This window comes from Leptospira kemamanensis, from assembly GCF_004769665.1.
GTDB lineage: Bacteria > Spirochaetota > Leptospiria > Leptospirales > Leptospiraceae > Leptospira_A > Leptospira_A kemamanensis.
Genome location: NZ_RQGG01000043.1, coordinates 230,686 through 288,356, shown reverse-complemented (window position 1 = coordinate 288,356; position 57,671 = coordinate 230,686). Strand labels below are relative to the sequence as shown.

48 protein-coding genes (2 of these 48 only partly in view) are annotated in these 57,671 nt (G+C 40.8%); 39 read left to right on the top strand and 9 right to left on the bottom strand.

Annotated features, from left to right (window positions below):
- Nucleotides 1-107, bottom strand: partial view of a dTMP kinase gene (gene tmk / locus EHQ59_RS15655; protein ID WP_135620622.1) — the 5' end (the start) only. 496 nt of this gene lie to the left of the window's left edge; the window shows 107 of its 603 coding nt (coding positions 1-107); the start codon lies at nt 105-107; its stop codon lies beyond the left edge, outside the window.
- 79 nt (nt 108-186) lie between these two features.
- Between tmk and EHQ59_RS17760 the strand changes: the two genes are divergently transcribed.
- The 3 genes from EHQ59_RS17760 to EHQ59_RS15645 all read left to right on the top strand — a co-directional run bounded on the left by EHQ59_RS17760 (nt 187) and on the right by EHQ59_RS15645 (nt 3,775).
- Complete coding sequence (locus EHQ59_RS17760; protein ID WP_167481423.1) at nt 187-357, top strand: hypothetical protein; 171 nt, start codon at nt 187-189, stop codon at nt 355-357.
- Between the two features lie 196 nt (nt 358-553).
- Nucleotides 554-1,813 carry an EAL domain-containing protein gene (locus tag EHQ59_RS15650; RefSeq protein ID WP_135620620.1) on the top strand — a complete coding sequence of 420 codons (1,260 nt, stop codon included), beginning with the start codon at nt 554-556 and terminating at the stop codon, nt 1,811-1,813.
- 45 nt (nt 1,814-1,858) lie between these two features.
- Nucleotides 1,859-3,775 carry a B12-binding domain-containing radical SAM protein gene (locus EHQ59_RS15645; protein ID WP_135620618.1) on the top strand — a complete coding sequence of 639 codons (1,917 nt, stop codon included), beginning with the start codon at nt 1,859-1,861 and terminating at the stop codon, nt 3,773-3,775.
- A gap of 56 nt (nt 3,776-3,831) precedes the next feature.
- Here EHQ59_RS15645 and EHQ59_RS15640 read toward each other — a convergent pair whose 3' ends face one another.
- Nucleotides 3,832-4,989: a DUF1577 domain-containing protein gene (locus EHQ59_RS15640; RefSeq protein ID WP_135620616.1), complete on the bottom strand. Its 1,158-nt coding sequence runs from the start codon at nt 4,987-4,989 to the stop codon at nt 3,832-3,834.
- Nucleotides 4,990-5,086: 97 nt separating this feature from the next.
- Here EHQ59_RS15640 and guaB point away from each other — a divergent pair, with 97 nt between their 5' ends.
- The 3 genes from guaB to EHQ59_RS15625 are packed head-to-tail and all read left to right on the top strand — an operon-like array spanning nt 5,087 to nt 8,085.
- Nucleotides 5,087-6,613, top strand: a complete 1,527-nt coding sequence (gene guaB / locus EHQ59_RS15635; protein ID WP_135620614.1) for an IMP dehydrogenase — start codon at nt 5,087-5,089, stop codon at nt 6,611-6,613.
- Between the two features lie 9 nt (nt 6,614-6,622).
- Nucleotides 6,623-7,393, top strand: coding sequence for an outer membrane lipoprotein-sorting protein (locus EHQ59_RS15630; protein WP_135620612.1), 771 nt, complete (start codon nt 6,623-6,625; stop codon nt 7,391-7,393).
- Between the two features lie 8 nt (nt 7,394-7,401).
- Entirely contained in the window at nt 7,402-8,085 is a 684-nt protein-coding gene (locus EHQ59_RS15625) for a 16S rRNA (uracil(1498)-N(3))-methyltransferase (protein ID WP_135620610.1), read from the top strand.
- 2 nt (nt 8,086-8,087) lie between these two features.
- On the opposite strand, the gene EHQ59_RS15620 is transcribed toward EHQ59_RS15625, so the two are convergent.
- On the bottom strand, nt 8,088-8,357 hold the full coding sequence (locus EHQ59_RS15620; RefSeq protein WP_208652429.1) for a hypothetical protein: 270 nt from the start codon (nt 8,355-8,357) through the stop codon (nt 8,088-8,090).
- Nucleotides 8,358-8,451: 94 nt separating this feature from the next.
- On the opposite strand from EHQ59_RS15620, the gene EHQ59_RS15615 reads away from it, so the two are divergent.
- From EHQ59_RS15615 to carB, 6 genes are all read left to right on the top strand, one after another.
- Nucleotides 8,452-9,918 (top strand): hypothetical protein, encoded by a 1,467-nt coding sequence (locus EHQ59_RS15615; RefSeq protein WP_135620608.1) that lies wholly within the window; start codon nt 8,452-8,454, stop codon nt 9,916-9,918.
- Between the two features lie 3 nt (nt 9,919-9,921).
- Nucleotides 9,922-11,073: an LIC10775 family protein gene (locus EHQ59_RS15610; RefSeq protein ID WP_135620682.1), complete on the top strand. Its 1,152-nt coding sequence runs from the start codon at nt 9,922-9,924 to the stop codon at nt 11,071-11,073.
- Nucleotides 11,074-11,086: 13 nt separating this feature from the next.
- On the top strand, nt 11,087-11,884 hold the full coding sequence (locus tag EHQ59_RS15605) for a hypothetical protein (protein WP_135620606.1): 798 nt from the start codon (nt 11,087-11,089) through the stop codon (nt 11,882-11,884).
- A 175-nt stretch (nt 11,885-12,059) separates the two neighbouring features.
- On the top strand, nt 12,060-17,663 hold the full coding sequence (locus EHQ59_RS15600; RefSeq protein ID WP_135620605.1) for an alpha-2-macroglobulin family protein: 5,604 nt from the start codon (nt 12,060-12,062) through the stop codon (nt 17,661-17,663).
- Between the two features lie 41 nt (nt 17,664-17,704).
- The gene (locus EHQ59_RS15595; protein ID WP_135620680.1) at nt 17,705-19,975 is read left to right on the top strand and encodes a sulfatase family protein; all 2,271 of its coding nucleotides are present in this window, start codon (nt 17,705-17,707) and stop codon (nt 19,973-19,975) included.
- A 17-nt stretch (nt 19,976-19,992) separates the two neighbouring features.
- Complete coding sequence (gene carB, locus EHQ59_RS15590) at nt 19,993-23,304, top strand: carbamoyl-phosphate synthase large subunit (protein WP_135620603.1); 3,312 nt, start codon at nt 19,993-19,995, stop codon at nt 23,302-23,304.
- A gap of 105 nt (nt 23,305-23,409) precedes the next feature.
- Here carB and EHQ59_RS15585 read toward each other — a convergent pair whose 3' ends face one another.
- From EHQ59_RS15585 to ispG, 4 genes are all read right to left on the bottom strand, one after another.
- Complete coding sequence (locus EHQ59_RS15585; RefSeq protein ID WP_135620602.1) at nt 23,410-23,865, bottom strand: DUF1499 domain-containing protein; 456 nt, start codon at nt 23,863-23,865, stop codon at nt 23,410-23,412.
- A gap of 160 nt (nt 23,866-24,025) precedes the next feature.
- Nucleotides 24,026-25,261 carry a hypothetical protein gene (locus tag EHQ59_RS15580; RefSeq protein WP_135620600.1) on the bottom strand — a complete coding sequence of 412 codons (1,236 nt, stop codon included), beginning with the start codon at nt 25,259-25,261 and terminating at the stop codon, nt 24,026-24,028.
- Nucleotides 25,258-26,946 carry a DUF2339 domain-containing protein gene (locus tag EHQ59_RS15575; RefSeq protein ID WP_135620597.1) on the bottom strand — a complete coding sequence of 563 codons (1,689 nt, stop codon included), beginning with the start codon at nt 26,944-26,946 and terminating at the stop codon, nt 25,258-25,260. Before EHQ59_RS15575 ends, EHQ59_RS15580 begins: the two co-directional genes overlap by 4 nt.
- Nucleotides 26,947-26,988: 42 nt before the next feature.
- On the bottom strand, nt 26,989-29,016 hold the full coding sequence (gene ispG, locus EHQ59_RS15570; protein WP_135620596.1) for a (E)-4-hydroxy-3-methylbut-2-enyl-diphosphate synthase: 2,028 nt from the start codon (nt 29,014-29,016) through the stop codon (nt 26,989-26,991).
- Between the two features lie 139 nt (nt 29,017-29,155).
- On the opposite strand from ispG, the gene EHQ59_RS15565 reads away from it, so the two are divergent.
- The 23 genes from EHQ59_RS15565 (at nt 29,156) to EHQ59_RS15460 (ending at nt 50,431) form a co-directional block, all read left to right on the top strand.
- A complete protein-coding gene (locus EHQ59_RS15565) occupies nt 29,156-29,440 on the top strand; it encodes a hypothetical protein (RefSeq protein WP_100718098.1) in 285 nt (94 codons plus the stop codon).
- Nucleotides 29,437-30,498: an A/G-specific adenine glycosylase gene (gene mutY / locus EHQ59_RS15560; protein ID WP_135620594.1), complete on the top strand. Its 1,062-nt coding sequence runs from the start codon at nt 29,437-29,439 to the stop codon at nt 30,496-30,498. Before EHQ59_RS15565 ends, mutY begins: the two co-directional genes overlap by 4 nt.
- Before the next feature lie 29 nt (nt 30,499-30,527).
- Entirely contained in the window at nt 30,528-33,251 is a 2,724-nt protein-coding gene (locus tag EHQ59_RS15555) for a sensor histidine kinase (RefSeq protein ID WP_135620592.1), read from the top strand.
- Entirely contained in the window at nt 33,248-33,664 is a 417-nt protein-coding gene (locus EHQ59_RS15550) for a response regulator (RefSeq protein WP_012388280.1), read from the top strand. Before EHQ59_RS15555 ends, EHQ59_RS15550 begins: the two co-directional genes overlap by 4 nt.
- 21 nt (nt 33,665-33,685) lie before the next feature.
- Nucleotides 33,686-33,961, top strand: a complete 276-nt coding sequence (locus EHQ59_RS15545; protein WP_135620590.1) for a Smr/MutS family protein — start codon at nt 33,686-33,688, stop codon at nt 33,959-33,961.
- The gene (gene cimA / locus EHQ59_RS15540; protein WP_135620588.1) at nt 33,958-35,493 is read left to right on the top strand and encodes a (R)-citramalate synthase CimA; all 1,536 of its coding nucleotides are present in this window, start codon (nt 33,958-33,960) and stop codon (nt 35,491-35,493) included. Before EHQ59_RS15545 ends, cimA begins: the two co-directional genes overlap by 4 nt.
- Nucleotides 35,490-36,056, top strand: a complete 567-nt coding sequence (gene pth, locus EHQ59_RS17805) for an aminoacyl-tRNA hydrolase (RefSeq protein WP_208652427.1) — start codon at nt 35,490-35,492, stop codon at nt 36,054-36,056. Before cimA ends, pth begins: the two co-directional genes overlap by 4 nt.
- A 3-nt stretch (nt 36,057-36,059) precedes the next feature.
- A complete protein-coding gene (locus tag EHQ59_RS17800; protein WP_208652425.1) occupies nt 36,060-36,644 on the top strand; it encodes a YqaA family protein in 585 nt (194 codons plus the stop codon).
- Between the two features lies 1 nt (nt 36,645).
- Complete coding sequence (locus tag EHQ59_RS15530) at nt 36,646-36,867, top strand: hypothetical protein (RefSeq protein ID WP_100718048.1); 222 nt, start codon at nt 36,646-36,648, stop codon at nt 36,865-36,867.
- A 1-nt stretch (nt 36,868) separates the two neighbouring features.
- The gene (locus EHQ59_RS15525; RefSeq protein ID WP_135620586.1) at nt 36,869-38,128 is read left to right on the top strand and encodes a replication-associated recombination protein A; all 1,260 of its coding nucleotides are present in this window, start codon (nt 36,869-36,871) and stop codon (nt 38,126-38,128) included.
- A 115-nt stretch (nt 38,129-38,243) separates the two neighbouring features.
- Nucleotides 38,244-38,621, top strand: coding sequence for an NADH-quinone oxidoreductase subunit A (locus tag EHQ59_RS15520; protein ID WP_012476226.1), 378 nt, complete (start codon nt 38,244-38,246; stop codon nt 38,619-38,621).
- On the top strand, nt 38,612-39,172 hold the full coding sequence (locus EHQ59_RS15515) for an NADH-quinone oxidoreductase subunit B (RefSeq protein ID WP_100718050.1): 561 nt from the start codon (nt 38,612-38,614) through the stop codon (nt 39,170-39,172). Before EHQ59_RS15520 ends, EHQ59_RS15515 begins: the two co-directional genes overlap by 10 nt.
- Nucleotides 39,169-39,690, top strand: a complete 522-nt coding sequence (locus EHQ59_RS15510; RefSeq protein WP_135620584.1) for an NADH-quinone oxidoreductase subunit C — start codon at nt 39,169-39,171, stop codon at nt 39,688-39,690. The genes EHQ59_RS15515 and EHQ59_RS15510 overlap by 4 nt, the downstream gene beginning before the upstream one ends.
- A 16-nt stretch (nt 39,691-39,706) precedes the next feature.
- Nucleotides 39,707-40,927 (top strand): NADH-quinone oxidoreductase subunit D, encoded by a 1,221-nt coding sequence (locus EHQ59_RS15505; protein WP_208652423.1) that lies wholly within the window; start codon nt 39,707-39,709, stop codon nt 40,925-40,927.
- Entirely contained in the window at nt 40,927-41,415 is a 489-nt protein-coding gene (locus tag EHQ59_RS15500; protein WP_135620580.1) for an NADH-quinone oxidoreductase subunit NuoE family protein, read from the top strand. Before EHQ59_RS15505 ends, EHQ59_RS15500 begins: the two co-directional genes overlap by 1 nt.
- Before the next feature lies 1 nt (nt 41,416).
- Nucleotides 41,417-42,688: an NADH-quinone oxidoreductase subunit NuoF gene (gene nuoF / locus EHQ59_RS15495; RefSeq protein WP_135620578.1), complete on the top strand. Its 1,272-nt coding sequence runs from the start codon at nt 41,417-41,419 to the stop codon at nt 42,686-42,688.
- A gap of 15 nt (nt 42,689-42,703) precedes the next feature.
- Nucleotides 42,704-43,774, top strand: coding sequence for an NADH-quinone oxidoreductase subunit NuoH (nuoH, locus tag EHQ59_RS15490; RefSeq protein ID WP_135620576.1), 1,071 nt, complete (start codon nt 42,704-42,706; stop codon nt 43,772-43,774).
- Complete coding sequence (locus tag EHQ59_RS15485; protein ID WP_135620574.1) at nt 43,753-44,370, top strand: NADH-quinone oxidoreductase subunit J family protein; 618 nt, start codon at nt 43,753-43,755, stop codon at nt 44,368-44,370. The genes nuoH and EHQ59_RS15485 overlap by 22 nt, the downstream gene beginning before the upstream one ends.
- Nucleotides 44,367-44,687 (top strand): NADH-quinone oxidoreductase subunit NuoK, encoded by a 321-nt coding sequence (gene nuoK, locus EHQ59_RS15480; protein ID WP_135620572.1) that lies wholly within the window; start codon nt 44,367-44,369, stop codon nt 44,685-44,687. Before EHQ59_RS15485 ends, nuoK begins: the two co-directional genes overlap by 4 nt.
- 4 nt (nt 44,688-44,691) lie before the next feature.
- Nucleotides 44,692-46,620: an NADH-quinone oxidoreductase subunit L gene (nuoL, locus tag EHQ59_RS15475; protein ID WP_135620570.1), complete on the top strand. Its 1,929-nt coding sequence runs from the start codon at nt 44,692-44,694 to the stop codon at nt 46,618-46,620.
- Nucleotide 46,621: 1 nt separating this feature from the next.
- Complete coding sequence (locus tag EHQ59_RS15470) at nt 46,622-48,361, top strand: complex I subunit 4 family protein (RefSeq protein ID WP_135620568.1); 1,740 nt, start codon at nt 46,622-46,624, stop codon at nt 48,359-48,361.
- A 1-nt stretch (nt 48,362) separates the two neighbouring features.
- Nucleotides 48,363-49,805 carry an NADH-quinone oxidoreductase subunit N gene (locus tag EHQ59_RS15465; RefSeq protein WP_135620566.1) on the top strand — a complete coding sequence of 481 codons (1,443 nt, stop codon included), beginning with the start codon at nt 48,363-48,365 and terminating at the stop codon, nt 49,803-49,805.
- A gap of 92 nt (nt 49,806-49,897) precedes the next feature.
- The gene (locus EHQ59_RS15460; protein WP_135620564.1) at nt 49,898-50,431 is read left to right on the top strand and encodes a cupin domain-containing protein; all 534 of its coding nucleotides are present in this window, start codon (nt 49,898-49,900) and stop codon (nt 50,429-50,431) included.
- Nucleotides 50,432-50,603: 172 nt separating this feature from the next.
- On the opposite strand, the gene recJ is transcribed toward EHQ59_RS15460, so the two are convergent.
- Entirely contained in the window at nt 50,604-52,619 is a 2,016-nt protein-coding gene (gene recJ / locus EHQ59_RS15455) for a single-stranded-DNA-specific exonuclease RecJ (RefSeq protein ID WP_135620562.1), read from the bottom strand.
- Entirely contained in the window at nt 52,607-52,927 is a 321-nt protein-coding gene (locus tag EHQ59_RS15450; RefSeq protein WP_012388301.1) for a bactofilin family protein, read from the bottom strand. The genes recJ and EHQ59_RS15450 overlap by 13 nt, the downstream gene beginning before the upstream one ends.
- Nucleotides 52,928-53,080: 153 nt before the next feature.
- Between EHQ59_RS15450 and EHQ59_RS15445 the strand changes: the two genes are divergently transcribed.
- The 4 genes from EHQ59_RS15445 to EHQ59_RS15430 form a co-directional block, all read left to right on the top strand.
- Nucleotides 53,081-53,407 carry a hypothetical protein gene (locus EHQ59_RS15445; protein ID WP_135620560.1) on the top strand — a complete coding sequence of 109 codons (327 nt, stop codon included), beginning with the start codon at nt 53,081-53,083 and terminating at the stop codon, nt 53,405-53,407.
- A 74-nt stretch (nt 53,408-53,481) separates the two neighbouring features.
- Nucleotides 53,482-56,784, top strand: coding sequence for an efflux RND transporter permease subunit (locus EHQ59_RS15440; protein WP_135620559.1), 3,303 nt, complete (start codon nt 53,482-53,484; stop codon nt 56,782-56,784).
- On the top strand, nt 56,785-57,408 hold the full coding sequence (locus tag EHQ59_RS15435; protein WP_135620557.1) for an inorganic pyrophosphatase: 624 nt from the start codon (nt 56,785-56,787) through the stop codon (nt 57,406-57,408).
- A protein-coding gene (locus tag EHQ59_RS15430) for a TolC family protein (RefSeq protein WP_135620555.1) crosses the window boundary here: on the top strand, nt 57,405-57,671 show its 5' portion. It continues 1,059 nt past the right edge of the window; the window shows 267 of its 1,326 coding nt (coding positions 1-267); the start codon lies at nt 57,405-57,407; its stop codon lies beyond the right edge, outside the window. The genes EHQ59_RS15435 and EHQ59_RS15430 overlap by 4 nt, the downstream gene beginning before the upstream one ends.

Sequence of the window (57,671 nt, the reverse complement as noted above, 5' to 3'; positions counted from 1 at the left end):
TTTGGGATGGATTTTGTGTTTAGAATTTCAGAAACTCTTTTAGAAACTGTGGTTTTCCCGGAACCGTCGATTCCTTCGAAGACAAAAAATTGAGACTTTACAGGCATATCTCTTCCATTTTCAGAATCATCGTTTTTTCCTCGACTTATTTACGAATTTCGACAGTTTAGTCTAAGGAGCAAATACATGAAAAAAATTTCGTCTATGCTAATCATTGCTTTATTGGCTGTATTTATGATCAACTGTGCCTCTGAGGAAGTAAAACAACCTACTCAGCCAGTGGTAGAAGAACCAAAACCTTCTAAGAAGCCAAAATTGGATGAATCATTCAAAACAAGAGCAAGAGACATCAAGTAATTGGTGTTTGGAGTTCAGAAGCCACTCAAGGAGACTTGGGTGGCTTTTTTTTTACCATTTTGCTAAATTAATCTACAAAAATTCCTTAAAAAATCTCCAAATGTTCAGTTTTGCTGAAAGTTTCAGCATGATGCAGTAAACTTCACTACAATGATCAATGGCACCGATCTTGCAGCGTGTTTGTATGTATCTTACTATGCCAATGGAAAGCGAAAGTCACAAACTAGTTCGGGAGTGGAAAGAGTGGCTTGCTTCTGGGGAATTGACCCCTGTGTTCCAACCCATTTTATCCTCAGAGTCCACAGGGATTTACGGATATGAACTTCTTGGGCGATTGTCTACACCCCAAGGCTTTTTCAGTTTAGGGGAATTTTTTCTCACTCACACCTTAGGTTACGATGAGTTATTTTTCTTAAAAAAACAAGTAGATGAGAAGATTCGATTCGCAGCATTACAAAAGTTTGCAAGCGATGCTCCACCGGAAACAAAATTATTCTTAAATATCTCACCAAATATTTTATACCATGCTCTTCTTCACTTGGAGACAAGTTTGCCTCAAACCATTCGGATGGTGCGGGAAGTGGGGCTTGATCCCACAAGGATCGTAATTGAAATTACGGAAGAAAGATTTCCCCATAATTTAGAATTGCTAAAACCAGTTTTGAATTTGTACAGGAAGGAAGGTTTTTCCATTGCTGTAGATGATGCTGGATCGGAAGCAAGTAATTTGGATCGAATTGGTTTATTCCATCCCGAGATCATCAAAGTGGATTTACAAATGTTACGAAGGTCCACATTCTCTAGAAATTTCAAAGAAATCCTTCTCAACTTATCCAAATTAGGTGAGTCTTTGGGGAGTAGTTTGTTATTTGAAGGAATTGAGTCCGAAGATGAATTGTACAACGCCCTAAACTATGGTGCGCGTTACATCCAAGGTTATTACTTTGCAAAACCAGAAATTCCATTTTCGGGAAGATTTCAATATCGATCCGAAATGCAATCTTCTTTGGAATACTTCCATGCAAGGAAACAAAAAGAAATGAATCACCAAATTGAATGGGAAACGATTTGGAAAAGTAAATTATCTGAGATCGTGATGGGATTTAGAGAAGAAGATGGGATTTGGGAATGGCAGGAAGATTTTAATACAACTGTGTTTGGAGATGGGGATTTTTTTCGCATGTACATCACAAACCATATGGGATTCCAAGTTTCTCCCAATTATGCACGAGCTGATTTTGGCGAAATGAAACCTGATTATTCCTTTCTTGGAAAAAACTGGTCCTTTCGGCCCTATTTTTTTGAACACCTTCACAAATCCAAAACAAGTCGTGATGCCTGGACCCTTTCCCATATGTATCATGATATCTCTGAGCGAATGATGTTACGGACTTTTGCTCGGAACCTTTCTGAAAATTTGATTTTATTTATCGATGTAGTCGTCTCACGTAGCTGAAAGGTTTTGCGTAAATGGATTGGATAAGGAATTCTGGTAAGAGATATGGCAAAAATCCAGTTTTTGCAATTACCCGTTCCTCCACCAAGTTATTTTGCGGCCACGGGTAATGTTCCCCTAGCAGCTGCTAGTTTAGCTAGTTGCTTAGAAGCAAAAGAAAATCCCATCCATGGCATCACCCCTTCCGTCATCCCACCTGAAGATACAGATTCCCTAGGTGACCTCGATTTAATTGATCGAATTTGTAAAGAAGGTCCCGACTTTTTAGGTTTATCTTTGTATCTTTGGAATACAGAACGCAGTCTGTATATCGCAAAGGAAGTCAAAAAACGAAATCCAAATATCCAAATCCTAATTGGTGGGCCAGAGGTAAACGAAGACAACCCATTTGTACTCGGTGAATCTGGCTTTGATATCGCCGTTTCAGGCGAAGCGGAACACAATTTCCGAACTCTGATGCAGTCTCTTTTGAAAAAAGATTCTTTGGAAGATTTGGAAAACGTAGCCTATCGAAGAAAAGACGGAACCTTAAGTGCCTTTGGGAAATCGGCACCAGCAAACTTCCCTTTGACGGATTTTCCAAGTCCTTACACAACGGGCCACCTTGCAGTGAATCCCAAACGTTCGACGTATTTAGAAACAGTGAGGGGTTGTAAGTCTCAGTGTACGTATTGTTTTTATCCGAAGTCTTCACAAAACTTACGAACCCTTGATATCAAAGAAACGATACAATTGATTTCCAACTTAAAAGAGAAGGGAGCAAGGGAACTTGTATTTTTAGATCCCACTTTCAATCATAGGCCAGGTTTTGAAAATTTTTTAGATGCCATCGCCGAAGTAAACCAAGATGGACAGATGACGATGTTTGCGGAACTTCGTTCGGAAGGAGTCACTCCCAAACTTGCCACCAAACTTAGAAAAGCTGGATTTAATCGGATTGAACTTGGACTACAGTCAGTGAATGAAGAAACTCTCAAACGAGTGAAACGTTTCGGGAGCCCTCATAAAGTGGCGGAAGTGGCAAAGATGCTCGCGGGGGAAGGGATTGACTTACTGCTTGATCTCATCATTGGTCTTCCTGGTGATACACCGGAGGATGTGGAACGAGGAATTCATTTTTTCTTAGAACATGGATTAGGTGAGTGGGTTCAGGCCTTTCCTCTTTCTGTTTTGCCAGGAACAAGTATGCGTAAAGATGCCGAAAAAGAAGGCCTCATTTATATGCCAACTCCACCTTATCGAATCATCCAAACACCCAATTTTAGCCCGGAATCCTTACGAGATTCTGTGTATTTTGCAGAAGACTTATTGGAACGAAGGTTAGACGAATTTCCTCGTCCTTTTTTATGTGAACGAGATCCTAAGCTTAGAGATCGATTTGATTGGTATCCGAATCATGTAAGGGAAGGAAAACAAAACGAGATACAATCTATGGAACGAGGGACGCGCCACCAAAGTGTTTGGTTTCATCCAAATTCTTTGGGTGAATCGCTTCGTGAGATTCTATCAATCATCCAATGGAAAATCGTAAAAGAACCGTTTTGCACGATTGATTTTGTAATCACGTTACCACAAGTTCCCAAACCAAATGAAATATCTGCAATGGAGAAAGTTCTAAACTCCAATCGTAATTCTTACTTAGCCAAAACATTGGCTTACCGAGGCGAAAACTTACAACACCGTTTGGTTTTTGTTCTCCCAGAAGGGAAGGAGAATTTACGAAATTGGCGTAACGACTTAGAAGGAACGGAATCCTTTTTAGTTTATGAGAGGATCCCCCCCGAAGAGATTTCCCAATTGGATCCAGAAGATTCTTATTTTTATCTTGTGAACGGGGAGACGGTCACTCCCAAGGATTGGCAATTTTTAAAAGAGGCAATGGACCCAGAAACGATTACGTTTTCGGCAAGAAGCTTGGAAGAAAGATGGTGCCACGAAGTGTTAGGGTATGGGGAATTGTAACCAAACTTGCGTTATACGCTCCAGGTCAGAATCGATTCGATTCCGATTGTTTCCATTTAATTCTTTTGGAGTTGTTTGCGAAAGAATTCTACGTTTTCTAAAAATCGTTTTTTCTCACCAGCTCGGGAAGAGTGGCCTGCAATCGCAAGTCCCACGGTGAGGTGGCCTTCTTCATTTTTGGTAATGGTTTTGATTTGTCCAAAAGCAGTGAGAGGGGATTGCATCTTAAAAAAGATATCAAATTGGAAACCCGAAAGTTTTGGTAAACTTTGGATGAGATCGGGATGGTCAACGATGACTTTCAGTCCACCTTCCGAGATATCGATAACAGGAAATTTTCCATCTGATTTGATCATGTTGGAATGGCGGATTCGGTCAACCATCTCAAAACAAAGAGTTTTCATCTCCATGGCTTTTAAGAGGTCAAAATTTTCTGTTTTGCTTTGCATATGAATGTAACCGATGGGGATGGATTCATCTTCATCATTCAAATACAAAACAGGAAGGATGAGTTCGGATTTGATTTTTAAATTTCGACGGTTGTTGATTTCTTTGTTGATGTCTTCGTCTATTTCATCAGCAAAAACGATAAAGTCCTCGTTAGGTGAAGTTTCGTAACATTCCCTATTATTTACGTCTTCCAGCAGTAGACCTTTTTTCGATTTTTTGATCAGTTTGATGACTTCGCTATCTTCCCTTGAATTGAAGGTAGATATTTTAATAAAATCCACGCTGTTTTTGAGTTTTGTTTCGTAATCCTGGAAGTTCACCTTCACAGCAGTTGGCACATGGAACATATCGGTTTCGATTTTGGCTTTGCTAGAAACCACATTGGTGATCCAGGCGGACCCAGGAGGCACTGGGATTCTCGAACTTTCTCTGTCTTTTTTGGCGATGGCAATTTTATTCAATTGAAGGATGTATTGTGACTCACCCTTGTCTTGTTCCACCGTACATTCTAAGTGGAGGTAACGCCCAAGAATTTTGTAGAGAGTGATTTTTTGGCCTACAGATAGGGTGATGGTGGGGCGCACACCCACGAGGATTTTGTTTCCATCTTGGGAAACTTTTTTCAGATAACAAATTTCGCCGGAATGCACGTCATCTTTTAGATTCAACTCTTGGTTTAACAAAAATTTCGTTAAAACATGCAGTTTTTTTTCCGTGTCGGAAAAAACATCCAAGGAACGTTTATTTCTTTCTACTGTTTCCATAAAAGGTCGTGTTACTTACTATTATCGGCCCATTTTCACCTGAAATTCTCTTGCACGCAGAGTTTTCTTACCTAAAGTAGAAAAAGGAAGGATAATTATGTCAAATCACCCCCTACCAGGATCTGAGCTTTTCGATGGAGTCAGTGGACAAGAGCTCTTCTCGGTCAACATGGGACTCACGTATCGAGATTTTTTAGTACTACCCGGATATATAGACTTCAATCCAAGCGATGTGGATCTCGAAACAAAACTTTCTAAAAATATATCTCTCAAAAGACCACTTATGAGTTCTCCGATGGACACAGTCACAGAGTCTGAGATGGCGATTGCCCAGGCATTGATGGGTGGAATTGGAATCATACATTATAATAATACGATAGAGGAACAAGTTGATTTGGTCCGTAAGGTCAAACGATTTGAAAATGGATTTATCAAAGATCCGATTTTACTTTCTCCGGAACATACCCTTGCTGATTTAGATGCCGTAAAAGAAAAGTATGGTTTCAGTGGAATCCCCATCACAGAAGATGGAACCGCAAGCACCAAGTTAGTGGGCATTGTGACCAACCGAGATGTGGATTTTGAAAGAGATCGTGACATTAAACTCGGTAAGGTGATGACAACTGAACTCATTACTGCAAACGTAGGTATCAGCTTACGAGAAGCAAACGACATCCTTCGCACGAGTAAAAAAGGAAAACTCCCTATCGTTGACAAACAAGGAAAACTGGTTGCACTCATTTGCCGTAGTGACCTGAAAAAAAACAAAGAGTTTCCTCAATCCTCGAAAGATGACCAAAAACGACTTCGTGTGGGAGCAGCACTTTCCACCTTACCAGAGTCACGCGATCGGATGGCAGCTCTTGCAGCTGTGGGTGTGGATGCTATCATCATTGATTCCGCCCAAGGAAATTCTAGTTACCAAATTGAGATGATCCAATGGATTAAATCCAATTTCCCAAACATTGATGTGATTGGTGGGAACGTGGTGACCAAAGCACAAGCTGCCAATTTAATTGCTGCTGGGGCTGATGGTCTTAGGATCGGAATGGGACCTGGTTCCATTTGTATCACACAAGATACCATGGCAGTTGGCCGTGCACAAGCGACTGCAGTTTTCAAAACTGCCGAGTATGCACAAGCACATGGAGTTCCCGTGATTGCTGACGGTGGAATCTCAAACATTGGTGATATTGCCAATGCACTTGCGATTGGAGCATCCATGTGTATGATGGGTTCCATGTTTGCGGGAACAAAAGAAGCACCCGGTGAGTATTTTTATGAGAATGGAATTCGTCTAAAAAAATACAGAGGAATGGCGAGTTTGGAAGCGATGAGTAAGGGTGGGGACAAACGATATTTCTCTGAATCCCAAAAGATCAAAGTAGCACAAGGTGTCTCTGGTTATGTTGTGGACAAAGGTTCGGTTCTTAATCTCATTCCCTACCTGGTGCAAGGTCTTCGTCAAAGTTTCCAAGATATGGGATACCGCAATATCACTGATCTCCATAAGGCACTTCGAGAAGGAAAACTTCGTTTTGAACGTAGAACGGAATCAGCACAGGCCCAAGGAAGTGTTCATGGATTGTATTCTTATACAAAACCATCAATGAGAGCTGAATAAAGAAATCACATGCGAAAAATTTTGATTTTATCTTTCCTTTTGTGTTTTGCCTCTCTGGAGGCACAAGCGCCTGATACAAGTTTGTCGGCGCAGGAACTTTTAGCGAGGCTCGACCGAGAAATGGATTTCGGAAAAGGTCTCGTGAAAGGAACTTACGTGCTCATTCGTAGAAATGGAACATCTGAAACATGGAAAATTAACAGATTTTTTAATGGGGAAGATGCTCTGCTTTTGTTTGATCGCAAAGGGAGAGGTTTAGAATCTAAATTACTCACAAAAGATGAAGGGGAGAATGTATTTTTCTTCAATGTTCTCAGTGCGAAACTCTTTCGTAAAACGGATGATGAAAAATACGAATCCCTGATGGGTACAGGATTCTTTTATGTGGACATGTCAGGTTATTCCTATCAGGCCAATTACAATCCTCTTGTGAATGGGGATTTGGAAATTGGTGGGGAAGTGTATTACCGTGTTTCCCTCAAACCCATTTTGCCTTATTTTTATAAGAAGTTAGTCTTACTTGTTGGTAAAAAAGACCTAAAACCATACCGCGTCGATTTTCATGACCGGGATGGAATTTTATTCAAAACTTTGAACTTAAAATATGGTCCTGTTAAAATCAAAGACAATGGAGGCAAAGTGGAAGAAATCCAAAAAGCCTCTCGATTGGAGATGTTAGACTTAAATACAGGTAGTATCACTGTGTGGGAAATCCAAGAAGTGGACAAAACGGTAAATCCCGATGCTTCCCTTTTTAATGTGGATAACTTGAGCCGGTAACAATCATTTTGGTAGAGCCAGGTCTCATCCTCTTTCGGACACCCTTTCTAAAAAAAGAATTTATACAACTTTCCAAAGAAGAGTTAAATCACCTTCGGGCTCTTCGTTTGCAAAACGAATCTACCATCATTCAGATTCGTGATGGAGAAGGTGGTCTCTTTAATTATGTATACACACCCAATTCCAAAGACATCTCCTTTCAGTCGGAAGAATTTGTACCAAAAAAAACAAATCCGAAAAAAATAGCCATCGCACTTCCAAAAGGAAATCGTTTGGATTTTTTCCTACAGAAAGTGACAGAGATTGGTTTGGATCAAGTGGTATTTTTAGTCTTTCGCCATTCCATTCGCAAAGAATTCAATTTGGATCGAGCAGAAAAAATTGTAAAAGAAGCGGCCGCCCAATCCAAACAAACAGAGATCTTAAAACTTTCGATTGAATCTGCAAAAGATTGGATGGAAGCACATAAAGAAAGTTTGGTGGTATTCCATCCCTTTGGAAAAAAGCCGTTTCAGATGATTTCCTTACAAAACAGAATTCCTGTGATTGGGCCAGAAGGTGGGTATCATGTGGATGAAGAAAAATGGATGGAAGAAAACAAAATCGTTCGTGTCACCTTACCTGGTGGGGTGCTCCGAACGGAAACTTGCGGCATAGTCGCCGCGAGTTTTTTGGTCTATGGAACCGTTTGAATTTATTTGTTGGTTAGTAACAAAAGAGTTCCGGATAAATTGCAATTGGTAGTACAATTGCTAAAACAAGTAGACGCAGCTGTGTAATTGGGTCCTGTGATGTCTGGGTACTGAGCAGCACAACCGGAATTACAAGCGTCTAAACTTCCTCCCGTGCAGGAAACCAGGAAGGTAAAAAGGTTTCTCTGTAAGGTTGTGTCTTTTCGTTCGCTACAAGATGTAGAGAAGAACACGACAAAACTAAGCACAATCAGTAAAAAAAAACGTTTCATAACACTAAGACTCTTCTCTACTACCATTTCGTCAATCGGTTCGTAAAAATCTTGACCCTTGTGACTTTTCCTATGCATTGGATGAGATTCGGTTATGGCAGAAAATTCTAAAAAAGTGTTAGAGAAAAAAGGACAGGGCGAATATGAATTCACCGCGTATGGGGAATTTTTGTCCTATTTCCATGCTCATATCGATATTTTCAAACGCCTGCTCAAAGCCAAAAAAATGGACCCGGCCAAAGTGGACGAGGTGGCAAAACAAATTAAGTCCTACATGACGGGGAATATCAAAAAAACAGATCAGTTCTTTGAACATCTGCCCCAATTTGCCACAATCTTAGGTGTGCCAAAAGAAGAAGTTTCCGCTTACCTCAATTCCAATTTTATCGAAGTTTTATCCAAGGTCCAAGAGAAACTCAAAAGCCAAGAATTGGATAAATTGGAAAATGCACCTGCACCAAGTTATACTTCCATCACAGAAGAAATCGTAGAACGTTTACAAGTCACTCATCCCAAGGACTTTGTGTTCGCACAAAAAGGCATTTTGATGGTTCTCGAAAATCCACTCACGGGAGAGATCATCGAACCACAAGGCCTCATGGCTGCTTCCGCGAAAGCAGCCCTTGCCATGCCAGCAGGAACTGATTCCGAAAAAGAACCTGTATCCTTAACAGAAGCTCTTGCCGTTGCCAATGCTCCTCCTACGCCTGTTGTCAAAAAACAATCCTTAATTCCCGAAAAGGACAAATCCATCCTACTAGAAATTGTAGAAACCTTTGGTGATACTCTCACTGGAGAACGTTTAGAAATCAAAATCGGACCTGAAGTTACCGACACTCCTCATTCAGAAAGTAGTTCTAACTCCGCATCTGCCAATCCGAAAGAAGAATATGAAATTGAAGATTTAGAATTTGATGATTCTTCCGGGGGAAGTGAGTCTTCCTCATCCAACTCTGACGAAGAGGATGATTTTTCAAATGACTTAGGAATTGAATACGAAGAAGAAGTAACTCCACCTCCACCACCGCCTGATCTCAATTTGGTGCGCCTTGGCAATTATTCCGTCAAAGAATTTATGGATTTGGTGCAAACCATTACCACCTACCAAACCAAAGGTGACCAAGTAGGTTACCAAAATTGGTTGCGTACATTATCCGAATTTGACAAAGCAGTGGTTTCGTTACGCACACAAGTTTTAAAAGAACAAAAAAATGAAGTAGTGGATTGGAATTCCCTTTTCCAAATGATGAGTTCCAAATCGGAACTCAAACCAGAAGTTCTAAAAGGGATCGTCAAAAAAATCAAAAACTATCAGATCGTCAAACTGACGTTAGATCGAATGATTCAGGAATTCAAAAAAGGAAGTCCTGAATTTATGCAGATTGTGAAGATGGCTTGGCCCCATATCCAAAAGTCTTTTTACGAAGTTCCCAATTATGCGCAGGTGCAAACCTTACTTCGTGGCATCTTATCACGGGTGAATGAAGAAACTCATAAAAAGGAATTTTCGAAAATCTTCACCATGGCTCTCAATTTCATCCAATCCAAATTCCAGGTATAAATGATGGAAGGAGAGAACTCATCTCTCAAAATTCGATCCATACCAAAGATCATCTTTGTTCGTTACCTATTTCTATTAGCGGTTGTCAGTTTTTCTCTCCATTCCCAACCCAAAACAGAAATCATCGTGGATCCCTTACTCCAAAAACCCTGGATTCCCGATGCAGAAGAAGAAGAGATTCGAAGTTACCACCGCTTTTTATCTGAATTCAAAAACAAACAATCTTCCGTGAAAAAAAAAGATCGTTTTGGTCGTAACTACTTAGTTTCCCCTTCAGGCAAAATTCGATTTTTGATCGATGATGAATACTACAAAGAATTTCCCGCGCAAATGGAAGCAGATATCGCCGCCAAAGAAGTGGAAGTTCTGTATGAAGTGCGTAAGGAAAAGGATGTTGTATTCCTCGGAAAAGGAATTCATCTTTGTTACCGCTTAAAAAAAGAAAAAGACCCGGGTTTTTTTCCCGAATGGCTCATTCGTTCCAATGAAATCACAAACCGAGCTGCCAATGAATGGTCGGACCAAACCATTCCATTGGATTTAGTGAGTGATCCTTATGGCTGTTATGTGGATGAAATCTCTCCCATGGACTATTTGTATTTGGAATCGGAGTCGTTTCGATACCGATTGAAAATCCCGTCTTCCTTACGATATGAAGGTCTCTATGGAACTCGTTTAGGAATGTATGGAGAAAACCGAGATAGCATCTATCGGATCGTCCGATTCGTGAAATTTTTGTCCAATTATCTTCCTGAAGGGCAAACAGAATGGGACGAAGCTTTAAAACTGCAAACCTCTGGAAAAAATAAAAAAACCTTACCCAAAATCATATTGTCCATCGGTTCTAGTTTTGATAAACTGAGACCACTTCGGAACTCAAAAAATTATTTTGTGTTTTGGGATTCGGTTCGTTCTTTATCCAAAAGCCAAATGAGGATGATTCAATTCAAACGAACCGAACAAAATGGAGGATATTTGAGTGAATGGGTGGAAGTGGATGAGATAGGAAATCCTATCCCTATGGAGATGATGGAATACTATGTATACAATGCACCAAGAGGGTATTTTTTATCTTTATCCTATCCAAAACGGGAAAAGGAAATTGCCGTTACGTATTGGAATACCATTCGCTCTAGTTTTACCGTGAAGGACTAAAGGAAGACCGAATATGATTTCCTCCTTTGTGGAAAACAGATCTTCTAAAAAACCAGAACCCAATGGAAATTCTCCTTCCCCGTTTGTTGTTTTTTGGATTGGACTTCTTTTGATCTTTTTGTTTACACTCACCTTACTTCCCTTTGGTGTATACTGGCCACTTTCGAATTCGATTTGGGTTTTACTTTTTTTCTTTTTACCCCTTGTATTTTTAGGAATCCATCTCACAAGAACCTATGGATATACATTGTTGATTGCTGTTGTGATCTCGTTGGTTTCCGGAGGAAATGTACTTTTGTTTTTGGGAGATGTGATCGGTTACAAATTAGGCCTCACCTCTCAATTTGATGTTTTACCAGAAAACATCTCTTCTCATTTAGGGTATCGTTATTTATATCTAAAGGAATTTTATTTAGACGAAAAAGAGAGCGGAAGTTTTCGTTCGCCACTTCTTGTTAGACGGCGTTCTGGTGGTTCTGTTTACGGACCGATCATCACATTTCAATACAAACGGATTCGCCCTGTCTCAGGAAAGGAAACGAAGATTCCTTTGTATGCCATTTGTTATTCGAAAGATTCCGGGCACTGCCAAATCTCAAGTCTCTATTCAGGAGGGATTTTATTACGAGAATCCCTCTGGGAATCGGAAAACCAAACGTTTCCAGAGGAGGCAGTCTTTTTCATCTGGAAAGATCGTTTGGATCGGGAAATGGAAACGAAAGGGATGTATTCTTTTCTCTTTTGGATTTTGCTTTTGCTTCTCTGGGGAGTTGTCGTGTATTTTCCGACAAATTGGTTTGGGTCTCGTTAGTTATTTTTTTTAAGAATTGTCTGGATCTGAAAAGATTTTGAAAACCGAAATCATTTTCCATGGGTCTAAAAATCGTTCATAGATGTTTCTCCTTATGAGACCCGCAGGGAGGGGCCAATATCCCTGATTTTCTTTTTTTTCTTTCCAAACCCATTCGCTTTTCTAATTTCTCTCCATGTTCTCAAGGCTCCGAGTTGTCTTTTTGGTTTTTCTATCCCTTGTTTTGGTGCAGGTTGATTTCTCCCAAAGCCTTCCCCCTTCCATTGAATTTTTTACACCAAATGGATTTGTCAAAACTCCGAAACAAGTCACCGTTCGGTTTACAAAACCGATGGTGGCTCTCGGGGACATTCGGCCAGTCACAGAAATTTTCCAAATCAAATGTCCATTTCCAGGAACCAGTCGATTCATAGATTCGACCACTTGGGTATATGAGTTTGAAAAACCAGTGCCTGGAGGAGTGGTTTGTCAGTTTGAACTAAAAGAGGGAACCAAATCCTTCAGCGGGGAAAAAATCCAAGGGGAAACTTCGTTTCAGTTTCATACAGGTGGACCTTCCATTAAATATTCATCTCCATATAACGGCAGTTCCATTTCCGAAGACCAAGTGTTTTTGTTACACTTAGATGGAATTCCAGATCTAAGTAGTTTTCAAAAGTTTGCATACTTTCGATCAGAAGAGTTAGGAAATCGAATCCCAGTCGTTCTCATCACAGGTTCAGAACGAAAAACATTTTTACAATCCCTGGGTAAAAAAGACAAAGAAGAAACCGTTGTTCTAAAAGCCAAACAAACCTTTTTACCTGATCGGCAAATTCAACTCGTACTCGGCAAAGGAATCAAATCCATTTGGGGAGGAGAGATTCCTGAAGATGAAGTGAAATCGTTTACAGTAAGACCTGTGTTTTCGGCTAGGTTTAGTTGTGAACGAACCACAGCGGATGCCAATTGTATTCCCATACTCCCTGTTAGTTTATCATTTAATTCCCCTGTCTCCCAAACACTTCTCGAAAAAATTAAGTTAGTGGGTAAGGATGGACAGGAATACCCCAAACAAAAGTCAGGTGGAAAAGGGAATGAATTTTCAGATTGGGTGAGTTTTCCTGGACCATTTCCAGAAAATACAGAATTTGAAATCAAAATTCCTGATCTTGTTGATGATGCAAACAGAAGTTTGGCGAATAGCGCATCCTTTCCTTTAAAGTTTAAAACTGATGAATTTCCTCCCCTTGCCAAATTTAGTGGTAGGTTTGGTATTTTAGAAGCGAAAGCAAATCCAGCATTACCTGTCACCTTACGGAACTTAGAAGTTAGTTTGCCCGCGAAATCTACTTCTCTTGGGATGGGAGGTAAAAGCCAAAAGACAATGGACATTTTGGAAATCCAAAAATGGTTCCAAGCTCTGTCTCGAGTCGAACGTAACCAATCGGTTTTCCAAACACCGGTTTCCAATGCAAAAGTTACTTCCTTCCAATTGCCAAAACCGAACGGGAAAAAACCGATGGAAGTTGTGGGAATTCCTTTTGATTCCCCTGGTTTTTATGTGGTGGAGATCGCAAGCGAAGTGCTTGCCAATCATCTTTTTGCCGAAGGCGAAGGAAAAAAGATGTATGTATCCAGTTCTGCCCTTGTGACGAATTTATCTCCTCATTTCAAATGGGGGAAAGATACAAGTCTCGTTTGGGTCACAAACTTAGAGAGTGGATTACCAGAGTCAGGTGTCCAAATCAAAATTTTAGATTGTAATGGAAATCTTAGAGGGGCAGGGATCACAGGAAAAGATGGAACCATGTTATTTGGAAATATCAATTTCCAAGAAGTTCCCTATTGCGGTTATCATGAGTTAGGTTCTGGACTTACTATTTTTGCGCAAAAAAATGATGATATCAGTTTTACTTCCAGTACATGGGAGAAAGGAATTGAAAGTTGGCGTTACCAATTGCCACAGGCAAACACTGGATATGCGAATTATTTAGAATCCATCATCCTGGATAGAACTCTTTTTAAAAAAGGAGAGACGGTTCACCTAAAACATGTTCGTCGTAGTTTTGGAAATAAAGGTTTATTACCTGCAGAACCAAAAGATTATCCCATAGCAGTTGTGATCAAACACGAAGGTTCAGGAGAAAGTTATACGTCTCCCCTGGTTTGGTCTTTTCCTGGGCATGCGGAATCCGAATTCAAAATTCCTAAAAATGCCAAACATGGTGTTTATTTAGTCACCTATCCTTATAACCAAGAAGACACAAGTTACGGACGTACCATCACACAGTTTCGAGTGGAAGAATTTCGTCTTCCTGTCCTGAAAGGAAATATCCAACTCGCAGGAGATTCACAAAACCTGGTCTCGCCGAAAGAAGCAAAAGTTTTGTTTGGATTGGAATACCTTTCGGGAGGTGGTGCCTCTCTTGTTCCTGTGAAAATTCGTTCCCAAGTTGTTCCTAGTTTTTATTCACCGAAAGAAGAGTATTCCGCATTTAGTTTTTCACCCGATTCCTTAAAAGAAGGGAAATGGAAAGTCAGTGGCTATGAAGAGGAAGAAGTGGAGGAAACCAAACCAAAAGTTCTTTCGACTAGTTCCAAAACGGATGAAAAAGGATTTTTATCTCATACCTTTACTGATTTAAAATCCATTCCAGGTTATGGTAACTTCCAAGTGGAAATGGAATATGCAGATCCCACAGGAGAGATCCATACCATCTCTCGTAGTTTTCCCGTATCACCTTCGGAACTCCATTTGGGAATATTACCGGATGGTTGGTATTTTACAGAAGACAAAGTCAAACTCCAGTTAGTTGTTCTAGACTCCAAAGACAAACCTGTAGTTTCCCAAAAAATTAAAGTGAATGCTTTTAAAAAGGAATTTTATTCCAACAGGAAACGTTTGGTCGGCGGGTTTTATGCCTATGAACATTATGAAGAAGTCAGTCGTTTGGGTGATTTCTGTGAAGGAAAAACCGATTCCAAAGGGATATTGATTTGCGAGGGAAAATCTCCTGCCACTGGTGATATCGTATTCATTGCAGAAACCAAAGATAAAAACGGGAGGATCACAAACTCGAGTTATAACGTATGGGTCAGTGCTAAGGAAGAAGTATGGTTTGATGTGAGTGATCATAACCGAATGGACATCCTTCCTGAAAAACGTTCTGTCGATGTCGGTGAAACCATTAAAGTACAAGTTCGCTCTCCTTTTCGAGAAGGAACTGCTCTTGTGACTTTGGAACGAGAAGGTGTCATTGATTATTTTGTCACCCCTGTTAGCGGAAAAGATCCCTTTGTCAATATTCCGATCAAAAAAGAATACGCACCCAATGTATATGTCTCTGTTTTTCTCGTGAGGGGCCGTATGGGAGATCCAAAACCCACAGGCCTTGTGGATTTAGCCAAACCAAGTTACCGATTGGGATTATCAATGTTAAAGGTGGGTTACAAACCGTACAGTTTGTCCGTTTCAGTAAACCCAAGTAAAAAACAATACCAAGTCAGGGAAACTGCGGACGTAGAACTGGAAATCAAAACAGCGGATGGAAAGATACCTACAGAAGGTACGGAAGTGGCATTGGCTGTGGTGGATGAAGCCTTACTCGAACTATCACCGAATCCCACCTGGAATTTGTTAGATGCCATGATGGGTTCCAGACCACACCAAGTTGTGACCTCCACGGCCCAGTCCCAAATCATTGGAAAACGACATTTTGGTTTGAAAGCAAAACCAGAAGGAGGAGGGGGTGGAAAACAATCCACACGTTCCTTATTTGAAACCTTACTGTATTGGAAAGGAAAAGCCATTGTCGGAAAAGATGGAAAATTTAAATTCAGTTTTCCATTAAACGATTCCCTAACTACATTTCGTATTGTTGCCATTGCCACTTCGGGAGCCAAAGAGTTTGGAACGGGTATGGCCAAAATCCAAACTTCGCAAAAAATCCAATCGTTTTCGGGTATCCCACCTGTTGTTCGATTAGGTGATACATTGCAACATGAAGTCAATTTAAGGAACGCTGGGGATACAAAAGAACAACTCCGTGTTCGACTGAGTGTGGTGGATTTAAAAAATGGATTAGAAGTCAAATCAGATTTGGAAACCAAGTCTGCGATGTTGGCACCTGGAGAAACAAAACTCATCACTTGGGATTTAACCGTTCCCGAAGATACCACCAAACGGAAGTTTTCTCTCGAAGTTTCCTCTCCGAATGGAACGGTGATGGATTCTCTTTCGGTGGAACAGACTGTGATTCCTGCCTTTACGGAACGTGTTTACCAAGCGGGACTTTTTTTGTATGAGGCTCCTTGGAAAGACAATGTTGTGACACCACCTGGTTCCAAACCGAATACGGGCAAAATGGTTTGGAAGGCATCTCCTACCATTCTCACAAGTATTGGTGGAATCCAAAAATTCTTCCAAACCTATCCCTATTCTTGTATGGAACAAAGGGTTTCCAAAGCCATTGGTTTACGATCCGATGCATTGTGGAGTGATGTCCTCGGTGACTTAAATTCCTTTTTAGACTATGATGGCCTTGTGAAATATTTTGCCCGTATGGAACATGGAAGTGAAATTCTCACTGCTTATGTGTTAACATCCGCTAAACTCTCTAACAAAACAATTCCAGAAGAAACTTTGGTCAAAATGACAAATGGTCTCCAAGGATTTTTAGATGGAAGAGTCAGCGGGGAGAGATACCGGTTTGGGGCAGACCTCGTTGTACGGAAAATCATTGTTTGGGAAGCACTGACTCGTTACCAAACTTATGAGTGGGAACAAGTTCGGCCGATCTTTGAAGGTATGGAATTTTTACCAACGGCTTCTCTAATCGATTTATCGGAAATTTATAACCGAGTGAATGGAGCCGATCCAAAGATTAAAAATCGTTTATTTAGTGTTTTGCGATCAAAACTCAATTTACAAGGTACGGAACTCATCGTTGCCGATTCAGGATTTACAAATCCTTGGTGGATTCTCGGAAGTAGGGATTATACCATGGCCAAATTTTTATTATGGTCGATGTCCGAACCTAGTTATAAAAAAGATATGCCTCGAATCATCAAAGCCTTTGTCAAAATGCAAAAACAAGGTAAGTATGATAGTACACTTGGGAATGCCTATTCTGTTCTTGTTTTTGATCGAGTGAGTAAACTCATCGAAGGAGAAAAGGTAGCAGGTGGCAAAGTGAAAATCCAAACGGACAAAGAAAGTTTTTCATTGGAACCAAATGGAAAACAAACTGTCACACAAACCCTGGGGATGAACCCAGAATCGGTTACCGTGAGTTATGAGGGCAAAGGAAAACCCTGGTTGGAATGGTCTGTGCAAAGTATTTTGCCTTTGAAGGAACCAATCTCCAGTGGTTATCGCATCAAACGGACTTGGGAACCACTCCAAGTAGCAAAACAAGGAGTTTTCTCGAAAGGCGATACCATCAAAGTGAAACTCGAAATCGATGCTGACTCGGATAAAACTTGGGTGGTTGTGGAAGACCCGATTCCGCCAGGTTCCTTACCTCTCGGACGTGGGTTTGGGCGCGAATCCCAAATTGGACAAGACCGGCCTCTCGATACATCCTATTATCTCAGTTTTGAGGAAAAAACCTTATCCCTCTACCGAGCCTATTTTGAGTATTTGCCAAAAGGAAAACACGTGATCGAACACAGTTATCGTTTGAACCATGTGGGGAACTTTGTGATGCCATCCACACGGGTAGAGGCTATGTATTCACCGGAAACCCACGCGGAATGGCCGAACGAAATCGTCAGGATTTCGGAAAATAAGGACTAGGAAAAGTTTACGGATAAAGAGGGTTTGGAATGATGACTCTAATGGGTCCGAACCAAGCCCCTCTTTTCCCAATCCGCGTTTTTAAAATTTCCCTCTATTATTCAGTTTTTTTTTATCTATTTTTCCTAATCTTTAATACTAGTTTTACCATTATGGGAGTTGATGTTGGTGACTTCCTCAAACAGTACTTAGGTGCTTTTTTTGGGGTTTATCTATCGACGACGTTTAAGGTTTTTTCGGTTTCCCTTTTTCTTCATGCCTGTTTATTCACCCTTGTGAATTTGGTTGTTTCTTTTTGGAAAAAATTGAATCCCCGATGGTATGTGTTAGTGGGGATTGTGTTTCTCATCGAAGTGTTGGCCCTTATCCAATCCATGATCCAATTCCCCCAAATCTATGGAGAATTTTTTTTCTTCCGGTATCCCAGTTTTGCGCCCATTTTATATTTTTTAACGGATCATATTTCTCCGATTTTACCTTCCTTGGGTTTGTTCCTATTTTTATGTTTTGTCCTTGGAACTGTTTTTACGAAACTCCTTCAACATAAAACAAAGGAAAGTTTTTTTGCCGTCCTACATGTTCTAGTTTTAGGTTTGTTTCATATCCATGGTTTGTATTGGCTCGGCCTTGTTTATTTTGCCTTTATATTTTGGCAGGGAAATCGTTACCAAAATGTACATATCAAAACGTATGGAATTCTTCTTGTTTTGATTTTGATGTTGTATCTTCTTCCAAGTTTTTGGATTGGAATTTCGTCTTTGCGGTATTCCCAAGTAAAAGGGAAACCTCCGATTTTTATCTTATCTGCTGATTCTTTGCGTTATGATAAAATTGGATTCAAAGTCAATGGTGAGTCCATCACACCAAACATTGATTTGTTTCAAAAAGACGCGTTTCAATTCCATGACCACCATACAACGATTCCACGCACTTTTCCCAGTTGGACAGATACACTCACTGGCAAATATGCGATGGATCATAAAATTCGAGATATGTTCCCTTCCCCAGAGGAAAAACAACGGATCGGCACTTCTTCATATCCTACCATCCAACAGATCCTAAAAAAAATTGGATATGATCACTTTGCCATCGGCAGTTTTGCAGCGGACATTTTTCCAAGGGCAAACTTTGGTTTTGATGCCGTGTATGCTCCCAACTTCAATGCAAGGATCATGACAGTCCAAAGGACTGCCGAAACACAAATTTTTCTTTTACCGTTTCTCGTTGGTTCTTGGTTTTCGGGTGGGATGTATTTGGAAGAGCTGAATGGACTTTCCACTTGGGGAGATGGAGAAAGGCTTACAAGCCGCTTTCGTCAACTTGTGAAAGAACGCAATCAATCTCCTTACTCCATTACCTATTTTTCCAGTGTGATCCACTTTCCATATACACCTTCATATCCGCATTATAAACGTTATACGAATCCAAATTATTACGGTAAATACAAGTATCTAAAGTTTGTAGATCCAACAGATTCTAACCTTCCGAATACCGATGAAATCTCTCAAATTCGTAACTTATTTGATAGCGCTGTATATGCCTTTGACCTAGAGTTTGGAGATATGGTAGGTTATCTAAAAGAAAAGGGAATTTACGAAGATGCCATCATCATCCTCACCGCCGACCATGGAGAAGCTTTGTATGAAGACATCCACGGCCAAGGGCACGGGGAACATTTACGGGGAGAATCTGTAACTCATGTTCCTTTCATGATCAAATTTCCCAAGTCTTCCAAGTTTCAAGAAATCCCAAAAAATGAAAGAGAGTTTACGGGAATCACATCCAGTGTGGATTTAATGCCCACTCTTTTGGATTATTTTGAAATTACAGAAACATCGGAATATCCAGGCAAATCGTTGTTAGCCGTTCTTGGCGAAAAGGATTGGAAAGAGGATCGTTTTGTGTATGCGGAAACGGGGATTTGGTTTTCCGATGTAGGAAATCATTTTTTCCAAAAACAAAGAATCCCTTACCCCAATATTTTATCCCTACACCAAGTGGTTCCCGAAGAAGATTACCAAATTATGATCACGGATCCGATTTATCGAGAGACCATTGCCTTTTCCAAACACAGAAGCATTCAAAACTCGCAATACAAACTCATTTACATTCCTACAAGGGAAGGTGTAAAGTTTGAGTTATATGATCGAAAAAAGGATCCCTTAAATCAAGCGAATCTGTATCCCAATCATCCCATGGCTTCCAAAATGAAGGAAGTTTTATACAAAACGGTGGTGAAGTGGGAGAGTGCTTCTCTTGCCGGAGAATATTTAATACCAAGTTCTTTATCTGACATCAATGAAAACTTATAAGAAAAAAAGAGGAAACTATGCCGCAACGTAACGACTTAAAATCAATTTTGATCATTGGATCCGGACCAATCGTCATCGGGCAGGCATGTGAGTTTGACTACTCGGGAACCCAGGCGACAAAAGCTCTACGGGAAAAAGGAATTCGAGTCATCTTGGTGAATTCGAATCCAGCCACCATCATGACGGATCCCGATCTTGCGGATGCCACTTACATCGAACCTCTTACTGTTCCCGTTTTAGAAAAAATCATCAAAAAAGAAAAACCAGATGCCATCTTACCAACAGTAGGTGGACAAACTGCTCTCAACTTAGCTCTTGCCCTTCATAGAGAAGGAATTTTGGAAAAATACAATGTGGAGCTGATTGGTGCTAAAGTAGATGCCATTCGCAAAGCCGAAGACAGAGAACTATTTAAACTCGCCATGGAAAAACTCGGAATCCGAGTGGCGAAGTCCTTTATGGTTTCCGATATGGAAGCCGCAAGGAAGGCAAAAGACGAAATTGGTTTTCCGATCATCATCCGCCCCGCTTTCACCTTAGGTGGAACCGGTGGTGGAACTTGTTATGATGAATCTGAGTTTGAAGACATTGCTCAAAAAGGTTTATCAGCATCTCCGATTTCTCAAATCCTCGTGGAAGAATCGGTTATGGGTTGGAAGGAATTTGAGTTGGAAGTGATGCGTGATCTCAATGACAACGTAGTCATCATTTGTTCCATCGAAAACTTAGACCCAATGGGTGTTCATACAGGAGATTCCATTACAGTTGCCCCACAACAAACGTTAAGTGACAAAGAATACCAAAGACTTCGAGATATGTCTATTGACATCATCCGAGAGATTGGTGTGGAAACAGGTGGATCGAATATCCAATTTGCTGTAAATCCAGAGAATGGAGATGTGATTGTGATCGAAATGAATCCAAGGGTTTCTCGTTCCTCTGCCCTTGCATCGAAAGCAACTGGATTCCCAATTGCAAAAATTGCCGCTTTATTATCAATCGGATACACTTTAGATGAAATTCGAAATGATATCACTCGTGTAACACCTGCTAGTTTTGAACCGTCCATCGATTATGTTGTCACAAAAATCCCAAGATTTGCCTTTGAAAAATTCCCTGGTTCTGATACCACTTTAGGGGTTCAGATGAAAGCAGTAGGGGAAGCAATGGCCATTGGTCGTAACTTCAAAGAGAGTTTTCAAAAAGCACTGAGGTCATTAGAAACAGACCGATTCGGTTTTGGAAGTGATGGGTATTTAAAAGAACTCATGGAATGGGAAGCGGTTCCTAAAGAAGAACGTAAAACTTGGCTCACTGCGAAAGTAAAACGTCCGACTGACAAACGTATTTTTTATGTGAAAATGGCATTTGATTTTGGAATGAGTGTGGAAGAGATCCATGAAATTTGTAAAATTGATCCTTGGTTTTTGTATCAATTTGAAGAACTTTTCCAATTAGAAAACAAATACCGCAAAGAAGGAAATGCCATCATTGTGGAAATGAAACAAGCAGGTTTTTCCAACAGACAACTTGCTTTCCTTACCAAAGAAGAACAAATTTTAGCGCAAGTGAGAAGTGGTGCAGCCATTGATATCACAAAAGCAAAAGTGGATAAAACCTTAAGAGAAGAAGAAGAAAAAATTGAATCTTACTTAGAAGAAAAGAATATCCAACCCGTATACAAACGAATTGATACTTGTGCTGGTGAATTCGAAGCCTTTACACCTTACATGTATTCTTCTTATGATGAAGAAGATGAATCGGATGTCACTTCCAAGAAAAAGGTAATGATCCTTGGGGGAGGTCCAAACCGAATTGGTCAAGGGATCGAATTTGACTACTGCTGTTGCCATGCCTCCTTTTCCTTACAGGAAGCAGGAGTTGAATCCATTATGGTCAATTCGAATCCTGAAACGGTTTCTACTGATTACGATACTTCGGACAGATTGTATTTTGAGCCTCTTAGTTTAGAAGATGTGATGGCGATTTTCAAAAAAGAAAGGCCAGACGGAGTGATTGTACAGTTAGGTGGTCAAACACCTTTAAAACTCGCCAAAGCATTGGAAAAAAGAGGTGTTCCAATCCTTGGAACAAGTCCCGATTCTATCGACCGTGCGGAAGACAGAAAACGTTTTGCTGAAGTATTAGAAAAATTAAATCTTAAGTCCCCTGAAAACGGAATTGCCTCTTCTAAAGACAAAGCGAGAGAAATCGCAAGAAAAATTGGTTACCCAGTTCTTGTTAGACCATCTTATGTGTTAGGTGGCCGTGCGATGCTCATTGTTAATGAAGAAATTGAATTAGATAAATATATGGAAGAAGCAGAAGAAGTGTCGGAAGATAGACCACTTCTTGTGGATTCCTTTTTACAAGATGCAACAGAAGTGGATGTGGATGCCCTTTGTGATGGAAAAGATGTGTTTATTGCGGGTATAATGGAACACATTGAAGAGGCCGGAATTCACTCAGGGGATTCAGCTTGTGTGTTACCTCCACAAAGTATTTCCCAAAAAATGATCCAAGAGATTGAGGAAGCCACTCACCGCTTAGCCTTAGAGCTAGATGTGAAGGGACTCATCAATGTGCAATATGCGATTAAAGACGAAACCCTCTATGTATTAGAAGTAAACCCGAGAGCTTCCAGAACAGTTCCTTTTGTAGCCAAATCCATTGGAATCCCTGTTGTGAAAATTGCAGTTAGACTTATGTTAGGTGAAAGCCTCTCTTCTTTTAAACTAGGGAAACGTTTTTCTGCACCAATGATCACTGTGAAAGAAGCGGTGTTACCATTTAGTAAATTTCCTGGTGTGGATACAATCCTTGGTCCAGAAATGAGATCCACTGGAGAAGTGATGGGAGTTGCTGCCACGAAGGGGGAAGCCTTTGTCAAAGCTCAAATTATGGCAGGGGAAGAACCTCCAAAACACGGAACTGTTTTTGTAACAATCAACGATAAAACCAAAAAGGAATTATTGGAATCGGTGAGGTCATTATCCAATTTGGGGTATAATATCATTGCTACCGAAGGAACACATAAGTTTTTATCGGACAACGGGATCTTATCTAGTAAAATCAATAAAATTTATGATGGTTATTTCCCAAATGTGATTGATTACATCAAAGAGAAAAAAATCCATCTGATCATCAACACTCCACTCTCAAGAGTGACTCGCGAAAATGCATTTACGATTCGGCAAGCGGCCATCAAATACAAAGTTCCTTGCCTCACAACATCACAAGCTGCCAAGGCACTCATTCATGGTTTGGTGGAGATGAAAGACAAAGGTTATTCTGTGAATTCTTTGCAAGAGATTCACAAAAAGAAGTAAAAGCAAAATCGGAAACGAATGGAAACAAAACAAATTCGTTTCTATGCGCGGGACCAAGGGTTCTTAGTTCAGAATCCCTTGGTTTGGCTACGTTTGGTTTGAAGTTTAAATTTGGATGTCTTTCAGTAAGGTCTCAATTCGTTTTCGGTTCACACCCAAATCGGATTTGCCCAACCGTGACGCAGATCGAAAATGTAATAGTTTTGTTTTTTCATCAAAATAAAATTCTACGTCATCCACATACCGCATGAGTAGCGATGTAAATTCTACATAGAGGTAATTGTTTTCTTCTTTGATGATCTTTGTGCGAGGGGTTTCCAAAATCCTTTGTTTCAAAACAGATAAGGCATCCGCGGTTGGTTTTTTATATGGTTCTGCGTTTCGATAATGTTCTTTGTCGTTTGTGTCTGCAAAACTACTGATACAATTGGGAGTTTTGGGACAGTCGTTTAGTTTTCCGGAACGGATTCCTAAATTGTCTGGTCTTGTGCCCGTACATTGGATGAAAAACAGGATGCTAAAAAATCCTGCAATGGCAGTGGTGGTTTGGTATTGTCTCATATCTTCTGACTCTTTACTCTATCTTTGACCCCGATTCCTGTAGCAATCGGAGCCAAAATTTTTTAAAAAATGGGAAATGGATCACTTTTGAAAATCAATCATTCAAACATTCCCACTGCATTCGAGGTTTTCTTTGGGATCGAAAACCAATTGCTTCCTTCTACGCCGTTTCTTTGATGGCCAGGCGTTTTGACTTTAAGATGGAAAAGATAAATCCAAGCAAAGTGAAAATTCCTAAATAAAAGAGAATGGACGTGATATAACCAGAGATAGGTGGATACAGTAAGTTGAATCCAAACTCAGGATTTTCCATTTCATTTCCAAGTTTTCCTTCTACGGGAGATGTTTCTTTTGTATTTTCCGAAGAAGGATAGGTATAGGGATCAAAATTAGCAGACCATTGGTAAGGATTTCCATAATACAAAACATAGTTTTGGGATTCTTCATTTGTATCTCTAAAAAACAATATCTCTTCTAAAGGTTGCACGGTGATCACTTCTTTTAAATGTAAGGTATCATTTTCACCATCTTCAATTTGGATGGTGAACTCAGAACTCACTGGGGAAGAAATAGGAATTTCCGTATAGGTTCCATCGTTTTCTTTATGATTGATATTTCCTTGGAAAACAGTATCCCATTCCTTTTTATTGATTTTGCCGCGAACGGTGATGTATCGTTCCCAATTTTTTTCTTCAAAACTAAGTTTGATGGTTTGGAAACTACTTTGGTTTTCATTGGGAAAGGAAAATAAAACAGAATTCTCTTCCAAAATCGGGTTTGGTATCGTTTGGCTTTTTTCAAAAAAAAGATTTTTGTTTTCTTTGATTCGGGTGACGGATGGAAATTTAAGATTGGATCCGTTTTCTACTTCTAAACGAACGTATCGATATTTTGTGTTTCCTAAATCAATTTCTCCAGAGGTTTGAGAACCATATTTATACAAAAATACGTTTTTGGTTTCGATGAATTTTTCTGGATTCTCACCTAATTTGAGTGTGATGGACGTTTCATAATCATAAGCACTGGAAACAGTTAGTTTCGAATAACTCATTCCTTCTGGGAGTTTCGGAAGTTCTAATACATAGATTTCAATATCATCTTTTTTGGTAAAAAGAAGTTCTGGTTTGAGTTTTTCTGTGTATTTACTGATTTCTTCGGCATTTTGAATGCGATAAGGAACAATTTCGCCGTTTTTTGTGATCCGAAGATCTCCATAAAAGGAATGTTTATAAAATTCATCATCGAGTAAAACTTTTACGATTTGATTTGATGAGTTTTTTGTATTGATGGTGATTTCTTTTTTGTATTTAAAATTTTCAACAGGCAAAGGTCTTGCAAGGATTGAACCTGTGAAGAGTAAGGATGTGAGTAAACAAATTTGATATCGTGATTTCATGTAGTTTCCTTTTTGATTCGATTATAAAATGTTCCCGTAACAATGAGGGTGATTCCTAAAAATAATCCAGCGAGAATACGGTAACCTAAAGATAGATTCCAAAAATCGTATAAATAGAATTTGGCGACGACAAGTGCCAGTGAGACAAATCCGACTACTTTTAAAGATTGAAACTGTTTTTGGAAACCAATCACTAAAGTGATCAGTCCATAAAAGATCAAACTAATGGAATAGAGGAACAGTCGTTTTTCTTCTGGAAAACCCAAATGAATTTCGACAAAGTTTCCAAGTAAAAAGTATGGATACGCCGCATACAGAAAGAGTTTGGAAAATCCAGAAAACTTTCTGCTATAAAAATAAGACAGTGCCAAATATAAACTGCCCGTAACAAAAATCAAAAATCTTCCGTTGAGAAATGGGATTTCATTGAACGAACGGTAAGTGAAAGCAAAGACATAAAACAAAGCAAAGAACCAAACCGGAAAAGTTGCTAAGTACATGTACAATTGTTTGGAATAGGTGGCGGCCATTGTGACTACGAAAGCAAATGTAATGAGACTGAATGCCAAAGCCTTTCCTGTCATCCCCATCACAATCACACTGATGATGAGTGGTAATCCAAAGAGACCCACAATATCATAGAGTTTTTTCGTATCGATTGTCAAACTTACTTCTTTTAATGACTTTTGGTATACAGCATAAAAACTGATGAGAACCAATGTAAGTAAAAATGGTTTGAATGTGGGATAAAAAATTCCAAAAATCCAAAAGGATTGAAGGAACCCAAGTCCTAATGTAAAACCAATGGTGACTAAGGTCAGGATTGGGTTTTCTTCTTTGATTGTTTTTAAAACTTGGAATTCTCTGATTAAAAAGAATAAATAAACTCCCAATTGAAAAACCAAAGGGAAAAATACTTTCGCTTCTTCCAGTTTGGATTCGGCCCATGTAGCAAAGATTAAATGGTTTGCAAATAAAATCAAAAGTGGAATCACCTTCCAATTCATATTCTTTCGAATCCAAAAGAAAAGGGCATTCCAAATGAGTAAATACGTGAAGAGAAAAGGATAAGAGTTTTGACCGGTGGAGACTAAAATGGGTGAAAGAAAAACTCCCAAACTGGCAAACCCAAACAAAACTTCACTTTTTTCTGCATAAGAGATTCCAACGGCAGTTAAACTAAGTAAAATGAGCCCTACAAAACAAGTCTCTGTGCCGTACAAATCGTACCAAACATAACCCGAGTAATACGCAGAAAATAAAACGGCAATACCAAGACCAAATAAACTGGGAGAAAGATAAGGCCTTGTCTTTCGTGTTTTGTATCCATACCATAGGATCGGTAAGGAAGAGAGAATCCCAATCCAAATCCGAACTGATTCATTGATCCAATACTCTTCAATGGCCATATAAAAAAACCAAATCGAAGCGAGGATGAGAGAAAACACACCTAGTTTCACAAATAAGTTTTGGCCAATCCATTGGATGAACCAATTGGGTCCTTCTTCTAGAGATACAGAGACTGGTGTCACAAGGAGAGGACTTTCTTTTGGCAAATCGGTGTTAGTTTGCTTCGGAGAGGTTTTCGGATCAGAAAGAGAGAGCACTTTCTCTTTTAAGAAAAAAAGTTCCCTCTCCATCGATTGGATTTTGGATAAAATTTCTTTTCTTTCTTTTTCTTCCACCTGGATGAATTTACTAGGGAAGAATCGAAGGGAAACTAATTTTTATTCTGGGTCGTTCCACATCCCATTTTCTCGAATGAGTTCAATGAGAAGGTCCGCGGCTTCGACTTCGGAAACTCCTTTTTTGACAATTTCCTTTCCTTTGTAGAGGTGAACCTTACCGACACCAGCCCCCACATAACCAAAATCGGCATCGGCCATCTCTCCCGGTCCATTCACGATGCAACCCATCACCGCGATTTTCACACCTTTGAGGTGGCCTGTTTTCTCTTTGATTTTGGCAGTGGTGGATTGTAAATCAAACATTGTGCGGCCACAAGATGGGCAGGAAATGTATTCTGTTTTTGTCAAACGTAAGCGAGTTGCCTGTAAGATATCAAAACTCAAATGCAAACATTCTTCTGCTTCGCCATCACCATAAGAAAGTCGAATCACATCTCCAATTCCATCCAGTAAATTTCCACCAGCTTGAATGGATGCATCATACATCAATTGCTCTTTGTTGTTCCCAGAAACAGATAGGACAATCGGATAATCTGATTCTTGCAATAGACAAGCAAGCCTTCTGACAGAAAGAAGGTCACCGTCTTTCACTGAAAAAAGGATATTTTCGATTTTTCTTTTTTTACATTCTTTTAAAACGGTTTTCGTTTGTTCGATTTGGGAAACATCCATGGACCATTCCACCGAACGTTTGTCTTTTGCAAAACGAGAGACAAATTGTAAAAGGTCATCCCATGATTCTTCTGATTCTTTCAAAAAGAGAGAAGGGGAGATCACCCATTTTTGGAATTTGTATAGTTCTTCTGCGAGCGCATCATATTGGTAAAGCAAATCATCTGAAAGGGAGATAGAAACAGGTAAAGGAAAGGATCCTCGCCTTACCATTGTTCCAAGAGAGAGTAAATCCATTTCCGAATCAATGTGAAAGTGTAAGAGCTCAGGCACTCGACCTGATTTTGTTCCTCTTTGGATGAGGTGGAGGACTTCTTCTGCTGTGCCTTCTCCAAAAAATGGAAAACAAGATTCGATTTTGACTGGATGGGAATCACCAATTTTGGTTTCACCAATTGTGAGTTCCCTGGAATAAAAACGTGAATATTGGTACGGGTCTCGAAATTCCGTATAAATGGTTTCTCTTTCTTTATTGAGGACGTTTTCTTTTTTTGTGAATGAATCCAAAAAGAGTTCGTTGTATTTACGAACCAGTTCTTTGGCAACGGGAATTTCGTGAATGGCATCTTCTGTAAGAGAAACTCGGATCGTATCCCCAAGTCCATCTTCCAGTAAACTTCCAATTCCAATTGCGGATTTGATCCTACCGTCTTTTCCATCTCCAGCTTCGGTCACACCCAAATGAAGGGGATAATCCATTCCTAAGTCATAGAATCTTGCCACTAACATTCGATAGGCTTGGATCATCACTTGTGGATTAGAAGCTTTCATGGAAACCACGATATCTTTGTAAGAATTTTTTTCGGCAATGCGTATGAATTCTAAAGCGGACTCCACCATCCCAAGAGGAGTGTCACCAAATCGATTCATAATGCGATCTGACAAACTTCCATGGTTTGTCCCAATCCTCATGGCAACCCCAAGTTCCTTGGCACGTAAAACAAGGGGAGTGAAAACTTCTTCGATTCGCTCTAGTTCTTCGTTATAGTCTTTGTCTGTGTATTCAATGATTTCAAATTTCTTTTTGTCTGCAAAATTGCCTGGGTTGATTCGCACCTTTTCCACCCATTCCACACATTTTAAGGCAACTTGTGGGGTGAAGTGAATGTCTGCCACAAGAGGAACTTTGAGTCCGAGTTCCTTCATTCGTTTTCGGATATTCGGTAAATTATCTGCATCTGCTTGGCTAGGAACTGTTAGGCGAACAATTTCAGAACCTGCTCTTTCTAAATCAGAAATTTGTTGGATGCTTGCGTCCGTATCTCTTGTGTTAGATGTAATCATGGATTGGACGCGGATTGGATTTTTTCCTCCAATTCCAACGTCTCCTACCTTCACTTCTCGTGTTGGACGTCTTCTGTAGAAAAAGGGCGATTCGTTATATTTGGTGCTCATTTGAATCTTATGTTCTCATTATCTAGAAAATTAAATTCGAAATTTTGGGCAAGCAGTATGAAAAAAATCTGTGACTTTCAATTTCCCTCCCTCCCAAACCGAAAATCTATTTAGGATACAACCTGAGCTTTTGAAACCAATGAACACGGAAGTTAAACAAGGATTACAACGCAAATACCGAGTACAGGTGACTGTGGCAATTTACCGTGAGGGTAATTTGTCCTATAAAAGTGAAATTTTATCACCTGCTTATTATGACAAAAGACAGGAAGCTCGGGACCATATCCGCCAAGAAATCCGCGAACGATTGGCTCATTCTAAATTCTTCCGTTCGACTCGCTTGGACTATGATTTAGTCCGTTATACCGAAGAGGGTAGTTGTAATACCTACCTTCGTTATAGCATCCAAGATTCGGACATTTGAACCCACAGAAAAAACTCCACGACTGGTATCTTTTCAACAAACGGGATCTGCCCTTTCGTAAAAAAAAACAGGCTTATCCCATTTGGATCTCTGAAGTGATGTTACAACAAACGAGGGTGGCTGCGATGCTTCCATTGTTTGAAAATTTTCTGAAACGTTTTCCGAATCCAGAAACACTTGCAAGCGCGACTGAAGAAGAAGTCCTTTCCTATTGGAAGGGACTTGGTTATTACAGCCGTGCAAGAAATCTCAGAAAAGCTGCCATCCAACTTGTAAACCAATACAACGGATCCTTTCCCAAAGATTTGGATTTGGTTTTGAAACTCCCTGGCATTGGCAATTACACAGCAAGAGCCGTTTTGTCCATTGCGTATGACCTTCCCCATGCCGTTCTTGATGGAAATGTCAAACGAGTGTTATCACGTTACTTTGGTTATACGGAAAATATTTTGGGTCCCAAGGCTGACCTTCATTTGCAAACAAAAGCAGATGAATTTTTGAACCAATCGAGTCCAGGTGACCATAACCAAGCCATGATGGAACTCGGTGCGACCATTTGCCTTCCTGAATCTCCCAAGTGTTTACTTTGTCCACTCTTGGATGGTTGTTTTGCCCGAATCCATGGGAAAACAAGTGAGATTCCCATTCGGGAAAAACAAAAAAAACAAATCTTCTTACAAGGAGAGATTTGGGTTTTCCAAAAGGATGATTTGATTTTACTGATCAAAGAAAAAGAAAATCGATTTTTAAAAGGGATGTTTCACCTTCCTTCTGGATTTATAGGAGAGGTACCAAATGAACTTTATTCTCCTTCCGACTTTGTTTTGTTTTTGCGATCCCAATGGAAAACTCTTCCTTCACTTGGAACCATCAAACACACCATTACCCATCATAAATTAGAATATTCTGTTCTTTTTCTCCCAGTCGCTGACTCCAAAGAATTAGAGACAAAACTAGATTCTTTGGGTGTGGAATGGAAGTGGGTAGGATTCGAACAATTGGAATCTGAGTTCCCATCTTCTCTTGCGAAGAAAGTAAAAAAGATTTTGCTTTACTAATCTTAAATTCTCCTTACGATATTTGGGTCATGGCAGAGATCCTTGTATGGCTTGAGTTCATCATTTCCAAAATTCCTCTGCCAATCTTAGAAGTTTGGGGTCGATTTGCGTTTTTACTCGGTTCCCTTGTCGCTATTTTCGCGAATACGGGATTTACGTTTCGGAATGGAAAACAGTTCCGCATCTCCAGGGAAGTTTGGACATGGAACCTTAAGAGTTTTTATTTTTTTCTCATCACCTTTGTATTGATATTTGTAACTGGTTACCTCGGTAGTTCTGTGGTTCTCATTCCTGGTGCCCAAACCTTAGAAAGCCTCAAAGATTTATCTGTTTTTCTTTGTTTGAATTTTTTTGGATATCCTGCTTTACTTGCGGTTCCTTTTGCCTATGGACTTTCTGATTTGATTGAGGGAGTTCCACCTGATTTTTTATGGGACTGGTTACCTGGTTATTTCATCAATCCAACTTTGTTTTGGATTTCCTACCAAATGATTGGAAAATCACCAAACTTTCGTAATGTGAGAGTTTGGATTTATTATTCGATCTTTGTCGTTTTATTTTTAGTATTAGAACCGTTTTTATGGGGATTTCTCTGTTCCAAACAATTTGGATCTGAAATTTCCTACCGTACGATTAGTTCCGCATTAATTTTCACAACAGGTCTCACTTGGATCCTAGCTCCCTTTGCGACTTTATTCCTTTATCCCTTTGTCAAAAAAATGGGATATTTTTGGGCGGAAATTCCCTTTCAAGTAAAAGAAGTGAGTATCACCGAACCAAGGTTAGTTTGGACATCCACTTCTGAGGAATGGAAATTCTCTGACCAAGTAGAAGAAGACCGCACTGGGATTTCCTTACAACTGTTTATCGTTGCTCCCTTTGTTTGTTTGGTATTGGTTCTTGTGGGAATCACATCCTATGTAACCTTAAAAAATGCCGAAGACTCCGCTTACCATATGGTGGAAATCTTACACAAACAATGGTCAAAAAACATACGGTTACAATTAACCGAATTAGAATCAAGAGATGGGAATCTTTTTTCTGACAAAATTGCCTTACAAAAATTATTAGATGTTTCCGTTGTCAATACCCAAGGGCGAGTGTATTTACTCGATTCGGATTTGTCTTTGGTCGCGAGTGTATCCAATGAACCAAAAACATCCTTACTCCTGGAAACCTTACGTGTGGAACTCAATAAACAAATCACGGACATTCGTTATCCCGAAACAAACTTACGTTTTCCTGTTGTGACGAAAAAACCTTTGTCTCGGGAAACTTGGAATGCCAATGTTTCTCGTTACGAAGTATCCAAAGCAGGATCCACAATGTTTCTTGTGACTTTGTTTCCTAATTCCTTTTATTTAAGTGGGGTGTATTCGGGAAATAGTGAATCGGCAATGGTATTTGCCTGGGCCATTTTACTCAGTTTGATTTTGGCAGTCATCTTAGCGGAACTTGTCACAAGACCCATCCTTCGTTTTTCCAGTGCTAGCAAATCATTGGCAAAAGGGGATTGGGATTTTCCCGTTGGGGAAAGTATGATCGCAGAACTCCGTGGGCTTTCGGAATCGTTTCGGTTTATGTCGAGAGAGCTGAAATCTAGTTTTGAACGTGTCAGTGCGAGCCAGCGTATGGTGATGGAGACCAATACCAATTTAGAAAAAATTGTGAATGAACGAACGGTTGCTCTCATGGAAAGCAATCGAAATTTACTCGATACTGTGGAAACCAAAGAACGGATCTTACTCGATCTCCATAACACACAAAACCAATTATTACTCAGTGAAAAATTGGCGGCACTTGGTCAGTTTGCAGCAGGGATCACCCATGAGTTGAATACACCACTAGGTGCGATCTCTTCGAGTGTGCGTGCCATGTCCGAAATTCTAAAAAAAGATGTGATCAAACTTCCTGAATTTTTAGAATCTTTAGATCACGAAGCTTTGGAAGATTTCAAAACTCTCCTATTGTTAAGCATGAATTTTGGTGATCGAAGCTCTGGCCTAATGAGTCGTGCCGAAAAAAAAGAAAGATTGGCACTCTTACGAGAAAAAAACATTCAAAATCCAGAAGATGTCCTTGACCATCTAACATCGATTGGAGTCACCCATTGGGATTCTAGGATATTTTCGATCATCCAAAAACCAGGGTCGAGTCTCCTTTTACAAAATGTAGTTACCTTGGGGAGTTTATACCGATTGGTATATGTGGTTCAATCAGCTACAGATAAAGCCGCCCATGTAGTCAATGCACTCAAACATTATTTGTACACGGATCAATCAGTCAGCGACACTAACTCACAACAGGTGAATATTCCTTCCGAATTGGATTCGATTTTAACACTTTACCAAGCCAAAATCAAAAAAGATGTCGAAATCATTAAGAACTATTTCACATCTGATTCTTGTTTGGCGGATCGAGATAAACTCAACCAAGTTTGGATCAATTTAATCAATAATGCTTTACAAGCTATGGACTATAAGGGCAAAATTAAAATTTCTGTCACGAGTGAGTCCGAATTTATCCTAACATCCATTAAAGATAGTGGGAAAGGCATTGAACCTGAGATCCAAGACAAGATCTTTTTGCCCTTCTTTACGACAAAAAAACATGGAGAGGGGATTGGGCTTGGGCTTGACATTTGTAAACAAATCGTGGAGAAAATGAATGGAAAAATCGATTTTATTTCTGATCCTACGGGAACGGAATTCCGGGTATACATACCAAAAGTTTTGGAAGGGGAAACAGTTTGAATTTATCACAAATCAAAAATGAGAAAAATGCCATTCTATGTGTAGATGACGAACCCATTCTTCTCCTCTCTCTCGTACAAGAACTCAAAAGGGAGATTGGTGGCAGTTACACATATGAAACGGCCCAAAACCCGGAGGAAGCGATGGAAGTGATCGATGACCTCTGCCAATCGGGTGTGGAAGTGATTCTCATTCTTTCGGACTGGCTTATGCCTGGGATGCGGGGAGACGAATTTCTCATCAAAGTCCACCAAAAATACCCTCATATTAAATCCATCCTCATTTCAGGGCATGCAGACAGGGATGCGATCAATCGAGTGAAAGAGGAAGCCAAAACCTACGCGATTTTTTCCAAACCTTGGAACACCAAGGAACTTTTGGATGCAGTTCGTTTCTGTTGCAATTTGACCTAAGTCCAATTTTCTGGACTTACGGTGCGTACGATTTACATCCGCAAACTCCGATTCGAAGAAGCTCGGACCAAACTCGAAAGGGAACTCCATGAAGCCTTTATGGACGGGGAAACCTATGTAGAAATCCTACATGGGATTGGGGAAGGAGTTTTACGTCGAATGGCGATTGACTACGTGACCACCTCAGGGTTTTTGAAATTAGTGGAATCCGACCCTATGTTTCGACAGAACCCAGGGAGCACCCTTGTGGAAATCCTTGCTCCTTCCAAAGAATACATCAATCGATTGAAAGCATGACAGATCCAAATTCCAAAATAGAAATTTTAGACGTAACCTTGCGTGATGGGGAACAAACCAATGGGGTTTCGTTTTCTTGGCAACAAAAGCTAAACATCACCAAACACCTTTTAAAGGATTTAAAAACAGACCGTGTGGAAATTGCCAGTGCTCGAGTTTCCCCTGGTGAATTTGAAGCTGTAAGGAAAATCATAGAGTGGGCAAAAGCAGAAGGCCTCCAAGAAAGAATCGAAATTTTAGGATTTGTTGACTCAGACAAAACTGTGGAGTGGATGAAAGGAACAGGTGTAAAGGTCTTAAACCTTCTGACAAAGGGTTCCCTTAACCACCTAACAAACCAACTTCGAAAAACTCCCGAAGAACATTTTTCCGATATCAAACAAACTATAGATTTTGCGACCAAGGCAGGAATCACAGTCAATGTCTATTTAGAAGATTGGTCCAATGGATATTTACATTCCAGAGACTATGTCATTCAGTATTTACAAACCGTTTCCCAGTTTCCCATCAAACGTTTTTATTTAGCGGATACCTTAGGTGTTTTATCACCAGAAGAAGTCCGAACCGCTGTGACAGATCTTGTTAGTCTATTTCCCAATTTATGGTTTGAGTTTCATGGGCATAATGATTATGACTTAGCGGTTGCAAATTGTTTGGAAGCAGTGAAAGCAGGGGTTCGAGGACTCCATGTTGCTGTGAACGGTCTTGGGGAACGTGCAGGGAATTCTCCTTTGGAAGCTGTTGTCACCGCTCTTCATGACAAAACCAAATTTAGAACTTCTGTCGTTGAAAAAGAAATCACTAGTTCCTCTAGGCTTGTAGAAGTATTTTCTGGAAAACGAATCTCGGATAACAGACCCATTGTGGGCGAAGATGTATTCACACAAACGGCAGGTGTCCATGCCGATGGAGACAAAAAGGGGAATTTATATGCCAATCCCATCCTCCCAGAACGTTTTGGAAGGAGTCGTGTCTACGCACTCGGCAAGTTAGCTGGGAAAGCTAGTATCACAGAAAACTTAAAACAATTGGGAATGGTTCTCTCCCCTGAGATCGAAAAAAAGGTTCTCGCACGTGTGATTGAGCTAGGGGACCAAAACAAAACAGTCACCAAAGAAGATTTACCATACATCATCTCAGACATCACAGGCGAAAATTTAGAATCCAGTTTTCGGATCGAAACATGCACTGTCACCAGTGGCATTGGAGTGAAACCAAAAGCTGAGGTGAAAGTGAAGTACCAAGGCAAATTCTATGAAGGAAAAGGGGAAGGGGATGGGGGTTACGATGCCTTTATGAATGCCCTAGGAACCATCTTAAAAACCTTGAAAATCCAAATTCCCAAACTCTTTGATTATGAAGTGAGAATCCCTCCCGGTGGGAATACAAATGCCCTTGTGGAAACGGTCATCACTTGGAAAAAAGAGGGAGACAATCACCCCATCCGCACCATCGGAATTGACTCGGACCAACAGGTTGCTGCCGTCAAGGCCACCGAACGAATGTTACATATTATCCTTGGGAATGTATGAACCATTTTTTAATTGTTGGCCTTGGAAATCCGGGAGATAAATACAAAAACACCCGCCATAATATTGGGTTTATGATCTTAGATGTTTTGGCGTCTGAATGGAGTGTCTCCTTTAAGGACACCAAAAAATATGCTGAAAGCACTCATATCTGGGAAGGGGATAAAATCCATTTACTGAAGCCCTTGGAGTTTATGAACCTTTCTGGTAAAGCAACTCAAACCCTTGCCAATTTGTATAAAATCCCACCTTCCCAAATCCTCGTGGTCCAAGACGAAGTCGATTTGCCTTTTGGCAAAATCAAAAACAAAATCGGTGGGGGAACTGCAGGCCATAATGGTCTAAAAGACATCGTGGCAAAACTTGGATCCCAAGATTTCCATCGTTTGCGGTTTGGTGTGGGTAAACCCGAAAAAGGGGGGATGGAAGTGGCTGACTTTGTTTTGCAAAACTTCCATGCAGAGGAAAAAACACAGTTACAGGCACTCATCAAAGATTCTGTTTCCAAAATCGAAGATTGGATTCGAACGAATCGCAACCTTCTCTTAAAAGAAACCAAGGCATAACCAATGTCAAAAGAACAAGAAACTAGCATCAATTTACGAACCTTATTTTTACAAACCATTCTCTCCATTGTGATTGTTCTCGCCATTGTGTTTGGTCTTGCGTATTTTTTCCGAAAGGAACTACTTGGGTTTAGCGAACATTTTGTCCGCATTTTTGGTTTTGTCGGTTTATTTTTTGGCATGATCCTCTCGGATAGCCTTCCTGCTTTTGTTCCCCCCGATGCCTTTTTGATGTTAGCCATTACAGGTGAGATGGACCCACTGAAGACCATCTTATCGATGTCAGTGGGGAGTATCATTGGTGGAACGATCGCGTATTACATTGGACTTTATCTCATCCCCAGATTCCATTTGGGCCGCCAAATGGTTTTGCATTATGAAGACAAACTTCTCCCTTACATTCGAAAATTTGGATTTGGTGCCGTGGTTCTTAGTGCCCTCACTCCCATTCCGTATTCTTGGATGGCTTATACAGTAGGTACGTTTAAGATGCCATACCGATTGTTTTTTCTCGGATCTCTTTTTCGGTTTGTTCGTATTTCTGTTTATTTTTATGCAATGTATATCGGATGGATCACGGGAGGTTAAGATGACTGAAGAACGACTATTTCCTAAGTCAGTCGACGAAGTGATTTTAGAAAAAGTCAGGTTTTTCTTTTTGCCAGATCGGACTGCTGCCTTTGTCAAAAACCTAATCGATGGAAAGGTTTCGGAACGAGCGCTGATTTGTTGCCATTCCGGTTGTGATGTGTGTAATGAAACCATTTACAACTGTTATATGGCAGTGAAAAAGGAATTGGATTTAAACTAAATTGGATTCCCTTTTTTCGAATTCCAAACAAGTGCCTCTTGCCCACTTGGTGCGGCCAAAAACATGGTCCGAATTTGTGGGCCAAACCAAAGTGGTTTCTGCTCTACGATCCATTACCAAACCCACATCCATTTTATTCTATGGTCCTCCCGGGACTGGAAAAACCACACTGGCTCACCTACTTGCAGAATCTTGGAAATTGGAAAAACGATACTTAAGCTGTGTGACAAGTGGTGTCAAAGAAGTGAGAGAAGTTTTAGAAGAAGGGAAACGCCTCGGAACCATTGTCCTTTTTTTGGATGAGATCCACCGATTTTCATCTTCCCAACAAGATGCATTATTATCCGCAGTGGAAGAAGGGGAAATCATCCTCATCGCTGCTACCACAGAAAACCCAAGTTTTCGTGTGAACAAAGCCTTACTTTCTCGGATGTTAGTATACCGCCTCACCACTCTTACCGAAGAAGAAGAGGACCAAATTTTTTCCGCATGCCTCACTAAACAAAACACAAACCGAACGATTCCAGAAGTGGTGAAACAGGAACTCTTTCGAAGGAGTGCGGGGGATGCCCGTAAACTCCTTGGATACCTGGAGCGGATTTTAAGTGCCACAAACGAAGGGGAAGAGGTCACAGAAGAAAGGTTGTCCGTCATCCTTGGCGATACCCTTGTCACCTATGATAAAAATAGTGAAAGCCATTATGATATCATTTCTGCTTTTATCAAATCCCTTCGGGGCAGTGATCCGGATGCTGCCTTATTTTATCTGGCGCTGATGCTGGAAGGTGGGGAAGACCCTCTCTTTATTGCCAGAAGGCTTGTGATTTTTGCGAGTGAAGATGTGGGAAATGCAAGTGTACACGCTCTGCCCTTAGCGATTGCCACTTGGCAAGCAGTGGAACGAGTGGGAATGCCAGAAGGAAGGATCCCTCTTGGGCAGTGCACCACTTTCCTTGCTTCCGCACCAAAATCTAATGCGAGTTATGTGGCAATCAATGAGGCATTGGCCTTTGTGAAAGCAAGGAATCAGTCCTTTCAAATCCCAAACCATTTAAGAAACGCACCTACAGCGACTCATAAAAACGAAGGAGCAGGTCTTGGTTACAAATACCCACATGATTTCCCAGGACATTTCCTGAAAGAACGATATTTCCCTGAGTCCTTTTATCCGAACCCTCCAAGCTTTTATTCACCTTCCAACCAAGGCATGGAGAAAAATCTGAAAGAACAATTGGAAAGGTTATGGGGAGACCGGTATTGAGAGTTTATCTCAAAAATTAGAGATTTTCCCTCGAATCTCGAAAAATACACGAAAACAAAGGGGAAATTCTTTCTCATCTTGACAACTAACCCCTTTCGTGAGAGCATTTTCATACATGGGATCCGCACCGGATAGTTTTGCACCAATCCTCTTACAACTTTTGCTCGGAGTCGGTTTCTCCGCTCTGATCTTATCACTTGCCTTTCTTTTAAACCCAAAGAAAAAATCAAAACCACAAGATACCTTTGAATGTGGTGTCACGTATTATGGGGATGCCAGAGGACTTTTTAATATCAAGTTTTACTTGGTAGCAGTCCTCTTTATTCTCTTTGATATTGAAGCTGTGTTTTTATACCCTTGGGCTGTGAATCTCATAGGATTCAAAGAAGCAGGTCTCGGAACGTTTTTTCTTTTCGAAATGTTTTTCTTTTTACTCATCCTTGTGGTGGGTCTATACTATATATGGAAAAAAGGAGCACTGGAATGGGATTAACAGAAACACTATCCAAACCAGGTGAGATGTTTGGTGACATGTTCCAAGTTGCCACACTTGACAATGTGGTACAGTGGGGGCAAAGTTTTTCTTTGTGGCCTTATCCTTTTGCGACTGCTTGTTGTGGAATCGAATACATGAGTACTTCCTGTGCCGACTATGACATCGCTCGTTTTGGTGCCGAACGACCTTCCTTTTCTCCACGCCAAGCGGATATGATTTTAGTCCTCGGAACCATCACCTATAAAATGGCTCCCGTATTACGCCAGATATACGACCAGTTGGCAGAACCTAAATTTGTGATTTCTGTGGGAGCTTGTGCTTCTTCCGGTGGGATGTTTCACACCTACGGTGTGTTACAAGGTGTTGACCGCATCCTTCCAGTGGATGTGTATGTTCCGGGTTGTCCTCCCAGACCAGAAGCATTACTTGATGCCCTTGTGAAATTACAGAAAAAAGTCCAAAGCCAAGGACTAGAAGCGAGACGCCAAGAAGTCATGAAAAAGATCCAAGAGATCAACGAACGTAACAAACCCCTCGTAGTGGCATGAAAGAAAAACTTACCGAATTTATCCAAACTCAATTCAAAGATAGTTTACTCCCACAAAGGGACATAAACACCAATCTCCTCTACTTTAGCATCCAAAAGGAAAGTCTACCAAACGTCGTACAGACGTTAAAGGACCATCCAGAGTTTGCGTTTACTTTTTTAAATGACCTCACTTCTATCGATTGGTTAGGAAAACGAGAACCGAGATTTGAAGTGGTGTACCTCCTTCGTTCTCCGAGTAACAACCACTTTCGTTTCCAACTTCGTGTTCCTGTGGGAGAAGGGGAATCTATACCAAGCATTGCGGGAATTTTCCCTGCTGCCAATTGGCCAGAACGAGAAGTATTTGATCTGATGGGGATTTCGTTTTCGAACCACCCAAGAATGGAACGACTCATTATGCCTGATAACTTTGTGGGCCACCCACTCAGGAAAGATTACCCACTCGAAGGTCCAGGCCAAGATTACCTCATCGAAGATTTACTGACCATTCACGTAGAAGAGGATATTACCGGTTAGGCGGTAAACAATCATTATGGTAATGTACGAAAAAACAGCCGAACACTTCGGCCAAAAATTCAAAGACCTACCAGAAGGTCATTTACTCGTGAACTTAGGACCAAGCCATCCTGCTACCCATGGAATTTTGCAAAACGTAATCCAAATTGATGGAGAACGAGTTGTTGATACTGAATCTGTGATTGGGTATGTGCACCGTTGTTTTGAAAAATTAGGGGAACGTTACGACTACAACCAGTTTTTGGTTTGTACCGATCGGATGAACTATGTATCCACTCCCCTGAACAACATCGGTTGGATCCTCACCGTGGAAAAGATGATGCAAATCCAAGTCCCGGATCGTGTGACATACGTTCGTATGATCATCTCCGAACTTTCCAGGATCATGGACCATATCATTTGTAATGGGATTATGGGTGTGGACCTCGGAGCCTTCTCTGGCTTATTACACCTTTTCCACCACCGCGAAAACATTTACCAAATTTTAGAGAAACTCACGGGAGCACGTCTCACCACCACCTTCTGCCGAGTGGGAGGAATGGAGCGAGATATTTACCCTGAGTTCCAATCCGAAATCAAACTCATTTTAAAAGGACTTAAACCAGCGTTAGACGAATTTGAAGAGCTCCTCATCCGTAACAAAATCTTCAACGAGAGAACCAAAGGCATTGGTGGGATTTCTGCAGAACGTGCCATTGCTTATGGTTTTTCGGGACCAAACTTACGTGCGGCTGGAGTCGCTTGGGACGTTCGTAAAGATGACCCTTATATGTTTTATGATAAGGTAGATTTTGACATTCCTGTGGGTGAAGACGGATCGGCACTTGACAGGACTCTAGTTCGTATGGAAGAGATGCGCCAGTCCATGCGTATCATCGAACAGCTGATTGATGGGATCCCTGAAGGACCTTATCATGCTGATGTTCCGCATGCGTTTCTTCCTCCAAAAGACCGTGTGTATCACAATATGGAAGAACTCATTTACCATTTTAAAATCATCATGCACGGAGTGAAAGTTCCACCAGGGGAATACTACCATGCCACAGAAGCTGCCAATGGGGAACTTGGATTTTATGTAGTCTCCGAAGGGGAAAAATCTCCATGGCGGGTGCACGTAAGACGTCCTTGTTTTTGGTACTACCAAGCCTTCCCAGAAATGGTGAAAGGTGGACTTTTGGCAGATACCATTGCGACGATGTCCTCACTCAATGTCATTGCAGGGGAGCTTGATTGTTAATGGCGTATCAATTTTCACAAGAATCGGAAAAACGATTCCAAAGACTCATCCCACAATTTCCAAGCAAACGTTCTCTCATATTGCCATGTCTCTTTTTATTACAAGCTGACAAAGGTTTTGTGGACACAGAAGGGATGCAATACATCGCCGATCGAATTGGCGAACCAGTATCCCTCGCACATGTGCACGGTGTGGCTACCTTCTACACCATGTACAATAAAAAACCTGTTGGAAAATTCCACATCCAAATTTGTGCCAATATCTCTTGTTATCTGGCAGGTTCTGATTCCATCACCGAACATGTTTGTTCCAAATTGGGAATTGGAAAAGGGGAAACCACAAAAGACAAAAGATACACTGTGGATGAAGTGCAGTGCCTTGGCGCTTGTGGGTTTGGACCTGTCGCTCAGATCAATGACAAATACTATGAAAATTTAACTCCAGAATCCATCGAAAAGATTCTTTCTGAATTGGAAAAAGAAGGATAACATGGGACTTAAAACCTTACTCACAACACATATTGGTGCTTCTGATTCTCATACATTAAAACACTACCAATCGGTGGGTGGGTATGAAAGTTTAAAAAAAGCAATTTCGGAAATGACCGCCGAACAAATCGTAAATGATGTCAAAAATTCTGGGCTTCGTGGTCGTGGCGGGGCTGGGTTTCCAACAGGAAACAAATGGGGATTCATCCCTAAAACCGACAAACCAAAATACTTAATTTGTAATGGGGACGAAGGGGAACCGGGTACTTTCAAAGACCGGATGCTCATCGAACGTTTCCCTCATATGCTCATTGAAGGGATGATCATTGCCGCAAAAGCAATCGACTCTCACCAAGGTTACATCTACATCCGTGGTGAATTTCACAAAGGGATTCGGATTGTGGAAACCGCTGTGGAAGAGGCTTACAAAGCAGGACTTCTTGGAAAAAATATCTTAGGCCTTGGGTATGATTTTGATTTGGCTGTGTATTCTGGTGCAGGTGCTTATATCTGCGGAGAAGAGTCAGCTCTCATCAATTCTCTTGAAGGTCGGAGAGGCCATCCACGCCTCAAACCCCCTTTCCCTGCGGTATCGGGTTTGTATGCCTGTCCAACCGTTGTGAACAATGTGGAAACCTTTTGTAATGTCCCACATATCATCCGTATGACGGGGGAAGAATACAAAAAAATTGGGACAGAAAAATCACCTGGAACTAGACTTTTTGCAGTCAGTGGGCATGTGAAAAAACCAGGGATTTATGAAGTGGAAATGGGAACTCCCATGAAGGAACTCATCTACGACATCTGCGGTGGGATTAAAAACGACAAATCGTTAAAAGCCGTAATCCCTGGTGGAAGTTCTTCTCCGATATTAACGGCAGAAGAAGCAATGACGGCCACTATGGACTATGAATCCATTGCTTCCCTCAAATCCATGTTAGGTTCCGGGGCAGTGATCATTTTATCGGAAGAAACAGATCTCGTGGAAACCACTTACCGATTGGCAGAATTTTATTCTCATGAATCGTGTGGGCAGTGTACACCATGTCGGGAAGGTACACATTGGGTCAAAGACCTTCTGCATAAAATCAAAGTGGGAGAAGGGACCGAAAAAGATGTAGAACTCATATTTTCTCTTTCTCGAAATATGGAAGGTGGCACCACCATTTGTCCGTTAGCGGATGCATGTGTGATGGCAGTTCGACCTACGATGACGAAATTTAAGGAAGAGTTTTCTCTTCGATTGAAAAAGGAAGTGAGTGTTTCTCACTAAAGGTCACCAAATACGATGGACTGGGCTTTAATACTTGCTTGGGGGATTAAAATCCTCTCTTTATTTTTTGTAATCTTAACTGGTGTGGCGTATTATACCCTCGCCGAACGAAAGTTTGCTGGATTTATCCAGGACAGACCAGGACCTAATCGTGCGGGTCCTTTTGGAATTTTCCAACCTTTGGCGGATGGGATTAAGTTCATTGCCAAAGAAGAAATATTCCCCAAAAATGTATCGAAGGGAATGTATCTCCTGGCTCCCACAATTTCTATGACTTGTGCGATTATGGCTTGGGCAGTGATTCCCTTTGGTGGGACACTTCCTGCACCAGAGTGGTTAACCACGCTTACGGGTGTAACAACCATCGACTTACAAATTGCAAACCCAGACTCTGGCGTTTTGTATTTGCTTGCGATTTCCTCATTGTCTGTTTACGGAATTATGATTGCCGGTTGGTCCAGTAACAACAAATACTCGTTACTTGGTGGTGTTCGGTCGACTGCTCAGATGATCAGTTACGAACTTCCCATGGGACTATCCATTGTTTCCATTGTGATCATGACGGGATCACTCAAACTCACTGACATCAGTGACTCTCAAAAAGACATGTGGAATATCCTCTCCCCTCCGGGATTAGTTGCGTTTTTTATCTATGTGACAGCCATGTTTGCGGAAACAAACCGATTGCCTTTTGACCTAGCAGAAGCTGAGTCGGAACTTGTGGTAGGTTTTCATACGGAGTATGGTGCATTTAAGTTTGCTTTATTCTTTTTGGCCGAATACATGAATATGATCACCATGTCTTGTCTTACCACCTTACTGTTCTTTGGTGGTTATAATGTGCCATTCCAATTGGGTGCGGGTTCCCCATACCAAGCCTTCATTGGACTTGGTTTTTTTGTCTTAAAAGTATTGTTTTTTGCCTTTTTGTTCATTTGGGTGCGTTGGACACTTCCTCGGTTTCGGTATGACCAACTCATGAAACTCGGTTGGAAAAAGATGATCCCTTGGGGGCTATTTGTTGTCATGTTTGCCTCCATCTACACTGTGTATTGGAAAGAAGGTTGGATGAAATTATTTATATGAACCTAGAAACTTCACCATCTCTTTTGCTTTTTGTGTTTTTTGGAACAGTGACTGTGATCACAGCGTTAAGTGTGATTTTCCAAAAAAATCCAGTGGTTTCCGCTGTATCCCTAGTTTTTACCTTTTTTTCCCTCGCAGGGATTTATGGAATTATGGGAGCTTTGTTCATTGCCACCATGCAGGTGTTAGTGTATGCGGGCGCCATTATGGTGCTTGTTGTGTTTGTTCTCATGTTACTTTCCCAAAGGGCAGAAACACTCTCTCGTTATCGCAAACACCCCATTCGTTTGGTTTTGTTATCGATCTTTGTAATCGGATTTTTTTTCCTATTGTATTCCGCACTCACTACCGGTGTCCCTCATTCGGAACAAATGGGAAAAGGGTATGAGAATGCAGAGTATTCCTTCCCCATCCAAGGAACGGCCACTGTGAATGCCAAAGGGAATGTTGCCACTGTGGGTGCATCCACCTATTTGGATTACCTTTTGCCATTTGAAATGATTTCGATTCTGTTACTTGTAGCAGTGCTTGGGGCTGTGATATTAGCCAAAAAGAAACTCACAGAAATCGACCAAACAAAGGATACGGTTTTATGAATCCAGTCATCAGCGGAATCCCCGTTCACTATCTCCTTGGCCTTGCGGGAATCCTTTTTTCCATTGGGGTTCTTGGAGTCCTCATCAGACGTAACATTGTGATCATCTTTATGTCTGTGGAGCTCATCCTAAACTCGGTGAATTTAGTGTTTGTTACCTTCTCTAAAGCTTTATCTCATATCAATGGGGAAACCATTGTATTCTTTGTGATGGCAATCGCTGCAGCGGAAGCAGCTGTGGGCCTTGCTCTTGTGATCGCGATCTTCCGTCACAAAAAATCCACAAACGTGGATGAACTCCAATCGATGAGATGGTAATCCTATGTTAGATTTATTTCCAATTGTTGTTCTTCTTCCTCTGCTTGGTTTTTTGCATAATGGACTCTTAAAAGATCGAATTCCACACCGATTTGCAGGAGCCATTGGAACCCTTGCGGTTTTTATCCCATTCCTTATCACCTTAGGTGCGTTTAACGAATTTAATCCGATGGAACGAACTGCACCACATCTTGTGCCAGTGTTCGATTGGATTGTGATTGGAGATTTCAAAACCTCCTTTGGTTACCAAATCGACCAACTCTCTTTGTATATGACTCTCATCATCACAGGCATTGGATCCCTCATCCATTTGTATTCGATGGGCTATATGAAGGGCAATAAAGGATACAACCGGTTTTTTTCTTACCTCAATCTATTTATCTTTTGTATGTTAAACCTTGTCCTCAGTGACAATTTGGTTTTAACCTTCCTCGGTTGGGAAGGTGTTGGTCTTGCTTCTTACTTACTCATCGGTTTTGATTTTGATAAAGCCTCTGCCGCAGAAGCAGGGATGAAGGCATTTATTTTAAACCGAATTGGGGATGTTGGTTTTATCTTAGGGACAGGGTTTCTTTTTTGGTTAGGTGGGAGTTTGCAATACCTTACCTTACAAACCAATTTGAGTGAACTGTCCGAGTTTGCTTCTTATGCCAATCTCATTGCCCTCTTCTTTTTCATTGCAGCGATGGGTAAGTCGGCACAGATCCCTCTCTATGTTTGGTTACCAGATGCGATGGCAGGTCCAACACCTGTATCGGCTCTCATCCATGCGGCCACGATGGTGACTGCGGGAGTGTTTCTCATCGTAAGACTCAACTTTGTATTTTTCCTAGCACCTGATACTTCCTTTTTCATTGCCTGTATTGGAGCACTCACTGCTTTATTTGCGGCAACCATCGGGCTTTTGCAAAACGATATCAAAAAAATCCTCGCATACTCCACCGTATCCCAACTTGGTTTTATGTTCCTTGCCATGGGTAGCATGAGTTATGTGGCGGGACTTTTCCATTTAATGACCCATGCATTTTTCAAAGCATTGTTATTCCTTGGTGCAGGTTCTGTCATCCATGCACTCCACCATGAACAGAACATTAAACATATGGGGCAGCTCTTTGGAAAAATCAAAATCACATCCTTAACCTTCTTACTCGGAACCTTAGCAATTGCAGGTTTTTTCCCGTTTTCTGGATTTTTCTCAAAAGATTTGATTTTAGAAAAAACCTACACCTACGGTGCGTTTGGTTCCATCCTTTGGACTGTGGGTGTTGTGGCTGCTTTTTTCACTTCGTTTTATATGTTCCGACTTGTGTTTGTGGTTTTCTTTGGAAAGGACAATACAGACTCTCACCACAAAGTACATGAGTCCCCATGGACGATGACACTTCCTCTTGTGGTTCTAGCGGTCGGAGCAGTCTTCAGTGGTTTTTTTCTCACTCCTCATTTCTTTTTGCACATCGATACACTCGAACGATACTTTGCTCCTGTTTTGGAACGAGGAACTGTGCTTGCAAACCAAACGGGAACGTTTACCAAACATGCGGAACTCACTCATGGAGTTGAGATCTCCCTTGCGGCATTTTCTGTTGGGATAGCAAGTTTAGGTCTTATTTTAGCATATCTCATTTACCAAAGAAAACAAAGTCCAATCCTCGAAGAACATACTGGTTTTCGTAAGATCCTCTTTCATAAATACTACATCGATGAAATCTATGATGTGCTCTTTGTGAAACCTTATGTGTTTTTATCAAAAGCCATTGCTTATACCTTTGATGTCAAAATCCTAGATCGTTTTTTTCTCGGGATTGGTGGGAGTTTTGGAGTGATCGCGAATGGGTTACGTAGGCTCCAATCTGGATTCATAGGTGATTATGCATTGTATGTGGTTCTTGGTACATTTTGTATCTTGGTGTATTTATTAACAAGGGGGGTGTAAGGTGCCGGAGCAAATTTTATCCATCATTATCTTTTTACCAATCGTTTCCTCTTTACTGATTGTAGTGCAAAAACGTGTGGGGGCAGTGGTAGTCATCTCTGCTTTATCCTCTGCGTTTACAACGATTCTTTCGGTGGGTCTCTTTTTCTTTTATGATGCTTCTAAGTCTGGATTACAATTTGTACATTGGATTCCGGATTGGATCCTTTCTGGCAAACTCAGTGTGGATTACCATGTGGGTCTTGATGGAGTGTCCCTTCTTTTATTTGCTCTCACTGCCTTTATGTTCTTTTTGTCGAGCATTGCCTCTTGGTCCAATATTCCCAAAAAGATCAAAGAATTCCATATCTGTTTACTTGTATTGGAAACAGCAGTGCTTGGGGTTTTTGCCGCAGGGAACTTAGTTTTGTTTTATGTGTTTTGGGAGCTTATGGTGCTTCCAATGGTGCTGATGATTGGAATTTGGGGTGGGGAAGAACGAACCAAAGCCGCACTCAAATACTTTCTATTTTCCATGGCCGGTTCCTTGTTTATGTTAGGTGGGATTTTAACACTTTATTTTAAAACAGGAAAAACATCCATTGAATCATTATCAACGGCAAGCCTTGCGATGTATTCGGAGCCACTCCAATGGTTTTTGTTTTTTAGTTTTTTTCTCGCTTTTGCGATCAAAATCCCACTTTTCCCTTTCCATACTTGGATGCCTGATGTGCATACCCAAGCACCTACCGTTGGTTCGGTGGACCTTGCTGGTGTATTGTTAAAGATTGGGGCCTATGGTTTCATACGCTTTTGTATTCCCTTTTTTCCAGAACAAAGTCTTTTTTCTCAAACAGGGGTGCAAACCATAGCTGTGATTGGAATTGTGTACGGATCGATGGCGGCCCTGGTCCAAACCGACATCAAACGAATCATTGCTTATAGTTCCTTGTCTCACCTTGGGTTTTGTATCTTAGGGATCTTTTCTTTTACGACAGAAGGTGTGGTTGGTGGGATGTTACAAATGGTATCCCATGGAATTTCCACAGGGATGATCTTTCTTATGATTGGTATGATCTATGAAAGAGCTCATACAAGAAACATATCCGAGTTTGGTGGTCTTGCGGGACAGATGCCAATCTTTTCAACATTTTTTCTCATTGCAGTGCTTTCTTCGATTGGCCTTCCAGGAACAAACGGGTTTGTCGGTGAGTTTCTCATCCTCATGGGAGCGCTGAAATCCAATGTATGGCTTGGTGGGATTGCGGCAACGGGAGTTGTGCTTGGTGCCTTATACTTGTTATGGTTTGTGAAACGATTCCTCTTTGGTGTGAGTAAAACCATACAAGCCAAACCATACAAAGATCTCACATTTAGAGAAATTGGAATTTTAACACCGCTCGTTGTATTTATTTTTTGGATTGGACTTTATCCAAAACCATTTTTAGACATTTTACATTCTTCTTCGAATGTCTTTCTGAATGCTTCTTCTACAGAATCAATCACGGAACGCAAAACGATCCAAAAAGATTTTTTAGGTGCAGGCTTAGACCGTTTGTATCCTGATTACTTAAGTTTAGGAAGGGAACCGAAGTCTTACGAAGAAAGGTTAGGGGCGTTTAAGTCTCCATTTGCTTTACCAAGTTTTGTTTCCATTCAGAATCCAATTCCAAAACCAGAAGACAATTTAGAGAATATAGAAAACTCCATTGAGTCTGATTTTGATTTGGAACCAACCCCAAACGAGAAACAAGGAAACTAACATGTCGTATACTCCTTCTTCCAATGATTTGATCGCAATTTCTCCCATGCTCATCCTCTGCGGAGTTGCTTTACTTTCCCTAGTTGTCCAGTTTTTGATTCCCAAAGAAGAAGAGGGGAAACCCCTTTGGGTTTTATCTCTGTTGGGAATCCTTGCGGCAATGTATGCGCTGTATCACATTACAACTTCTCCAGGGTATGGAAAGTTTTTTGGTTCACAAGTTTCGATCAGTCCACTTACCGTTTGGCTCAGTGCGATTTATCTATTGGCTGGTCTCATCACACTTCTCATTGCGCCTCCATTTTTATCACAACATAAAACGTTATTCCCTGAGTTCTTTCCCTTACTGCTTTTTTGTTTGTCTGGGATGATGTTTCTCACTTCAGGGTATGATCTCATTGTGATTTTTGTTGGTTTGGAAATTCTTTCTCTTGCTTTGTATGTGATGATCGGAATGGCAAGGACATCTGTTTCCTCATTGGAAAGTGCAATGAAGTATTTTTTACTCGGAACCTTTAGTTCTGGTTTTATGTTACTTGGAATTGCCTTTTTATACGGTGGTTCTGGAACAACCAACTTAGATGGTGCCTTACGTGGATTGTTTTTAAAAGGTTATGAAGCAAACTTCTCCAAACTGGGACTGGGATTATTTTTAGTGGGAGTTTCCTTTAAAGCAGCACTGGTTCCTTTCCATTCTTGGACACCTGATGTGTATGAAGGAGCACAAACGCCTATCACTGGTTTTATGGCAAGTGCGGGAAAGGCATCTGCTCTTGGGCTTGTCATAATTCTCTTCAATCATATTCCTATGGGTGAAATTGGAAGTGTTTGGAAAGTGTTAATGGGAACAATTGCCCTTATCTCCATGACTTGGGGAAATATTGTGGCTCTCAAACAAGAAAACCTGAAACGGATGTTAGCTTACTCATCCATCTCTCATGCCGGATACATTGTTGCTGGGATTTGTTGCGGCGCAGGTCTTGAGGCTTTGTATTATCTATTTTCCTATTCTTTACTGAACCTTGCTGCTTTTGCCATCATTTCCTATTTGGAACAAGGCAATAGGGAAGTGACTGTGAATGGAATTTCTCACTTAAGCGGCGAACATCCGTTAACGGCTCTTGCCCTCAGTGTGATCTTTTTGTCCTTTGCTGGATTTCCTCCCCTCATTGGTTTTTGGACAAAACTTTTCCTCTTACAAAAAATCGCAGAGTCGGATCTCCTATTCAATCGAATCCTTCTTTTTGGTGCGGTGGCAAACTCTTGTGTCGCGTTTTACTACTACATGAAAATCACGATCCAGTCCTATATGAAACAAGAAACAGGAGCTGTGGCAGGAGTTCGGGAACTCCCATCCATGCCTACTCTTGGATTTTTGGTCTTTTTACTCTGTGTGTTTTTCACGGCAGGATGGATTTTCTTCCAACCAGGTGCCTTACTCTAAATCTGTTATAACAGAATTACATCCAGGATAGCGAAAAACGAGTTGCTTCCCAGAGGAAGGGGAAAAGGCTAGTGGAAAGGTGGTAAATGCGAATGGCAACGATAGCAAGAAAACAAGAAACGATCCAGGACAAAGACCAAGTGAAGGCTTTTCTCACCAAAAAAGGTCTTGTATACGAGTCTTACAAAACTCCTGAATCCTTGGATCTCATCCTTGGCCAAAAAGGTTTATCCGATGCGGAAAAAGAAGAAGTCCTTTCTGGTTTGGAATACCGTTTTGACCAATTGAAAAAAGAGCATGGTTACAAAGCAAACGACCTCGTGGTTTTACATGATGAGGTGCCTGGCATAAGCGATATGTTAGCAAAGTTTGACAAACTGCACATCCACACGGATGAAGAAGTTCGTTATATCATTGATGGAAGTGGAATTTTTGGGTTCATCATCGATGGGGAACGTTTTGAAGTGCATGTAGGAAAAGGTGATTTTATTTCGATCCCTGCCAATACCAATCACTGGTTCACTTTGGACAAAAATCTTCGAATCAAAGCGGTTCGCTATTTTAAAGACAACTCTGGTTGGACTCCTGTGTATGTAGATGAGTCAAAAGTGCTCATCAACGCCTAACAGATTTAAAAAGCCCGTTTTAAAGTTACTGAAAAACCCATTCTCCTGAACCAACTTTTGGGTTCTTTGAGTGGGTTTCACAGAGTTTCAAATCAATTACGCTCTTGTATCATAGAGAGAAGTTTGTTTTGGAATTTGTTTTCTATATTTTTAATTTATTAATTGATTGAGTTCACTTGGTTTCCGATTTCCCAAACCACTCTACGATGAATTGTAAACTGGATCTCCCTTGGTAAAAGTTTTCTTCCAAACTTCCCACCAAATCAAAACTTCCATGTTTTGACATAAAGTTTTGGAATTCTTCCCCTTTGTTCCAAATCATAAACTTTAAGGAACCACTGCCTACAATATGAAATCGAACATGTTTTCCTCCGCTAAGGGGAGTTAGATGAATTGCCTTTGCATTTTTGATTCCTAATTTGATATCGGGATTCCCTTGACCAAAGGGTTCTAAGTCCATCCATTCCTTACGAAGTTTTTCATTCATTTCTTCTGGTAAAACGGTAAAGTCCGTTTCGATCAGGTGTTCTTTGGGACGGTCTTTATCTTCGCTTAACCAAAGTTTTGCTTTTTCATACAATTCGGATTCGAACTTAGGAAGCTGATCGATCGTAATGGAAAATCCACCTGCTTCTGGATGGCCTCCAAAATGCAAAAAATGATGGGATAGGGACTCTAAGAGTTCCAATACATTTTCTGGTCCATAGGACCGAATGCTACCTCTCGCATCACCATTATCAGGTGCTACAAAGATAGCAGGTTTTTTATACGTATCCACCATTCTTGTGGCTACAATTCCACTTACACCTGGTTCCATATCGGGTTCGTAACAATACACCACTTCGTGTCCAGTGCGCTCTGGTTTTCTTGCAAAATACCGTTCTACCCGGTCCATATTCCGTTTCGTGCGTTCTTTTCTTTCTTCATTGATCGAAAGAAGATTTTTGGCCTTTGTTTTAGCATCTGCTTCTGATTCGGATAAAAGGAGAGAAACTGCTTCTTCTGTTTTTCCCATCCGACCAGCTGCATTGACCACAGGGCCAATGGACCAACCCAAATCTTTTGTTGTGATTCCATTTGGATTGAGTTTCAGTTCTTTTAATAGTTCTTTTAAACCTTTTCTTTTTTTATCACCTATGTAAAGTTTGGTGAGTGATTCCAAGGCAAGTTTCACAAAATGTCTGTTTTCTCCTACAAGGGGCATCATATCTGTGATGGTACCAATGCCTGCAAGATCCGTTTCTTCTTCTAATTGTTCAAAAAACTGAGGGATTTTTTGGCATTGGTAAAAGAAGAGTTTTCGTTCGTCATCTAACGGAACATTGGTGGTGAAGTCTTCAGGGTAAGGATGAACTTCTTTTTTTGAAAAGTCAAAATTGGATTCGATTTGGTTATCAGATTTGGAACTCTCTTGTCCTGCCATATCCGAAGAAGTCGAGGAAGTGGATGAACCTTTTTGTACTTTGATTCCATTTTGGAAATAAACTATCTCCGTAGATCCATCTTCGTTTGTGATGGTTTTTGCATACAGTTTGTTCCATTCTGAACTTTCGCGAAATAAAATCGCTGATACTAGTTTAAAGGAAAGAGCTGCGGTACAGATTTTTTTTTCAGGGTAGTCTGAGTCAGTTCGTCTTGGGTTTACCAAGGCACAGTGTTTGGGAATACGAACAGGCACTTCATGGTGGTCGAGAACGATCACTTGGATTCCAAGTTCTGTTAAGGACTCAATTTCATCAGCTTGGCTCGAACCAAAATCTAGTGTGACGAGGAGATCTGGTTTTGCTTTTTTAATTTTAGTGACTGCTTCTTTGCAAAGGCCGTACGGATCACTTTCGGAAGATACCATCACTTCTAGATGCGCAGATTGAAACTCAGGGTGCGAACGCAAAAAGAAAGCAAGTAAACAAGTAGAACTCACTCCATCAGAGTCGCGGTCTCCATACAGTAAAATCTTTCGATTGGTTTTTGCATAAGTAAGAAGTAAGTTTACAGCTTCTGTGATATCGGGAAGAGAGAAGGGTGAATGGAAACAGGAAAAATCAGAAACAAGTAGTTCTTTAGGGTGGGTGTTTTTTAGACCCTCCCTTTTATCTACTAGATAACGAAGGATGGGTCTTTTGGAATCAACTTTGGTTCGAACTTCGGATAAAAGTGGTCCGAAGTGAACCTTTGTTACATGATGCAATTGCCAATGATTTTGGAACCAAATTCCACTTCAAGACCAGGAGTTTTGATATCACCTACAACCTTTCCATTTTTTTTGAGTTCCACTTTCTCTTTCGCATCTACATTGCCTTTCAAATTGCCAAGGACAACTAAACTTCCTACTTCCACATCTGCTTCTACATCACCTGTTTCATCAATGATGAGTTTGCCATGAGAAGTGATGGTGCCTTTGAATTGGCCTTTGATTTTTAAAGTTTGGTTGAAGGAAAGGGTTCCGCGAAACGTGATGTCGTCGCTAATAATGGTGTCTATCGATTCGTCTTTCATCAGTAGGGATAGTGTTCCTCTCTAGTAGAGTTTTGGCAACTCTATCGTTCTTACCATTTTGTTATAAATGGAAAAAAGTTCATATTTTGAAGGGAATTCTCTTGTCGCTTCGGTTCCATCTCTGAAACTGGGTCTCAAGAATAGGAAACAGCAGTGAAAATTAGGCGCTTCTGGAAGTCTGGGTTCATCCTACTTCTAGCGGTTTTCATCAATCTAAACCTGGTTGACGACCGGTTTGTTTCACCTCTCGAAGATTTGGACTTCCAATACCAAACCTACGAGTTAGAGGAAACGACTCGTGTGCTCTCTTCCTCCAAGGAATCCAATCAGGTTCTCAAACTCGTTCCAAACAAACGAGAACACTCCCTAGTCAAGATTTGCCTCAATCGTTTCTCCATTTTGACCACAGAAACGGAATTTTTTACTGAAATATCGATCTTATTTTTCTTTCTTTACCTCCCTCCGCCTACTTTGGCGTAAACGTTGCATGTAATTTACGTCCATTCCCTACCAAAACCAAATTGTAGGGTGAAATCATATTTGAAATAGGTATTATGTTAGAAAAAATCATTCAGTTTTCCATTCACAAAAGGGCTACGGTTCTCGTAATCACAGCAGCCCTTACCATTGTGGGTTTTTATAACGCACTCAATTTATCCATCGATGCGATTCCCGATGTGACAAACGTACAAGTTTCTGCTGTTACCTCGGTTCCTGGATTATCACCACTGGAAGTGGAGCAGTTTATCACTTATCCCATTGAACTCGAGTTTAACGGGATGCCAAAGGTAACAGAAATTCGTTCCATCTCACGAACAGGTGTGAGTTCTGTGACCGTCATCTTTGAAGATGGCACGGATATTTATTTTGCAAGGCAACTTGTGAACGAACGTTTGAAACAAGCAGAGAATTTTATCCCCAAATCCTACGGGAATCCAGAGTTGTCGCCGATAGCGACTGGTCTTGGGGATATTTATGAATTTGCCTTGGTTTCCGAAAGTCACACTCCGGAAGAACTCCGCACCGTCATGGAGTGGGAAGTGGCAAGACAACTTCGTTCCGTAAAAGGGATCATCGATGTAAACGTTGTGGGGGGGGATGCCAAACAGTTTCAGATTAAAATCGACCCCAAACGGCTGTTATCTCATAATTTAACACTTTCCCATATTACAGAAGCTCTGGAAGGAGCGAACGTAAACCTAGGTGGTGGTTACATCCAAAAAGGGGAAGAACAGTTTGTCATTCGGGGAGAAAGCCAATTCAAATCCATTGATGACATTGCAAGGCTTTCTGTCCGCACTTCGAGAGATGGAATTCCGCTCACTCTCGGTCAAATTGCACGCGTGGAAACTGGACCTGCTCTTCGGTTTGGTCTCAGCACCATGAATGGAAAACGGGAAGTGGTAGGGGGAACTGCCATGATGTTACTGGGAAGTAACTCCCTACAAGTGGTTGGTCGTGTGAAAGAAAAGATGAAAGAGATTGAATCGAGACTCCCGCAAGGGATGAAGATTCAAGTGTATTATGACCGTTCTGAATTCATTGGTCGTACACTTTCCACTGTTTTTACCAATTTAGTCGAAGCTGCCATCATCGTTTTGGTATGTTTAATTTTGACTCTTGGCACCGTCAAAGGCGCGTTTGCTGTTGCTTTGGCGATTCCTGTGTCCATGATGATTGCCACAATTCTCATGAATGCTTTTGGAATTGTCGGAAACTTGATGTCTCTTGGAGCTCTCGACTTTGGACTTCTAGTGGATGGTTCCATTGTGATGTTAGAGTCCACACTTCATGGGTTTCTCATTCGAAAGAGTTTTCTCCTCTCGAAAACGTCGGCCCAAGACATGGAAGATGGAATCGAAGATGTGATTATGGAATCCTGTATCAAAGTGGTAAGGGCTTCCGCCTTTAGTGTGGGGATTATTTTACTCGTATATTTACCACTGATGACACTAGAAGGTGTGGAAGGACGGATGTTCCGACCAATGGCAATTACCGTTGCTTTTGCGTTAGGTGCAGCACTTTTGTATTCCATTACAACCTTTCCTGCACTCATGTCGTACATTTACAAAAAACCAATTTTACATGAGTCAGCGTTTTGGGATAAGTTCCAAAACAAATATGCTGAGGTCCTCACGTATGGAATGAAATTCAAACGCCAATTTACCTATGCGGGAATAGGTGTTGTCGTACTTTCTTTTATGCTCGCATCCACCTTGGGTTCGGAATTTTTACCAAGGATTGATGAAGGAGAAATTGCAGTTGATATCAAACGCCTTCCCTCAACGGCCATCAACCACTCTAGGGATCTCAATTTGGAGATGGAAAAAGTCATCTTAAAATTTCCAGAAGCAGTGAGTGTTGTTTCGAGACAAGGTCGTGGAGAATCTGCCGCAGAACCCATTGGTTCGGAAGAAGGGGAGATGATGGTGAAGTTAAGACCCAAAAAAGAATGGGTCACCGCAAAAGATCGAGAAGAACTGATGGAAAAAATGAAAAACTCGATCAATGAAAATGTACCATCATCTTACATTAGTTTGTCGCAACCGATCGAAAACCGCGTCAATGCCTTGTTATCTGGATCGAAAGCAGACATCGTGATCAAAATTTATGGAGATGATTTAAAATCTCTAAAAGCCATAGCAGACAATTACGCATCCAAAATCAAAAAGATCCAAGGTGCCGCTGACTTACGTGTTCAAAAAATTCTCGGTCTTCCTCTTTTGGAAATCAAAATGAACCGTGGGAATATGGCGCGTTATGGAGTGAGAGCGGAAGAAGTCCTCACCACCATTGAAACTTTGCGAGTGGGATTTAATGCCGGTAAGGTGTATGAAGGATACAAAAGATTCGATTTGATTGTTCGCCTCGATGCCGATGTGACCGATTTAGGTGTCATTTCCAATGTTCCCGTTATGACTGAACTCGGGGGAACAGTTCCTCTCGGACAAGTAACGGACATTGTGATGACGGAAGGACCTGCTGCTTTGTATCATGAAGGACTCAAACGTAGGATTCTCGTAGAAGTAAACGTTCGTGGTCGCGATATGATTGGATTTGTGAATGATGTCCAAGCGGCAACTGAATCCATTGAAACAAATTTACCCCAAGGGTATTATGTGGATTGGGGTGGGCAGTTTGAAAACTTCACACGTGCCAAAAACCGGTTGGCGATAGTGATTCCGATTGCGGGTGCCATCATCTTTGGTATGTTATTCATTGCTTTTGGTAGTGTATATTATGCGTTAGGTGTGTTTATCCTCGTACCATTATCGTTATCGGGTGGAATTTTATCTCTTGTGATGAGAGGACTTCCGTTTTCGATTCCGGCTGGTGTTGGATTCATTGCTGCTGCCGGTATTTCGGTCTTAAACGGGGTAGTGTATGCATCTGCCTTAAAAGACCAATTAAAAGTCACAAGAGATCCTTCGGTGGCAGTAGTGGATGCAGCGGTGTATACACTAAGGGCCGTAGCCACTACAGAACTTGTGGCCATCATTGGTTTTTTACCGATGGCGATTGCCTCTAGTGCTGGTGCCGAAGTCCAAAGGCCTCTTGCCACTGTGGTAATGGGTGGAGTTCTAGTCGCCACTATCTTGTCTCGATTTTTATTACCAATTGCATTTGAGTTTTTAGTGAAACTGGCTCAAAGACAAGAGTTAAGACAAATGGAACGAGAAAGAAAGATGAATGATTACTTTGTCGAAGAAATGAAAAAATACAAATCATCTGATTTAGTCCATTCTTCTTCCCATGGACTTAGTCATGCGGACGAGATGGAAGACAAAACAAGTATGATAGAAGAAGATGGGAAACCATCCAAAGAAAATCAAAAACCAAAACGAAAGAGGAAATAAATGAAACCGAATTATTACGTAGCACACCCATGGCATGGATTAGAGCTTGGACCAAAAGCTCCAGATGAGTTAGATGTTTTTATCGAACTCACACCACAAGACACGGTAAAATATGAAATTGATAAAGCCTCTGGTTTTATTCGTGTGGATCGTCCACAAAAATATAGTAACCGTTCCCCAACTTTATATGGATTTATCCCTCGAACTTTTTCAGGAGAAGCTTCGGGCAAACATTGTTCGGATGTGGTAGGTAGACCTGATATCCAAGGTGATGGAGATCCAATCGACATATGTGTGTTAAGTGTGAATCCAATCACACATGGAAACATGATACTCACCGTGATTCCGATAGGGGGACTACGGATGATTGATAAAGGGGAAGCTGATGACAAAATTGTCGCGGTTTTGAAAGGAGATGAGGTATTTGGGCAAATCAAAGAAATTTCGGAAGTGCCAAAAGCTCTCATCAATAAACTTCACCATTATTTTCTCACATATAAATTAGATCCGAACTCTCCTTCCACAGGAACAGTCGAAATTACAGAAGTGTATGATCGAGCGGAAGCAATCAAAGTCATTCAATATGGTATAGAGGATTATATCAAAAAATTTGTAACTGTATGAAGTATGTAAATAGATTACTCCTGATTATTATTTTTGGAATTTTACCATCCGGTCTTTTTTCTAAAGAAAAGGCTGTTTATGAGTTACATTCCAAAGATGAGTTATTTTTTTTAGGGGAAGATTCTAGAGCTCAAGATGCCAAAGAAAAATGGAACTTGGATGAACTAGAAGATTTTGCTGTTACCAGTAACCCTTTGTATTTGCGTGAAAAACAAAACATTGGGATGGCAAGAGGTGATATCATTACTGCCAGTTTGTATTAC

What these genes read in the sequence shown, in the direction of transcription:
- EHQ59_RS17760 (WP_167481423.1), top strand. Translation starts at nt 187, where the DNA reads ATGAAAAAAATTTCGTCTATGCTAATCATTGCTTTATTGGCTGTATTT.
- EHQ59_RS15650 (WP_135620620.1), top strand. Translation starts at nt 554, where the DNA reads ATGCCAATGGAAAGCGAAAGTCACAAACTAGTTCGGGAGTGGAAAGAG.
- EHQ59_RS15645 (WP_135620618.1), top strand. Translation starts at nt 1,859, where the DNA reads ATGGCAAAAATCCAGTTTTTGCAATTACCCGTTCCTCCACCAAGTTAT.
- EHQ59_RS15640 (WP_135620616.1), bottom strand. Translation starts at nt 4,989, where the DNA reads ATGGAAACAGTAGAAAGAAATAAACGTTCCTTGGATGTTTTTTCCGAC.
- guaB (WP_135620614.1), top strand. Translation starts at nt 5,087, where the DNA reads ATGTCAAATCACCCCCTACCAGGATCTGAGCTTTTCGATGGAGTCAGT.
- EHQ59_RS15630 (WP_135620612.1), top strand. Translation starts at nt 6,623, where the DNA reads ATGCGAAAAATTTTGATTTTATCTTTCCTTTTGTGTTTTGCCTCTCTG.
- EHQ59_RS15620 (WP_208652429.1), bottom strand. Translation starts at nt 8,357, where the DNA reads ATGAAACGTTTTTTTTTACTGATTGTGCTTAGTTTTGTCGTGTTCTTC.
- EHQ59_RS15615 (WP_135620608.1), top strand. Translation starts at nt 8,452, where the DNA reads ATGGCAGAAAATTCTAAAAAAGTGTTAGAGAAAAAAGGACAGGGCGAA.
- EHQ59_RS15610 (WP_135620682.1), top strand. Translation starts at nt 9,922, where the DNA reads ATGGAAGGAGAGAACTCATCTCTCAAAATTCGATCCATACCAAAGATC.
- EHQ59_RS15605 (WP_135620606.1), top strand. Translation starts at nt 11,087, where the DNA reads ATGATTTCCTCCTTTGTGGAAAACAGATCTTCTAAAAAACCAGAACCC.
- EHQ59_RS15600 (WP_135620605.1), top strand. Translation starts at nt 12,060, where the DNA reads ATGTTCTCAAGGCTCCGAGTTGTCTTTTTGGTTTTTCTATCCCTTGTT.
- EHQ59_RS15595 (WP_135620680.1), top strand. Translation starts at nt 17,705, where the DNA reads ATGGGTCCGAACCAAGCCCCTCTTTTCCCAATCCGCGTTTTTAAAATT.
- carB (WP_135620603.1), top strand. Translation starts at nt 19,993, where the DNA reads ATGCCGCAACGTAACGACTTAAAATCAATTTTGATCATTGGATCCGGA.
- EHQ59_RS15585 (WP_135620602.1), bottom strand. Translation starts at nt 23,865, where the DNA reads ATGAGACAATACCAAACCACCACTGCCATTGCAGGATTTTTTAGCATC.
- EHQ59_RS15580 (WP_135620600.1), bottom strand. Translation starts at nt 25,261, where the DNA reads ATGAAATCACGATATCAAATTTGTTTACTCACATCCTTACTCTTCACA.
- ispG (WP_135620596.1), bottom strand. Translation starts at nt 29,016, where the DNA reads ATGAGCACCAAATATAACGAATCGCCCTTTTTCTACAGAAGACGTCCA.
- EHQ59_RS15565 (WP_100718098.1), top strand. Translation starts at nt 29,156, where the DNA reads ATGAACACGGAAGTTAAACAAGGATTACAACGCAAATACCGAGTACAG.
- EHQ59_RS15555 (WP_135620592.1), top strand. Translation starts at nt 30,528, where the DNA reads ATGGCAGAGATCCTTGTATGGCTTGAGTTCATCATTTCCAAAATTCCT.
- cimA (WP_135620588.1), top strand. Translation starts at nt 33,958, where the DNA reads ATGACAGATCCAAATTCCAAAATAGAAATTTTAGACGTAACCTTGCGT.
- pth (WP_208652427.1), top strand. Translation starts at nt 35,490, where the DNA reads ATGAACCATTTTTTAATTGTTGGCCTTGGAAATCCGGGAGATAAATAC.
- EHQ59_RS17800 (WP_208652425.1), top strand. Translation starts at nt 36,060, where the DNA reads ATGTCAAAAGAACAAGAAACTAGCATCAATTTACGAACCTTATTTTTA.
- EHQ59_RS15530 (WP_100718048.1), top strand. Translation starts at nt 36,646, where the DNA reads ATGACTGAAGAACGACTATTTCCTAAGTCAGTCGACGAAGTGATTTTA.
- EHQ59_RS15520 (WP_012476226.1), top strand. Translation starts at nt 38,244, where the DNA reads ATGGGATCCGCACCGGATAGTTTTGCACCAATCCTCTTACAACTTTTG.
- EHQ59_RS15515 (WP_100718050.1), top strand. Translation starts at nt 38,612, where the DNA reads ATGGGATTAACAGAAACACTATCCAAACCAGGTGAGATGTTTGGTGAC.
- EHQ59_RS15510 (WP_135620584.1), top strand. Translation starts at nt 39,169, where the DNA reads ATGAAAGAAAAACTTACCGAATTTATCCAAACTCAATTCAAAGATAGT.
- EHQ59_RS15505 (WP_208652423.1), top strand. Translation starts at nt 39,707, where the DNA reads ATGGTAATGTACGAAAAAACAGCCGAACACTTCGGCCAAAAATTCAAA.
- EHQ59_RS15500 (WP_135620580.1), top strand. Translation starts at nt 40,927, where the DNA reads ATGGCGTATCAATTTTCACAAGAATCGGAAAAACGATTCCAAAGACTC.
- nuoF (WP_135620578.1), top strand. Translation starts at nt 41,417, where the DNA reads ATGGGACTTAAAACCTTACTCACAACACATATTGGTGCTTCTGATTCT.
- nuoH (WP_135620576.1), top strand. Translation starts at nt 42,704, where the DNA reads ATGGACTGGGCTTTAATACTTGCTTGGGGGATTAAAATCCTCTCTTTA.
- nuoK (WP_135620572.1), top strand. Translation starts at nt 44,367, where the DNA reads ATGAATCCAGTCATCAGCGGAATCCCCGTTCACTATCTCCTTGGCCTT.
- nuoL (WP_135620570.1), top strand. Translation starts at nt 44,692, where the DNA reads ATGTTAGATTTATTTCCAATTGTTGTTCTTCTTCCTCTGCTTGGTTTT.
- EHQ59_RS15465 (WP_135620566.1), top strand. Translation starts at nt 48,363, where the DNA reads ATGTCGTATACTCCTTCTTCCAATGATTTGATCGCAATTTCTCCCATG.
- EHQ59_RS15460 (WP_135620564.1), top strand. Translation starts at nt 49,898, where the DNA reads ATGGCAACGATAGCAAGAAAACAAGAAACGATCCAGGACAAAGACCAA.
- EHQ59_RS15450 (WP_012388301.1), bottom strand. Translation starts at nt 52,927, where the DNA reads ATGAAAGACGAATCGATAGACACCATTATTAGCGACGACATCACGTTT.
- EHQ59_RS15440 (WP_135620559.1), top strand. Translation starts at nt 53,482, where the DNA reads ATGTTAGAAAAAATCATTCAGTTTTCCATTCACAAAAGGGCTACGGTT.
- EHQ59_RS15435 (WP_135620557.1), top strand. Translation starts at nt 56,785, where the DNA reads ATGAAACCGAATTATTACGTAGCACACCCATGGCATGGATTAGAGCTT.